This window comes from Geitlerinema sp. PCC 9228 (assembly GCF_001870905.1).
Taxonomy (GTDB): domain Bacteria; phylum Cyanobacteriota; class Cyanobacteriia; order Cyanobacteriales; family PCC-9228; genus PCC-9228.
Genome location: NZ_LNDC01000080.1, coordinates 1 through 56,147, shown reverse-complemented (window position 1 = coordinate 56,147; position 56,147 = coordinate 1). Strand labels below are relative to the sequence as shown.

The 56,147-nt window shown below is 48.4% G+C and carries 45 protein-coding genes, 2 tRNA genes and 3 pseudogenes; 31 read left to right on the top strand and 19 right to left on the bottom strand.

Annotated features, from left to right (window positions below; translation table 11 throughout):
• The coding region (locus AS151_RS06915; protein ID WP_139240547.1) for an RNA-guided endonuclease TnpB family protein at positions 1-405 on the top strand (405 nt) is incomplete at its 5' end.
• Between the two features lie 42 nt (positions 406-447).
• Here the strand turns inward: AS151_RS06915 and AS151_RS06910 are convergent.
• Complete coding sequence (locus AS151_RS06910) at positions 448-1,305, bottom strand: prephenate/arogenate dehydrogenase (protein ID WP_071516310.1); 858 nt, start codon at positions 1,303-1,305, stop codon at positions 448-450.
• A 167-nt stretch (positions 1,306-1,472) separates the two neighbouring features.
• Here AS151_RS06910 and AS151_RS06905 point away from each other — a divergent pair, with 167 nt between their 5' ends.
• Positions 1,473-2,279 carry a 4'-phosphopantetheinyl transferase superfamily protein gene (locus tag AS151_RS06905; RefSeq protein ID WP_071516309.1) on the top strand — a complete coding sequence of 269 codons (807 nt, stop codon included), beginning with the start codon at positions 1,473-1,475 and terminating at the stop codon, positions 2,277-2,279.
• Here AS151_RS06905 and AS151_RS06900 read toward each other — a convergent pair.
• Positions 2,203-3,249 (bottom strand): PfkB family carbohydrate kinase, encoded by a 1,047-nt coding sequence (locus AS151_RS06900; protein WP_071516308.1) that lies wholly within the window; start codon positions 3,247-3,249, stop codon positions 2,203-2,205. The two genes, AS151_RS06905 and AS151_RS06900, sit on opposite strands and share 77 nt — an antisense overlap.
• 46 nt (positions 3,250-3,295) lie before the next feature.
• Positions 3,296-3,865, bottom strand: a complete 570-nt coding sequence (locus AS151_RS06895) for a response regulator (RefSeq protein ID WP_071516307.1) — start codon at positions 3,863-3,865, stop codon at positions 3,296-3,298.
• 553 nt (positions 3,866-4,418) lie between these two features.
• Between AS151_RS06895 and lipA the strand changes: the two genes are divergently transcribed.
• The gene (gene lipA, locus AS151_RS06890; protein ID WP_071516306.1) at positions 4,419-5,348 is read left to right on the top strand and encodes a lipoyl synthase; all 930 of its coding nucleotides are present in this window, start codon (positions 4,419-4,421) and stop codon (positions 5,346-5,348) included.
• 132 nt (positions 5,349-5,480) lie between these two features.
• The gene (locus AS151_RS06885; protein ID WP_071516305.1) at positions 5,481-6,797 is read left to right on the top strand and encodes an ABC transporter substrate-binding protein; all 1,317 of its coding nucleotides are present in this window, start codon (positions 5,481-5,483) and stop codon (positions 6,795-6,797) included.
• 10 nt (positions 6,798-6,807) lie between these two features.
• Here the strand turns inward: AS151_RS06885 and AS151_RS06880 are convergent, their stop codons facing one another.
• Entirely contained in the window at positions 6,808-7,539 is a 732-nt protein-coding gene (locus AS151_RS06880; protein ID WP_071516316.1) for an ABC transporter ATP-binding protein, read from the bottom strand.
• 154 nt (positions 7,540-7,693) lie between these two features.
• On the opposite strand from AS151_RS06880, the gene AS151_RS06875 reads away from it, so the two are divergent.
• The 5 genes from AS151_RS06875 to AS151_RS06855 all read left to right on the top strand — a co-directional run bounded on the left by AS151_RS06875 (position 7,694) and on the right by AS151_RS06855 (position 13,327).
• Positions 7,694-8,563: a branched-chain amino acid ABC transporter permease gene (locus tag AS151_RS06875; protein ID WP_071516304.1), complete on the top strand. Its 870-nt coding sequence runs from the start codon at positions 7,694-7,696 to the stop codon at positions 8,561-8,563.
• 36 nt (positions 8,564-8,599) lie between these two features.
• On the top strand, positions 8,600-9,904 hold the full coding sequence (locus AS151_RS06870; RefSeq protein WP_071516303.1) for a branched-chain amino acid ABC transporter permease: 1,305 nt from the start codon (positions 8,600-8,602) through the stop codon (positions 9,902-9,904).
• A gap of 31 nt (positions 9,905-9,935) precedes the next feature.
• The gene (locus AS151_RS06865) at positions 9,936-10,736 is read left to right on the top strand and encodes an ABC transporter ATP-binding protein (protein WP_071516315.1); all 801 of its coding nucleotides are present in this window, start codon (positions 9,936-9,938) and stop codon (positions 10,734-10,736) included.
• Positions 10,737-10,763: 27 nt separating this feature from the next.
• Complete coding sequence (pip, locus tag AS151_RS06860) at positions 10,764-11,717, top strand: prolyl aminopeptidase (RefSeq protein WP_071516302.1); 954 nt, start codon at positions 10,764-10,766, stop codon at positions 11,715-11,717.
• 431 nt (positions 11,718-12,148) lie between these two features.
• A complete protein-coding gene (locus tag AS151_RS06855) occupies positions 12,149-13,327 on the top strand; it encodes an alpha/beta hydrolase (RefSeq protein ID WP_071516301.1) in 1,179 nt (392 codons plus the stop codon).
• Here the strand turns inward: AS151_RS06855 and AS151_RS23050 are convergent.
• Positions 13,324-13,446, bottom strand: a complete 123-nt coding sequence (locus AS151_RS23050; RefSeq protein ID WP_275527977.1) for a hypothetical protein — start codon at positions 13,444-13,446, stop codon at positions 13,324-13,326. The two genes, AS151_RS06855 and AS151_RS23050, sit on opposite strands and share 4 nt — an antisense overlap.
• Positions 13,447-13,489: 43 nt before the next feature.
• Here AS151_RS23050 and AS151_RS06850 point away from each other — a divergent pair, with 43 nt between their 5' ends.
• The 4 genes and pseudogenes from AS151_RS06850 (at position 13,490) to AS151_RS06835 (ending at position 20,932) form a co-directional block, all read left to right on the top strand.
• Positions 13,490-14,335 (top strand): aldo/keto reductase, encoded by an 846-nt coding sequence (locus AS151_RS06850; RefSeq protein WP_139240546.1) that lies wholly within the window; start codon positions 13,490-13,492, stop codon positions 14,333-14,335.
• A 1,255-nt stretch (positions 14,336-15,590) separates the two neighbouring features.
• Positions 15,591-15,737: pseudogene (locus tag AS151_RS22760) on the top strand (zinc ribbon domain-containing protein); the annotation flags it as partial.
• Positions 15,738-15,914: 177 nt separating this feature from the next.
• Positions 15,915-20,291: a phytase gene (locus AS151_RS06840; protein ID WP_071516299.1), complete on the top strand. Its 4,377-nt coding sequence runs from the start codon at positions 15,915-15,917 to the stop codon at positions 20,289-20,291.
• A 101-nt stretch (positions 20,292-20,392) separates the two neighbouring features.
• Positions 20,393-20,932 (top strand): hypothetical protein, encoded by a 540-nt coding sequence (locus AS151_RS06835; RefSeq protein WP_139240545.1) that lies wholly within the window; start codon positions 20,393-20,395, stop codon positions 20,930-20,932.
• A 393-nt stretch (positions 20,933-21,325) separates the two neighbouring features.
• On the opposite strand, the gene AS151_RS06830 is transcribed toward AS151_RS06835, so the two are convergent.
• On the bottom strand, positions 21,326-23,581 hold the full coding sequence (locus AS151_RS06830) for a caspase family protein (RefSeq protein WP_071516297.1): 2,256 nt from the start codon (positions 23,579-23,581) through the stop codon (positions 21,326-21,328).
• A gap of 445 nt (positions 23,582-24,026) precedes the next feature.
• On the opposite strand from AS151_RS06830, the gene AS151_RS06820 reads away from it, so the two are divergent.
• The 4 genes from AS151_RS06820 (at position 24,027) to AS151_RS06805 (ending at position 30,203) form a co-directional block, all read left to right on the top strand.
• On the top strand, positions 24,027-26,186 hold the full coding sequence (locus AS151_RS06820; protein WP_071516295.1) for a S8 family serine peptidase: 2,160 nt from the start codon (positions 24,027-24,029) through the stop codon (positions 26,184-26,186).
• A gap of 114 nt (positions 26,187-26,300) precedes the next feature.
• On the top strand, positions 26,301-26,645 hold the full coding sequence (locus tag AS151_RS06815; RefSeq protein ID WP_071516294.1) for a tetratricopeptide repeat protein: 345 nt from the start codon (positions 26,301-26,303) through the stop codon (positions 26,643-26,645).
• Positions 26,646-26,696: 51 nt separating this feature from the next.
• Positions 26,697-28,964, top strand: coding sequence for a tetratricopeptide repeat protein (locus AS151_RS06810; RefSeq protein WP_071516293.1), 2,268 nt, complete (start codon positions 26,697-26,699; stop codon positions 28,962-28,964).
• 87 nt (positions 28,965-29,051) lie between these two features.
• Positions 29,052-30,203: a pentapeptide repeat-containing protein gene (locus tag AS151_RS06805; protein ID WP_071516292.1), complete on the top strand. Its 1,152-nt coding sequence runs from the start codon at positions 29,052-29,054 to the stop codon at positions 30,201-30,203.
• A 194-nt stretch (positions 30,204-30,397) separates the two neighbouring features.
• On the opposite strand, the gene AS151_RS06800 is transcribed toward AS151_RS06805, so the two are convergent.
• Both AS151_RS06800 and AS151_RS06795 read right to left on the bottom strand, forming a co-directional pair.
• Positions 30,398-30,479, bottom strand: a tRNA-Leu gene (locus AS151_RS06800).
• A 73-nt stretch (positions 30,480-30,552) separates the two neighbouring features.
• Positions 30,553-31,605, bottom strand: a complete 1,053-nt coding sequence (locus tag AS151_RS06795; RefSeq protein ID WP_071516291.1) for a hypothetical protein — start codon at positions 31,603-31,605, stop codon at positions 30,553-30,555.
• Between the two features lie 92 nt (positions 31,606-31,697).
• Here AS151_RS06795 and AS151_RS06790 point away from each other — a divergent pair, with 92 nt between their 5' ends.
• A complete protein-coding gene (locus tag AS151_RS06790) occupies positions 31,698-31,910 on the top strand; it encodes a nucleoside triphosphate pyrophosphohydrolase (RefSeq protein WP_071516290.1) in 213 nt (70 codons plus the stop codon).
• A gap of 178 nt (positions 31,911-32,088) precedes the next feature.
• On the opposite strand, the gene AS151_RS06785 is transcribed toward AS151_RS06790, so the two are convergent.
• A complete protein-coding gene (locus AS151_RS06785; protein WP_071516289.1) occupies positions 32,089-34,251 on the bottom strand; it encodes a Tex family protein in 2,163 nt (720 codons plus the stop codon).
• 136 nt (positions 34,252-34,387) lie between these two features.
• On the opposite strand from AS151_RS06785, the gene AS151_RS06780 reads away from it, so the two are divergent.
• Positions 34,388-34,924: a heme-binding protein gene (locus AS151_RS06780; protein WP_071516288.1), complete on the top strand. Its 537-nt coding sequence runs from the start codon at positions 34,388-34,390 to the stop codon at positions 34,922-34,924.
• Between the two features lie 29 nt (positions 34,925-34,953).
• Here AS151_RS06780 and AS151_RS06775 read toward each other — a convergent pair whose 3' ends face one another.
• Entirely contained in the window at positions 34,954-35,895 is a 942-nt protein-coding gene (locus AS151_RS06775; RefSeq protein WP_071516287.1) for a ParA family protein, read from the bottom strand.
• 167 nt (positions 35,896-36,062) lie between these two features.
• Here AS151_RS06775 and era point away from each other — a divergent pair, with 167 nt between their 5' ends.
• Together era and AS151_RS06765 are read left to right on the top strand one after the other, a co-directional pair.
• Positions 36,063-37,040 (top strand): GTPase Era, encoded by a 978-nt coding sequence (gene era / locus AS151_RS06770; RefSeq protein WP_071516286.1) that lies wholly within the window; start codon positions 36,063-36,065, stop codon positions 37,038-37,040.
• A 201-nt stretch (positions 37,041-37,241) separates the two neighbouring features.
• Positions 37,242-38,735 (top strand): GAF domain-containing sensor histidine kinase, encoded by a 1,494-nt coding sequence (locus AS151_RS06765; RefSeq protein ID WP_139240544.1) that lies wholly within the window; start codon positions 37,242-37,244, stop codon positions 38,733-38,735.
• A gap of 205 nt (positions 38,736-38,940) precedes the next feature.
• On the opposite strand, the gene AS151_RS06760 is transcribed toward AS151_RS06765, so the two are convergent.
• From AS151_RS06760 to AS151_RS06740, 4 genes are all read right to left on the bottom strand, one after another.
• A complete protein-coding gene (locus AS151_RS06760; RefSeq protein WP_071516284.1) occupies positions 38,941-39,624 on the bottom strand; it encodes a DUF2834 domain-containing protein in 684 nt (227 codons plus the stop codon).
• A gap of 40 nt (positions 39,625-39,664) precedes the next feature.
• Positions 39,665-40,564 carry an LD-carboxypeptidase gene (locus AS151_RS06755; protein ID WP_084639442.1) on the bottom strand — a complete coding sequence of 300 codons (900 nt, stop codon included), beginning with the start codon at positions 40,562-40,564 and terminating at the stop codon, positions 39,665-39,667.
• A 15-nt stretch (positions 40,565-40,579) separates the two neighbouring features.
• Positions 40,580-41,659: a glycosyltransferase family 4 protein gene (locus AS151_RS06750; protein ID WP_071516282.1), complete on the bottom strand. Its 1,080-nt coding sequence runs from the start codon at positions 41,657-41,659 to the stop codon at positions 40,580-40,582.
• 378 nt (positions 41,660-42,037) lie between these two features.
• Positions 42,038-42,484, bottom strand: a complete 447-nt coding sequence (locus AS151_RS06740; RefSeq protein WP_071516313.1) for an Hsp20/alpha crystallin family protein — start codon at positions 42,482-42,484, stop codon at positions 42,038-42,040.
• A gap of 217 nt (positions 42,485-42,701) precedes the next feature.
• On the opposite strand from AS151_RS06740, the gene AS151_RS06735 reads away from it, so the two are divergent.
• Entirely contained in the window at positions 42,702-43,079 is a 378-nt protein-coding gene (locus tag AS151_RS06735) for a hypothetical protein (protein WP_139240543.1), read from the top strand.
• 52 nt (positions 43,080-43,131) lie between these two features.
• Here AS151_RS06735 and AS151_RS06730 read toward each other — a convergent pair whose 3' ends face one another.
• Complete coding sequence (locus AS151_RS06730; protein WP_244532927.1) at positions 43,132-44,154, bottom strand: transposase; 1,023 nt, start codon at positions 44,152-44,154, stop codon at positions 43,132-43,134.
• Positions 44,039-44,737: an IS607 family transposase gene (locus AS151_RS20680; RefSeq protein ID WP_139240541.1), complete on the bottom strand. Its 699-nt coding sequence runs from the start codon at positions 44,735-44,737 to the stop codon at positions 44,039-44,041. The genes AS151_RS06730 and AS151_RS20680 overlap by 116 nt, the downstream gene beginning before the upstream one ends.
• Before the next feature lie 57 nt (positions 44,738-44,794).
• On the opposite strand from AS151_RS20680, the pseudogene AS151_RS06725 reads away from it, so the two are divergent.
• From AS151_RS06725 to AS151_RS06710, 4 genes and pseudogenes are all read left to right on the top strand, one after another.
• Positions 44,795-45,346: pseudogene (locus AS151_RS06725) on the top strand (sorbosone dehydrogenase family protein); the annotation flags it as partial.
• Entirely contained in the window at positions 45,343-45,867 is a 525-nt protein-coding gene (locus AS151_RS06720) for a GNAT family N-acetyltransferase (protein WP_071516279.1), read from the top strand. The pseudogene AS151_RS06725 and the gene AS151_RS06720, both read left to right, overlap by 4 nt.
• Positions 45,868-45,956: 89 nt before the next feature.
• The gene (gene radC / locus AS151_RS06715; RefSeq protein ID WP_071516278.1) at positions 45,957-46,688 is read left to right on the top strand and encodes a DNA repair protein RadC; all 732 of its coding nucleotides are present in this window, start codon (positions 45,957-45,959) and stop codon (positions 46,686-46,688) included.
• 69 nt (positions 46,689-46,757) lie between these two features.
• Positions 46,758-46,829 (top strand) — tRNA-Val (locus AS151_RS06710).
• On the opposite strand, the gene AS151_RS06705 is transcribed toward AS151_RS06710, so the two are convergent.
• A complete protein-coding gene (locus AS151_RS06705) occupies positions 46,830-47,804 on the bottom strand; it encodes a glycosyltransferase (RefSeq protein ID WP_071516277.1) in 975 nt (324 codons plus the stop codon). It lies immediately after the preceding tRNA gene.
• Positions 47,805-47,881: 77 nt separating this feature from the next.
• Here AS151_RS06705 and AS151_RS06700 point away from each other — a divergent pair, with 77 nt between their 5' ends.
• From AS151_RS06700 to AS151_RS06680, 5 genes are all read left to right on the top strand, one after another.
• On the top strand, positions 47,882-48,784 hold the full coding sequence (locus AS151_RS06700; protein WP_275527976.1) for a sulfotransferase family 2 domain-containing protein: 903 nt from the start codon (positions 47,882-47,884) through the stop codon (positions 48,782-48,784).
• Between the two features lie 103 nt (positions 48,785-48,887).
• Positions 48,888-50,528, top strand: coding sequence for a hormogonium polysaccharide biosynthesis protein HpsL (hpsL, locus tag AS151_RS06695; RefSeq protein WP_244532925.1), 1,641 nt, complete (start codon positions 48,888-48,890; stop codon positions 50,526-50,528).
• A gap of 70 nt (positions 50,529-50,598) precedes the next feature.
• Positions 50,599-51,603: a hormogonium polysaccharide biosynthesis glycosyltransferase HpsN gene (hpsN, locus tag AS151_RS06690; protein WP_071516311.1), complete on the top strand. Its 1,005-nt coding sequence runs from the start codon at positions 50,599-50,601 to the stop codon at positions 51,601-51,603.
• Positions 51,604-51,626: 23 nt separating this feature from the next.
• The gene (locus tag AS151_RS06685; RefSeq protein WP_071516275.1) at positions 51,627-52,964 is read left to right on the top strand and encodes an MBOAT family O-acyltransferase; all 1,338 of its coding nucleotides are present in this window, start codon (positions 51,627-51,629) and stop codon (positions 52,962-52,964) included.
• A 137-nt stretch (positions 52,965-53,101) separates the two neighbouring features.
• The gene (locus AS151_RS06680; RefSeq protein WP_071516274.1) at positions 53,102-54,271 is read left to right on the top strand and encodes a hypothetical protein; all 1,170 of its coding nucleotides are present in this window, start codon (positions 53,102-53,104) and stop codon (positions 54,269-54,271) included.
• Between the two features lie 77 nt (positions 54,272-54,348).
• On the opposite strand, the gene crtR is transcribed toward AS151_RS06680, so the two are convergent.
• Both crtR and AS151_RS22755 read right to left on the bottom strand, forming a co-directional pair.
• The gene (gene crtR / locus AS151_RS06675) at positions 54,349-55,239 is read right to left on the bottom strand and encodes a beta-carotene hydroxylase (protein WP_071516273.1); all 891 of its coding nucleotides are present in this window, start codon (positions 55,237-55,239) and stop codon (positions 54,349-54,351) included.
• 8 nt (positions 55,240-55,247) lie between these two features.
• Positions 55,248-55,735, bottom strand: a pseudogene (locus AS151_RS22755) (transposase); the annotation flags it as partial.
• Positions 55,736-56,147: the final 412 nt, after the last annotated feature.

Genomic DNA, 56,147 nt, shown 5'->3' with positions numbered 1-56,147 from the left:
GTTCATCGGCGAGAAGACTGGTTTTGGAAACTGGCTCACTGGCTGACCGATCGGTTTGACGTTCTCTATTTCGAGACGTTGAACCTAAAAGCCATGCAGCGACTCTGGGGACGCAAAGCCTCTGACTTAGGATTTCGGTCGTTCCTGCAAATCTTGGAATGGGTCGCTCAAAAGAAAGGAAAAGTCGTTGCCTACATCGACCGTTGGTTTCCATCCAGTAAGACCTGCTCGGGCTGTGGGTATGTTTTGGACGAGTTGGATTTGAGCGTGAGACGGTGGCGCTGCCCGTCTTGTGGGTCGGAAAACGACCGTGACGAAAACGCCGCCATCAATATCAAACAGGTTGGGGCATCAACCTGTGGGCGAGGTAAAGTCAGTCAGGCTCAGCCTGCATTTACTGTTTGACCCCAGAATCCCCGTCGCTTTAGCGCGGGGAATTTGTCAAGCTCAATATCGATTCTCTGGGGGAAAAAAGCGATCGCGAATTTGTCGAGTTTCTTCAAAAGTAGCTTCCAATCCCGACCAGTTGGCTTGTTCGATGCTTTCAATACAATTGTTGAGGCGATCGCGATAGGCGTAGAGGGCTTGCAAGACCTGGTGCTGGTTGTATTTCGCCATCATGACCCCCAGTTCTGGATAGCCACCGCCGACGCGGGAAGTATCGTAAAAACCGCTGCTAGCGAGTTTGTAGGCCAAATCCAAAACTTGACTGTCGGATTCGCTGCTGCAAGCCGCTAGCAAACTGGCACTGACCATAACCGGCAAATGGGAAATCCAAGCAACGGCGCGGTCGTGGTTGGCTGGGGAACATTGGTAAACCCACGAGCGAAGCGATCGCGCAATTGCCTCGACTTTGGCTATACTGGCTGCGGGGGTACTGGCAACTGGGGTAATAACGTAGGGACGATCCACAAACAAATCTTTTTGCGACGCTTGCAGGCCATTTTCTGCTTTGCCTGCCATGGGATGCGCCGGTACAAAATTCGACCACAACGGCACCACTGCATCCACCACGGCCTGTTTTACCGACCCCACGTCTGTCAAAATGGTTTTTGGGTCTAAAAACGGCAGCAACTGTTTCACCGCTGGTGCGATCGCTTCAATGGGGGTACACAAGAAAATCATTTCCGCTGGTGCCAATAGCGATGGATCGACACTGGCACGATCGACAGCACCCAAAGATACGGCGCGATCGCAGGTATCCTGACGTCGGCTGACCCCTAACACTTGATAGCCACGGCTGCGCAAATCCAATCCCAAACAGCCGCCAATTAATCCCAAACCAAAAATGCCAATGGTACTCATCTATGATTTTGTAATGAAGCGATCGATTTGCTTTACCGGTAGCAGTGTGCGGTGTAGGAACTTAGGAAATTAGAAGATTAGGGAAATACAATTGACTTTGGTCTCCCACGCTGGGTACGCTCCCAAATCCAGCCTTTCAAAGTATCACAATACACAGCAATTTAGCCATGTCTTCTCAGGGTTTTGGCAACAATTTTCCCAAGGGAACCGTTTGTATTTGGCAAATCCCACTGAGCGAATCGGTTGATGTGACGCCCTATTTATCGGTGCTATCGGTTGCAGAGCGTCAAAAAGCCAATCGGTTTCGCTTCCAGCGCGATCGCTGTTTTTACGTACTTGCCCATGCTGGATTGCGGTATATTCTAGCAGATTATTTGCAGCTGCCGGCAGCGGAAATTCCTTTTGAAGAGGGAGAAAGGGGCAAACCCAAACTCGCCGGTGGGTGGGAAGCAACGGGCATCCAGTTTAATTTATCCCATACCCAAAACTTGGCGCTGGTTGCTGTCGCCTACGATACGCCCGTGGGCGTTGATGTGGAAAAAGTGCGCCCGGTGAAGAACCTGCAACGTCTCAGCGAACGGTTTTTTTGCCCTGGGGAGGCAGAAGCGATCGCTCAGTTCCCCTTCCCACAGCAGCAGCAAGCTTTTTTTGAAATTTGGACGTGCAAAGAAGCCTATCTCAAAGGGATCGGTTGCGGCTTGGCGGGGGCTTGGCATCGCGTGGAAGTATCGGTTGCTCCCCACCAACCCCCTCAAATCCATCGTCTGGATGGGGTTTCTCCTGCCGCGTCTCCCTGGCAAGTGCAAGCTGTTTCCCTGCCAGCGGGATATGTGGGTGCTCTGGCAATCTGCGATCGCTGCTGCTCAGATGCAACCTATTGCGCCCTCGACGTCCAACTCAACCCACTTCCGGCAACATCCCCGGTTCCAAAAGTGTCGCCAGCATCCGACGCATATCCGCCGCATTGGTCGTAGAGGTACCAAACTGACGCACCACCAAACTAGCTGCCAAATTGCCCAATACAGCCGCTTCCCAGGCAGAACCTTGCAACGCCAACCCTACACTCAAAGCCGCCACCACCGTATCGCCCGCGCCGGTAACGTCAAACACATCCGTACGGTTGAACGCTGGAATGTCTTCGTGGTTGCCCCACGCATCAAACAGGCTCATGCCGGCATCCCCGCGGGTGAGGAGCATATATTTTGCCTGGGTCAGTTCGATTAAATCCTTGCCCGCCTGCTGCAAGCTTTCCAGAGAATCGATGGCATATCCCACCGCCAGTTCGGCTTCTGGGAGGTTGGGGGTAAACAAAGTAGCGCCGCGATAGCGTTCCAGGTGTTTCTGGGTATCGACCACAGTCAGCGGATGGGATAAAGCCGCAGCAATGGTGGCTGGTGAAAGCACCCCTTCTCCATAGTCAGAACAAACCACCGCATCCACTGTATCGATTTGGTCGCGAATGTAGTTTGCCACCGCTTGCAGGCATTCTCCTGCAGGGGGGGCATCGGATTTGCGGTCGATGCGGACCACCTGTTGGGTCACCGATTGTCGGGCGTGGGCGGAAACGCGGGTTTTGGTGACCGTGGGGCGATCGCGATCGGGAAACATGCCGCTTACATCCACCCCGGCTTCGGTAAAAATCCGTTTTAGGGCTTCCCCCTGTTGGTCTTGCCCCACCAAGCCCGCCACTTTCACCTGGGCGCCCAGTTGGGCTAGATTGTACACCGCATTGGCACCGCCGCCGGGCACTTGCTGGGTAGTTTCGTGGCGTACGATCAATACCGGGGCTTCCCGGGAGAGACGTTCCACCTGACCGGTGAGAAACTCATCCAGCGTTAAATCACCCACCACCAAAATGCGGGGTTGGTGAAAGTTTGCCAGCAAATCGAACAGGCGATCGCTTCTACCACGCAAGCGATCGACAAAAGTAGAATCTATCTCCATATTGTCAATTTCTCAGCGTCTTAGAAAACCAGCGTTTAACCGGTTTCTATTTTAGTTTTTGTTTGATAAACGTCATCATTTGGGACAATTGTTTTTTCAAAGTAGCCACTTCTTTTTCCAATTTGGCGACTTTTTGTTGCAGTTCTTGTACTTGCTGGTCGCTGCCTTGAGCGCTGGCTGCCGGGGCGGGGGCAGGGGCTTCTGCTTGTTTCTGGGCTGGTTGTTTGGCTGCCGGGCGTTTTTTCGCCTTTGCCATCGCCGATTTGATGGCGTTAATCAGGGCTTTTTTCTCGAAGGGTTTTTCAATAAATTCAAAATACTCAAAAGGTTCGGGAATTTTTTCCACCACCTCTTCCTTACGCCCCGACATCAACACTAAAGGAATGCTGCGCAAATGAGGATCGGCTTGAATTTGCTGGTACACTTCCCAACCATTGACCTTGGGGAGCAAGAAATCCAGCATAATTAAATTGGGGTGGCCTTCGCGAATCAATCGCAATCCTTCTTCGCCATCTTTAGCTTGTAGCACCTCAAAGTTCCCCGGTGGGAGCATCTCTTTGACCATTTTTTGGATGACGCGGCTGTCATCGATAACAAGAATTTTGTGCGCTGCCACGGCTGACTCCTCTGCTGGTTTTTAAATAGCGAACGTGAAATCATTTGAGCTGGCAAAGCAGTTCCCTATGTATGTTGGCAACAGACAGGGAAAACGACCCCCAATGGCACTAACTGCTTTGGTTGGCTAGCGGCAATGGGCTGCTAGCTAAGGGTGCTTGCGAATATTCTCTCCCTAGTGTATCAGGGGCGTGGGAGCATTGGGGTGTACCGAGGATGGGTGCCTGGGAGTATTGGGGAGAGAAGCATCTAATAGCGTTGGAAAATTCAAAATGAAAAATGGACAAATGTACGAGGGGTGAGGAAATAGAAAGAACCAGAGTTTCTGGATCGTACGTTCGATAGGGGATTAACGTATTCTTAACCACAATCGCAAGGGCATGGCGATCGCGCCGCCCCTGGTTTGGTCGGTGACAAGCGAACGGTAGCACCCACGCACCCATACTCCCCATCAGCCCACCAACTGTCAATGCTATCTTAGAAAAGCTTGGGATGGTTGCGGCGATCGCCACAGCCAATCCATCGTGTAGATAGTGAAAGTTTGTTGCTATTTTATGTCTCCTAGTACCAATTCTGCTTCTCGACGAGAACAGTTACGTCAAGAAATCGCGGCCATGCCTGACTGGTTGCGCCGACCCGTGGGCAATGCCAGCGACATTTCCACCGTACAGCAAGTTATCAAACGAAAAGGCATTCATACCATTTGCGAGGAAGGTCGTTGTCCCAATCGCGGCGAATGCTACGCTCGCAAGACCGCTACCTTTTTGCTAATGGGTGCCACCTGTACCAGATCTTGTGCATTTTGTCAAGTAGACAAAGGACATGCCCCCATGCCCCTCGATCCCGAGGAACCGCGCAAAGTGGCAGAAGCGGTGGAAAGCTTGGGCTTGAAATACGTTGTGCTCACCTCCGTAGCCCGGGACGACCTAGCAGACGGGGGTGCCAGCGTTTTCGTCAACACCATGGCAGCCATTCGCCAGCGCCACCCACAAACCGGCATTGAAGTTCTCACCCCCGACTTTTGGGGTGGCAAAACCGCTACCCACACTCCCGCCCAACTGCAACGGCAGCGGGTAGAAACCGTTACCAAAGCCCAGCCAGCATGCTTCAACCACAACATTGAAACCGTTTCTCGCCTGCAAGGTCCGGTACGGCGGGGGGCGAGGTACGACCGTTCCTTAGAAGTATTGCGATTGGTCAAAGAATTCGACCCCTCCATTCCCACCAAATCTGGGTTGATGCTGGGTCATGGGGAAACCGAAGACGAAGTCATTGAAGCGATGCGCGACTTAAGGGCAGTCGATTGCGATCGCATTACCATCGGTCAATACATGCGTCCCTCCCTCGAGCACCTTCCCGTCAAAGAATACTGGACGCCAGAAGCGTTCGAGCGTTTGGGTGCAATTGCCCGAGAAATGGGCTTTTCCCACGTTCGTTCCGGTCCTTTGGTACGCAGTTCCTACCATGCCGGCGACGAATCGTAAATCAAAATTTCCTCGATATGTAATATAGACAACAGAATCTCCTAGACTAAGAAGTCAAAGCTTCTAAGTTGAAATGGGGCGAGGTCACCTCGTCCCTGCAGCCAACCAGATTGACTTCAGGAGATCAAAACCATGGGAACTTCCCAAAAACCTACCCGCAAATTCATAGCCGTCACCACTGCCGTCTTAGCTGGGGGATTGCTGGCAGCCTGTGGTAACACAGCCCAAAACGGCGGCGAAGGCCAACCAGGCACCGAAACCACCGCCCAAAACGGCAGCGAAGGGCTCAAAATTGGGGCTTTGCTGCCCGCCACCGGCGACCTATCCTCCATCGGACAATACATGATCGACGCCCTCCCGGTACTCGTAGATACCGTCAACCAATGCGGCGGCGTCAACGGGGCCCCTGTCACCCTGGTTCAGGAAGACTCACAAACCGAACCAGCAGCAGCGGCAGAAGCCATGACCAAGCTCACAGAAGTTGATAACGTTGCCGGTGTGGTAGGTGCCTTTGGCAGCAGCATTTCCAACGCAGCGGTGGATATTGCGGCGCGCAACCAGGTCATGATGATTTCCCCGGGCAGTACCAGCACCATTTTCACCGAACGGGCACAAAACGGCGACTTCAACGGCTATTGGGCCCGTACTGCGCCCCCGGACAGCTACCAAGCCGAAGCACTGGCCAGTCTCGCTATGGAACGAGGGTTTGACAGCGTAGCCACCGCTGTCATCAACAACGATTACGGCGTCGGCTTTGAAGAAGAATTTGTGCCTGCCTTCCAGGATATGGGAGGCAGCGTGGTCAACGAGGGCAGTCCGGTACGTTACGACCCCAAAGCCACCACCTTTGAATCGGAAGCCACCGCTGCTTTTTCCGATAACCCCGATGCCGTCATGGGCGTTTTGTACGTAGAAACCGGTGCTTTGTTCTTAAAAGCCGCTTACCAGCAAGGTTTGATGCAAGATGCCACAGTGCTGCTCACCGATGGCGTGTACTCCGGTGAATTTCCCGAAAAAGTGGGCAAAAACGAACAAGGTGAATACATTCTAGAAGGCGCTTTGGGGACCACCGTCGGTGCTGGCGGACCGGGATTGGAACAACTACAGGCCGCTTTGGGAACCGAACCGGAAGCCTTTGTTCCCCACACTTGGGATGCTGGGGCTTTGTTGATGCTGGCGGCGGAAGCTGGCGATACCAATACCGGCGAAGCCATTAAAGAGAACCTCCGTGCGGTTGCCAATCCGGAAGGTCAGGAAGTCAGCGATGTGTGCCAAGCCCTAGAACTGCTGCGCAACGGCGAAGAAATTAACTATCAAGGGGCCAGTTCCCGGGTTGATATTGACGAATTGGGCAATGTCCGCGGTGTTTACGACGTGTGGACGGTCAACGCCGATGGCAGCCTGGAAACCGTGGAAAAAATCGACGTACAAGAACAGCAAGGAAGCTAACAACCGCTCTCTATCCTCCTAGGTAGAGTTCGCCGACTTTCGGATTGTCGAGCAATTCGCGACCCGGACCGGAAAAGCGATCGCTACCCGATTCCAACACGTAACCGCGATGGGACATTTCTAGGGCTTTGCGGGCATTTTGTTCCACCAACATAATGCCAATCCCTTCCCGGTTGATGGCCAAAATCTGCTCGAAAACATTGTTCACCAAAATTGGTGCGAGGGCAGCGGACGGTTCGTCCAAAATCATCATATCGGGCTCCAACATCAAAGCCCGTCCCATCGCCAACATTTGTCGTTCGCCACCAGAGAGGGTACCCGCCAGTTGGTGGCGACGTTTTTTTAAGGAATCGAACATGGTGTAAACCCGGTCTTTGAGGGGGGTGAGGGTATCCTGGCGGATAAAGGCCCCCATTTCTAAATTTTCTTCTACGGTCAGAGAAGGAAATACGTTGGAAATTTGGGGAACGTAACACATGCCCTGGCGAACGATTTGATTGGGTCGCCAGCCGGCAATGTTTTCTCCTTTGAACGTAATGCTGCCCTGTTGGGGGATTAAAAGACCAAAAATGGCTTTGGCGAGGGTGGATTTTCCTGCCCCGTTGGGACCAATAACGGCTACCAGTTCTCCCGGATACAGGGAAAAATTGACCCCTTGGAGAATGTTGAGGTCTTTGAAGTAGCCGGCATAGACATTTTCAACGTTTAGTAATGGGTTGTTTGTGGGTTGGGAGTCATGCATAGATAACAAAAAAACAGCGGATTGAGTGGGATTTTCCAATAGCATCAAGCATACTATTATTAATTAAACCGAATTTTTGTTTTCTGGGACCGGGGGCTGCTGCTTCTGGTACAGAAACGAAAACAGATGATTGGTTGGTATATAAAAACAATCTATGGATCTGCAATTATTCTCGCAACTGGTGGTTAACGGCGTAGCGGTAGGTTGTATTATTGCCCTATCGGCGGTGGGGCTAACAATTACCTACGGCGTGCTGCGTTTGGTGAATTTTTCCCACGGGGATTTTTTGACGGTGGGTGCCTACATGACCCTCATTGCCAATGGTTTGGGGTTGAATATTTGGTTTTCCATTGTGGTTGGGGCGGTTTTGGCGATCGCGATCGCATTAATTTGCGAAAAGCTCATTTGGTCCCCCTTGCGCGATGCCAGGGCTTCCATGACTACTTTGATTATTGTAGCCATTGGCTTGGCTTTATTTTTACGCAATGGGGTGATTTTAATTTGGGGAGGCGGCAACCAATCTTATGATGTTCCTGTTGCCCAAGCGGTGGAAATTTTAGGGGTCCGCCTGGCGTATTACCAGTTGTTGGTAATTGCTTTAACAACAATCGCGATCGTGGTGCTGCATTATATGCTACAGCGCACCAAAATTGGCAAAGCCATGCGGGCTGTCTCCGACAATATCGACTTGGCTAGGGTTAGCGGTATCAATGTGGAACGGGTTGCCGTGTGGACCTGGGTTATTGCTATTGGCATGACCGCTTTGGGAGGCAGCATGTATGGGTTAATGACCGCCGTACGTCCCAATATGGGTTGGTTTTTAATCCTGCCCATGTTTGCGGCGATTATTTTGGGCGGCATTGGCAATCCCTACGGCGCTATTGCTGGGGCGTTGGTGACGGGGATTGCCCAAGAAGCCGGTACCTACTGGCTACCAACTGCATACAAACCAGCGATCGCCCTCGTTATAATGATTGTTGTGCTTCTGTTTCGTCCTCAAGGCATTTTCCGAGGCACCATTTGACGAGAAAATCCACAGACAACCCAGACAAAGGCAAGCATGATTGGCTATATTGTTTCTCTCGTAATTTTTACAGCCACCTACGCCCTATTTAGTTTGGGATTAAACTTACAGTGGGGCTTTACTGGACTGATTAATTTTGGTCATATTGCTTTTATGACCCTAGGGGCGTATACCACGGTCTTGCTGAGCTTGCAGGATGTTCCCTTATTTATATCTGTCATTGCCGGCGGGGCGATGGCAGCGTTGTTGGGCTTGCTGATTGGCTTTTCTACTTTGCGTTTGCGGGAAGATTATTTGGCGATTGTGACCGTCGGGGTAGCAGAAGTGGTGCGTTTGATTGCTGTCAACGAAGCGTGGCTGACGCGCGGTCCCATGGGATTGTATGGCTTTCCTTTGCCCTTGGAAGACTATCAGCCCAATCTTGTAGGCAAATTAGCCGCGATCGCTATTTTAACTGCTATTGTTGCCGTGGCCCTGTGGCGGTTGTGGCGGTGGATGGGCGCGCAAATCCAGGGAAGTTCCCGTTCCCAGTGGCAGCGCAACTTACCCCTGGTCGCCACTTACCTGATTTCTCTGATGGCCATCTTATTCGCCATTGGCGCGATCGCCAAACAATTAAAAGCCAACCAAATTTTACCTCCTTGGGGATTGGGCATCTTCTTGATTGCTACCCTTGCAGCTACCGTTTGGTTGTACGTTTGGTGGGCGCGGCGTATGTTCCCCAAACTACCAGAATGGCACGTCAGTTCGGCTTTGATTGGTTCTGTGGGGGTAACGGCATTTGGTTTGTGGGTATACGGCTGCGGTGCGGTAGCCCTGTATAATTATTCCTACAAAGCTGGCTTGATGCTGTTGCTGCTGGTGGTTTTGACCCTTACCTTCTGGTTTTTGGAGAGGATGCTGGCTTCGCCCTGGGGAAGGATTCTCAAAGCCATCCGCGAAGACGAAGAAGTGGCTAGGGCCTTGGGCAAAAATGTCTTTTGGTACAAGCTACAATCTTTTATGTTGGGTGGTGCCATTGCTGGCATTGCCGGTGCTTTCTACGCCTGGCAGCTTACCTTCATCAACCCTGACGGATTTACCACGTTAATTACCTTTCAAGCCTGGACCATCGTTATTTTAGGCGGCGCTGGCAACAATGTGGGAACCCTCCTGGGGGCGACTATCTTTTGGGCGTACAACACGGCCACCCGCTTTATTCTCAAAGATATCATTCCCCTAGACGATGCCCGTTTGGGGGCATTTCGCCTCATGGTCATCGGTTTGCTGTTAATTATTTTAATTATTTGGCGTCCGCAAGGTATTTTAGGCAAAAAGGAGGAACTCACCCTTGGAGGATAAGCAAAATTTCGCTGCTTCTACAACCGGGGAAATGCCAGTTTCGGAAAACCCGCAACTCCCCATTTCCATATCCGAAGATGCCCTTTTGTATGCCCGCAATTTGTATAAAAGTTTTGGCGGGGTGAAAGCGGTGAATAATGCCTGTTTGGAAGTACCGGCAGGCAGCATTACGGGGTTGATTGGTCCCAACGGGGCTGGCAAAACGACATTATTTAATTTACTATCGAATTTTATTCGGGCCGATCGCGGTGAAATTTGTTTTGATGGGGAATCCCTGCTAGGATTGTCTCCCCATTTGGTGGCGCAGCGGGGATTGATTCGTACGTTCCAAGTGGCGAAGGTTTTATCCAAACTATCGGTGTTGGAAAATATGCTGCTGGCTGCGCCCAATCAAACTGGGGAAGTGTTCTGGAAAGCCTGGTTTCAAGGGCGTCGGGTGGCACGCGAGGAGAAAAAATTGCAGCAGAAGGCTGGGCAAATTTTGGCGTCGGTGGGATTGGCGGAAAAAGCCCACGATTATGCAGGTTCCCTATCGGGCGGTCAGCGCAAGCTTTTGGAGTTGGCGAGGGCGTTGATGGCCGATCCGAAGTTGATTTTGCTGGACGAACCTGCCGCTGGTGTGAATCCCACGTTGGTCAATCAAATTTGCCAGCACATTCACCGTTGGAATCGAGAAGGGATGACTTTTTTGATTATAGAACACAATATGGATGTGGTAATGTCTTTGTGCGATCGCGTTTGGGTACTGGCAGAAGGTAGCAATTTGGCTGTGGGAACCCCAGAGGAAATTCAGAAGAATCCGGAAGTTTTGCAGGCTTATCTGGGACAATAGAAGGTATAGAGAAGCAATTTAGCGATTATGCGCGATTTTTATCCCCCCATCGAACCCTACAATACCGGCTGGCTGCAAGTTTCGGATTTGCACGAGATTTACTATGAAGAGTCAGGCAATCCTGATGGCAAACCGGTGGTTTTCTTGCATGGCGGTCCCGGCGGCGGCAGTATTCCTCTGTACCGACAGTTTTTTGACCCGCAGCGCTGGCGCATTGTGATTTTCGACCAGCGGGGTTGTGGCAAAAGTACGCCCCATGCTGAGTTGCGCGAGAATACCACTTGGGATTTGGTGGGGGATATTGAGGTATTGCGCAAGCATTTGGCAATCGAACAGTGGGTGGTGTTTGGCGGTAGTTGGGGGAGTACTCTGGCTCTGGCTTACAGTCAAAGCTATCGCGATCGCTGTTTGGGTCTGATTTTACGCGGGATTTTCATGCTCCGGCATAAGGAAATTCAGTGGTTTTACCAGCAAGGGGCCAGTTATATTTTTCCCGATGCTTGGGAAGCTTTTTTAGAACCGATTCCCGCCAGCGAACAAGATGACTTGATGGCGGCGTACTACCGGCGTTTGACCAGCAACGATGCTGAGGTTCGCCGGGAAGCTGCCAGTGCGTGGTCGGTGTGGGAGGCAAGTACGAGTAAGTTATACCCGGATGTGGAATTAAAAGAAAAGTTTAGCAACCCCGATTTTGCTGAGGCGTTTGCGCGGCTGGAGTGCCACTATTTTGTCCATCATGGCTTTTTTGACCCGGAAGACCAATTGTTGCAGAATATCGACAAAATTCGCACGATTCCGGCGGCGATTGTCCAGGGTCGCTATGATTTGGTGACGCCTATGATGACGGCTTGGGAACTCCATTGCGCCTGGCCGGAGGCTGAGTTTGTGGTGATTCCCGATGCGGGTCATTCAGCGATGGAACCGGGGATTCGTGAAGCTTTGTTGAATGCAACGGATCGGTTTGCTCGAATGGAAGCATAGGGATGGTGTTGATGGGCGTGGGTAGGGGGAATTGGCTGGAATTTTTTCTGAGTGTTCATACTTTACCGCATGAATCGAGATCCTGAAAGCCCTGACTTGTCACGCGCAGGGATAAAAAGCGACCCGTGCGGCGGTTGCTGCCGTCAAAATCAAGTTGAGGTGCTATACTTTCAGAAAGCAGGTGCAATTTTTTAAATCTATTATCTTATCGAAGGGAATCACATCGACCTTTCCAAAATTGGGGAAACTTGTGCTGAGCTACGCCCAAGCATACAGTTTTTCAAGTCTCGTTCCCTTCGGTGAGGGCTCTCCAGGTTCAGCAGGTAGGAGTTCTCACTTTCCGTATTTTCAACGATTTATGGCAGCGTTCTTTTCAGATGGGTAGGCGGCAGCTAAACTGGGTGTAGCTTATTTTAAATGAGGTTCGTTTCGTGACTGCAACCATCAAGCCAACTGCCGAACAAATTTCCCAAACGCGTCAAGCCATCGATAGCTACATTCAGAGCATCGATACGCATCCCCATCGCCGAGTTGGCGCTTATCCCTACTATCGCTTCCACGAGGCAGATACACCCATTCGCGGTACGGTTTTAATTTTCCATGGATTTAGTGCCAAACCCGACCAAATGTGGCGATTGGCGGACTATCTTTTTCAGAATGGCTATAATTTCTACCAATGTTCCCTCGCCGGCCATCCGTGGGTTCCTCCCAGCCAGTACTGGCCGCAGGTGGACCTAAAACCAGAAATTTACAATCCCTTGCGGGAAAAGGTGGCGCAAGACCCGGTTCTGAGTACTTACTTTGCGAATTTAGCGGCAAGCAACGGTAAGTTTCAGCGTCCTAGTTTCCAGGAACGTCAAGCTTTGGTTGCGCGATTGATGGAGTTGGACCCGCGTTTGCTGGATATTGCTAAAGCCATTCGCAAATCTAACGATCCGGACTTCGATCGCTGTTTTACTTCCTCACATATGAACTATTTAGAAAACGCACGCGATCGCTTGCGGGAGCTTGACGCTATGCCCGGTCCGATTTATACTGTGGGATTGTCGGTAGGTGGTGCGGTGGCACTGGCGTTGGCTGCCGATCGAAGCGATCGCATTCAACGGGTTGTGGCTTATGCACCCCTTTTGCGAATCTATGGAAAAGAGCGTCGCGAGTACGTGATGCTTTCCGGTCCGTTGGATATTTCTGAGTTGGGATGGGACCCGAATTTGCGTTTTCCCGTGGGTTGCCTGACCGCTGCCGATCGTTTTGGCAGCAGTGCGATCCTTACGTCGCCAGCCATTCGCGCTCTAAAACGAATTCCTACTTTTCTCGTTCTCACTGAAAACGAAGATGCAGCGGATATCGAAACCAGTCAGACCTTTTTCAAAAAAATTGGTGGTAGGGGACAAGGGCATTGTTCTTATTTATACCCAGCCAAAGATTTGGTTCCCCATCCTATGGTCGATCCGACCGAAGTCAGCCAGGGGATGAGCAACCGTTTTTGGCGCAGTCTCTACCAAGAAACCTTTCGCTTTTTGGATACAGCTAAGGTAGACACCAGCAATATGAGCAATTTAGAACTAGACCCCAATTTGCCAGCCGTACCGCCAGTGGAAAAATCTTAATATTCTTGCCTAGAAATGGTTTTTAAACGTTGGGTTGGGGAACTGGCGTGACATCGAGGGATTGATGGTGGTTGGGAGTTGCTGGCAAAGCGATCGCTGTTGTTGGTAAGTTGGAACATTAGTGTCAGATGTTCTATAAATACAGCAATTTAGGGGTTTTTTATGAATACCACAGCCACATTGAATCTAGTTCCCTACTTTCTTTACGGTACGGCATGGAAAGAAGATAAAACCCAGCGTTGTGTCGAAAATGCTTTAAAAGCAGGATTTCGCGGTATCGATACCGCCAACCAGCGGAAACATTATTACGAAGCTGGTGTGGGGAAAGCCTTACAGAGTACTTACGAAAGCGGTTTGCTGCAGCGGGAAGATGTTTTTCTACAAACCAAATTTACACCACGCGGTGGACAAGACAATCGTCTGCCTTACGATCCACAAGCTTCCCTAGGGGAACAGGTACAGCAATCTTGCGAGAGTTCTTTGGAACATTTGGGAACTGATTGGCTGGATTCTTTCATTTTACACGGTCCCATGACTTTAAAAGGTCTTAGCAGTAGCGACTGGGAAATTTGGCAAGCAATGGAATCGCTGTACGACCGGGGCAAGGTGCGTTATTTAGGTGTTAGTAATGTTAGCCTGGGGCAGTTGCAAGCGTTTTTTGAGGGAGCACGTGTCAAGCCAAGTTTCGTACAAAGTCGCTGTTTTGCTATCAAGCTTTGGGATCGGGAACTTCGCGAGTATTGCCAGCAGCAGGGGATTCTTTATCAGGGATTTTCGCTGTTGACGGCAAATGCGGAAATTTTACAGAAATCTAGCAATTTTAAAGCGATCGCGCAACGCAAAGATAAAACCCCAGCGCAAATTGTGTTCCGATTTGCCTGGCAAGCCGGGATGTTACCGCTGACGGGAACCACCGATTTTCAACACATGCAGCAGGATTTGCAAATTAACGAGTTTGAGTTAACGGAAGCGGAAGTTGCTCAAATTGAGAATGTGGCTGCAAAATAGAGAATTAAGGTATAATTCCGAATATACAATAGGCAACAAGTCACTACACCATCTTTATAAAGCTGGCTATGGATGTGGGTGGCTTGTCCTTTTGTTGATACTCTCACGAATTCTGGATGTTTACTGCTGCCATGGGTGGTTGGCTAGCGATCGCACAAAATCTTACTAGATTCCTGGTTTTACTTGCTTAACTAGGAAAAAGAAAAGAGAAATTTGCATATAAAAAATGCGATCGCTCAAAAAACCACTTCTATCATTTCCTTATACCATTTCTGAAAAACAACGATTGTCTGGAATTTCTCAATTGCCCTGGTAGGGGTGCTCACGCGTTGCGCCCCTACTCACGCGTTGCGCCCCTACTCACGCGTTGCGCCCCTACAAAAATGCCTCTATCATCTATTGCATATTATTAAGGAAATGGTATGAAAAGTTTGCCAGCAATAATCGAGAAATTGTTTAGGGGGCCTTCCCAAAATACTCCTACCAGAAAAATCAGAAAATTCTATAGAATCATTGTTTTTCAGAAATAGAATTCATCCTTCCTATTCCCAAATTTAGGGATGATAGAAACAGATAATAGAATTCGTAACTTTTCTTTATCTATTTTTTTAACTAGATTTAACTTTCACTCATTTTTCCAAATTTATTATTAGTTTCGTTTATAGTAAGACGGTTCCTGCTTCTATCGTCTAAATTAAAGAAAATCGCGCTAGCAAAACGGAGTTTTTATTCGCCATGAATCTACCAAACTGGCTACGTCTGTTGGAAGTAGATACAAACAGATATCTCGCAACCATGAAACATCATACCAAACACGCTTCCATCCTAACGATATTATCTCAGAGAATATCAGCCAAGATAAACCCCTCCCGTGGACCCGAAATCCTACATCTGACTTTGTCGGTTTGGCAGTGGAAACGAGCTGATTGGCGACGCAACACCCTACAAACATGGCTTGCAAAGGTTTCAATAATGGCAATCCCCTTCGCGATGAATTCCATGGCGATACCGGATTCCCAGAGAACCAACAAACGCCAAGTTTACGAAAAAAGACAGGAGCTTGAAAGCCTTGCCTCTTTCCCAGCCGGGAGGAAAAGCGACCCGTGCGATCGCCGCCGTCAAAATCAAGTTGAGGTGCTATACTTTCAGAAAGCAGGTGCAATTTTTTAAACCTATTATCGAAGGGAATCACATCGACCTTTCCAAAATTGGGAGTAGAGGTCAAACAGAGCAGTCAAATTGGTGGTGTCCATACGGGAAAAAGCCGCTTTCTCAAAGAACTCATTCCTGCTCCCACTGCGGCTATCAAACCCATCGAGACGTAGCAGCAGCACAAGTGGTCTGGAATCGAGATGTCGAAAGTACGTCCACCACAGAGCGGAAAAACACTCGTCGAGGGTAATGTTGCCGGGGATGGACTAGCTCATAGCGAATTCATCTAGGCACACCCAATGAAGCGAGCATCTCACGAATTCTATTCATGAGAATGTCAAAGTAGCCAAATATAAAAAACTCAATACCAGATTTCCAAACAATAATTATCAAACACAAACCAACACTTCTTCCCTAATCTACTGTTATGAATAAATTCAATACCCGACGCCTTGCCAGTTTTAACGCTTCCCTCAACCGTGATACCCAAGGAGAGCTAATTGCCAACCTCTCCACCCCCAACGACGAACAAGCCCAAGCGGTTGCAGAAATTATTCAACGCACTCATCCCGACATCCTGCTGCTCAACGAATTTGACTTCGACCCTAACGGTGAAGCCGCCCAACTTTTTCAAGAAAACTATCTCTCCGTAAGCCAAAATGGGGCTGCCCCCATCAACTATCCCTATCGCTACGTTGCTCCTTCCAACACCGGCATTCCTTCTGGATTCGACCTGGATAACAACGGCGAAACTGTCACCACAGTTGGCGAAGACGGCTACGGCAACGATGCTTTTGGCTTTGGCAACTTTCCCGGTCAGTTTGGCATGGTCTTGTACGCCAAGTATCCCATTGTAACCGAGGAAATTCGCACCTTCCAAAACTTTCTGTGGAAAGACATGCCTGGGGCGTTGCTTCCCGACGACCCGGAAACCCCCGAACCCAACGATTGGTATTCCCCAGCCGAATTGGAGGCTTTGCGGCTATCTTCCAAAAGCCACTGGGATATTCCCATTCATATGAACGGGCAAACCACACATATTCTTGCCAGTCATCCTACACCTCCAGTATTTGATGGCGAAGAAGACCGCAACGGTCGCCGCAATCATGATGAAATCAGGTTTTGGCGCGATTACGTTAGTCCTGGTCAAGGCAATTATATTTACGACGACAGTGGCAACTTTGGTGGATTAGAACCGGGGGCATCTTTTGTTATTATGGGCGACCAAAATGCCGATCCCTTTGACGGCGATAGTACCGACAACGCCATTCGGCAGTTACTCAACAATCCCTATATCAACACCAGCGTCACACCAGCCAGTTTGGGAGCTATCGATGCTACCAACCGCCAAGGTAGCAATAATTTAACGCAAATTGGCAATCCTGCCTACGATACGGCTGATTTTGGAGAAGCGGAATTCGACGGTCCGGGCAATGTACGGGTGGATTACGTTTTGCCGTCGCAAAATCTGGAAATGACCAATGCCGGGGTCTTTTGGCCGCCAGCTGACGACCCGAAGTTTGACTTGGTTGGCGATTTTCCTTTCCCCAGTTCCGACCACCGCTTGGTTTATGCCGATGTGGCTGTTGCCCCATCTGACGTAGCCGCTGATACCATTTCTAGTTCCAACCGCGTTTCGGTTGGCGATGTGGAACTTCTCGGTGAAGTGAGTTTTCCCACTGGTTTTCAGTTTCAAGAAACGGAAGTGGGTGGTTTGTCGGGGATTGTTTACGATGCAGAACGGGGGTTGTATTACAGTTTATCCGACGATCGCTCCCAAACCAATCCCGCCCGCTACTACAGCCTCGATATCGACCTCAGCGATGGCCGTCTCGATGACGGCGATGTCAGCTTTACGAAGGTCACCACGCTTTTGCAAGGCAATGGCAAACCTTTCCCAGAAAACAGCCTCGACCCGGAAGGCATTGCCTTAACCCCGCAAAATACGCTTCTGATTGCTTCCGAGGGAGATGCCAACAATTTGATAAATCCTTTTATTCGGGAGTATCGCCTCGACGGCAGGCAGCTGAGCGAGTTTCCGGTGCCGCAGAAATTTCTCCCTACCGCAGATAGCAGCCGTGGAATTCGCAACAATTTGGCTTTTGAAAGTTTGACGCTGACCCCTGATGGCAGTTACTTGTATACGGCTACAGAAAATGCTTTGCATCAGGATGGACCGGCAGCGAGTTTGGAGGATGGCAGCCTATCGCGGATGGTGGCGTACGATGTGGCGACGCGACAACCCAGCCGCGAGTTGGTTTACGAGGTGGATGCGGTACCGGAAGAACCGATTCCTGCTGATGGTTTTCGTACCAACGGTTTGGTGGAATTGCTGGCTCTCGATAATAACGGTACGTTTTTGGCGTTGGAACGGGCATTTTCGGCGGGGGTTGGCAATACGGTGAAGCTTTACGAAGTCAACAGCCAAGGAGCTCTCGATGTCAGTGGTGAGCAGGATTTATTCTGGGAAGAAGAAGGGATTCCCTTTGAAATTGACCCGCCGCTTCGGAAGCAGCTGTTGCTGGATTTTGCCGAAATTGGCGTGACGCCGGATAATTTGGAAGGATTGGCGTTGGGTCCGAAGTTACCAGACGGTCGTCAGTCGCTGATTGTGGTTAGTGATAATAATTTTAACGATACTCAGTCCACTCAGTTGGTGGCGTTGGCGTTGGATTTGGAAACAATACCGGCGGTGTTGCCTGTGGTGGAGACACAGATGTTTGTCGATCGTGAAAATGCCTTGTTTGCAGGAGATTCCGACGATCCGGGTATTTGGGTGAATCCCAACAATCCGGCAAATAGCTTGGTGGTGGCGACGGCGAAAGATGGGGGGTTGGTGACGTTTGATTTGAATGGGAAAATTTTGCAAGCAATTCAGCCGGCTCCTTTTGGTGAGATTCGCTATAATAATGTGGATATTTTGGGAAATTTCGCGATCGCGTCCGACCGGGAAAACGACACCCTGGCCATTTGGCGAATCGACCCCAACAGTCGCCAACTCATTGATGTGACTTCACCAGATATTCCAGAAACCATTTTTGGTGTAGATGATGGGGAACAAACGGCTTATGGTTTGACGGCGTACACCGACCCCACCTCCGGAACCCCTTATGTGTTTGTTACCCAAGCAGATGGGAATTTCGTTGCTCAATTGGAGTTGATTTTCCAAGAAAATGGTTTGGTGAATGCCAATGTGGTACGAACTTTGGAACTGCCGGTTCCCACGGGAGACCCAGCTGATTCTCAAGCAGAAGGTATGGTGGTAGATCGCGATCGCAATATTTTATACGTTGCCATGGAAAAAGAAGTAGGATTGCTCAAAACCAATGCTTCTCCCAACGACGACAGCGAATCCTCCGATGAAACTGGCGTCACCGAAGGCGAATTTGAACTGGTACAAGCCAACGATACCGGTGAAGAAGCCATAACTAGCTTCGACCAAGTAGTTGTATTCGGCGACAGCCTTTCCGATGTAGGCAACGCTTTCATTGCCAGCAACGGAACCAGACCGCCTTCTCCTCCCTACTTTCAAGGTCGTTTCAGCAACGGCGAACTGGGGGTGGAACGCATTGCCGAGATGCTAGGTCTCAATGCCTCTGTTCCTGCCTTGGCTGGCGGCAGCAATTTTGCCATTGGTGGGGCAACTACCGGTTTTGGTACCTCCGCAGAAGGAACACCCAACATTGGCGAACAGATTAACGCCTACCTCAGCCAAAACACCCCCGATGCTAGTGATTTAATTTATCTTCATGCTGGTTCTAACAATTTTGTACAAAGTCCTATGCCCGTCGATCCAGCTACTGTCGTCAGCGATATTGTTGGTCACATTACTACCCTCGCCGAAGCTGGGGCGGAAACTTTCCTCGTTCCCAATTTGGGAGATTTCAGCGTTGCCCCCTTTGTACGTTTCATCGGACGCAGCGAGGAAATAGCTGCTTCCCTTGACCGTTTCAACGCTCTTTTGGATACCAGCTTGGATGCGTTGGAATTTAGCTTGGATGTCGATATTGTGGAGTTAGATTTTGCCAGTATTTTTGATGATATTTTGGAAAGTCCGGTAGAATACGGTTTTACCAATACCAGCGGTCAGGCTTTGAATACGACCACTGGGGAAGTGGTTCCCAATCCCGATGAATATGTTTTTTGGGATGATTTTCACCCGTCAGCGGCTGTTAATGCGATTGTGGCTGAGTCAGTACGGGAAGAGATTGCAGAATTGCGATCGCAAGATGAATCTCCCCTCAAACCAGATATAGAAGGATTGTCTATTTACGATACCGGCAATGGCAGCGGATATATTTTAGCTTCCAGTCAGGGAGACAGCAGCTATGCCGTATTCGACCGCGAAGGCGACAATCCATATTTGGGAAGTTTCGTTATCGGCGATAACGGACCCATCGACCAAGCCAACGAAAGCGATGGCTTGGATGTGGTGAATGCCAATTTGGGAACAAAATATCCGTCTGGTTTATTGGTTGTGCAAGATGGTGCCAACGAACCACAGGCTGTTTTTCAAGATGAAGAAGAGCTGGAAAATAAAAGTACCAACTTTAAGTTTGTCTCGTGGGAAAGCGTAGAGCAAGCGTTGGGATTGGATGGTATCACGGGTGAGTTTCCCGAAGGAGAAGGAGAAGGAGAAGGAGAAGGGTTTTCCCTTGAGGAATCTGACGATTTATCAAAATTTGTGGAAATCTTTGAACCAATATCGGTATCCAATTTGGGATTGCCAAACCCATTGAAAACAGAATCTGCCGATGCTGCAGAGATTTCCGATTTGGTTGCAGGAGAATTTTTGGGAGTGTAATGTTTGTCAAACTTTTGTTGTAATTTGCTAAAAATTTGAAGGTGAGAAATCCGAATTAGGGGAGGTTCGGACATAATAAAATTGAAATCTTAATGGAATGGGTGTTTGCTGGTCAGGCGGCGACACCCATTGTTACTGGGGATTTTCTGGATGAGAGGGAAGGGGTGGCGATTGGGTCAGTTTCCGATAAAGGAAAGATTCGGTTAAGGGAAGCGTTATTTATCAAAAAGGGGGAAGCCATGACTGGAAGAAAACAATCTCAATCTTGGCAGGTGGCAACCGTTTCGGTGGGAATTGCGGGATGGCTGGCAGTGGGGAACATTTCTATCCCCGTTGTTAGGAGTCAAACGGAAAGGGAAGTTTCGCCACCAGCAGAAACAGTTTCGCCAACGCAAACCAACACCATTCGCGGTCAACTCGATAGCAACAGCGATATCCTCGAAGATGGCAGCTACTATCAAACCCATACCTTTACAGGAGAAGCTGGCGAAGAAATTGCAATTGAAGTTGTCAGTGCGGATTTTGATGCTTATTTGATTTTGCTAGATGCGGAAGGAAGGCAAATGGCAGAGAATGATGATGGGGGAGGAGGGGGAGGAGTGGGAGGAGGGGGAGAAAGCGGATTTGGTATCATATTTTAGATAGAGACTGAAGAGCGGGTCTTTGCAGTGCGGATGACCGATGAAAAAGCGCCATACGTTCCTAGACAAAATTGGATTTTGGTGTTAGGATGGAGGGGACATAGGGTGAGGGAGCTTGCTGTAAAAAAAGGGGGAGTTTAATGGGACACTCCAACCCAAACATTTAGGCTGGGTAAAAATATTTAAATTATTTCCGGGCAGGTTGGATGTTTGAGCGAAACGTCTGCAACCAAGCTGTTTCCCCGACCGGGCAGGGAGGAAAAATTTTTCCTTTGCACCAACTGTTTATAAAATTGTCTATCTATAATTCTTAAGATACCACTACTTAGGGAGTTTTGTCAAGAGATGGTGGGGGAATAGCCGGCACCCTGGAAGGCATCCCACTGGGTCTTGCTATGGTGCCTCGATGGCACGGAAGGTAATAGACATGGCGGCTAACCGCGATGTATCGACGGTGCGAGTTGTTGGCGTTGCATATAGACTGCGGGTTCCCCGATTTAAGTCTTCCAACAGTTCTTCAATAGCGCCAGGAGCGTCTTCCTGCAAGGCCATTGGTCCTTTTCGCATCCCGCGACTGCGAGCAATCTTCTGCAACCGTTTGAGAGCCTTGCTTAAAGGAGCTGCACTAGCGAGAACCAATACTTCTGCGGTTCCCAAAGGCTTGTCTACGGTAAGTTGAAACTGGTCTCCCTGAGCCTGGTTGGGAATTGTCCGGGTTTCTCCAGCTTCTACAATAGCAGCAGCTTCGCTGGCTGTCCAGCTATTGGGAAAAATTACAGACATATCTCCTTCTGGTGTAATTACAATAACTGTGATATAGAGATCGCCTTGTTCTTGATTTTGAATGTCCAAATTCACGCGTGTTCCTATTGGCAACAAGGGAATGCCATTTTTAAAATCGATTTGGTCTAGGGAAAGATGGGCTGTAGACTCATTTATATCTTCTTTTCGTACCGTTCCCCGGGGGGTAAATTCTTGAGCTGCGATCGCTTCCTTGCCTTGGGAACCAACAACGCGCATGGTTGCCGATACCTTGGTGCGGGAGGAACTGGCGTTGAGGGTCAGTTTCACCAATCTTGCGGCTAGTAAGGATTTAAATTTGGCTTGCAAGCGTTCCATCGCATGGGGAACATCTTCGTTGGCAGGACCAAAGGAACCGGGAATGAAGTCCAATCCCTGACCGTACAATCCAATACTACCAATTTCTGGCGTTTCTTGGATATCCCGATTGCGAGCTTCCCCAGCCTTTTCTTCATCCATGCGTCCCAAAATATAATGAATTTCTGTTTCTCCCAACTCAAAAAATTTCACGCGGGCTATTTGGGATAGTTTTTGTATGGTATGAGTACGGATATTTTCGCCTAAAGAAGGGTCAAGTGCGATATGTAAAGCAAAATCCTTGGGGATAGCGCGGACTTTTTCTTGCAAAAACAATCCCGATTGCGGTGAACCTTGGGTGCGGGAATTTTCTATTAAAGTACCAGACCCCACCAAACCATCCCGGGATGCCATTTTTAGGGTGCCGACTTCTTTTCCTTGTCGGTCGAGCAGGGAAAACATAGCATCCTGGTTAAAGGCGGCAAAAGAACGCGCGCCAATACCTCCCATCCAAAATTGTACGCGATCGCTTTCCATTTGCGTGACCACCGCTTCTGCTGGCGGCGTGTCTGGGGTGATAAAGTAAGTAGGCTTGTTTTCGTGATTGGTATGGGGTTGAACGCCGTATTCCGGAATTTGGCGGGTTGTGGAAATTTTGGTGGTACTGCGGGAGATATTCGCGATCGCATTGCTAACTGATTCGCTCCCAGTCATCTGCCACAAATATTGGGTGAGCGCATAGGTGAACGCTCCCGCATGAAAGCCATCGAACGGCGTATCGGCAGCGAGCTGGTCTGGTGCGGCGGAAGCAATAACGATACCTTTGGCGACACCTTGCTGGCGTTGGCGATGGAGTTCTTCATCGCTCATTTTTAATTGTTCTTGCCATTTTTCCTGGTATTCCCGTTCGCTTTCGCTGCGATAGGTATCGTTGCCACCAACAATCGACCGTATGGTGAGATTTCCCCGCTTGCCGCCGCCGGAGTAACAGCTGTCTAAAATCACCGTCACATTTTCCGTTGGCAGTGCCGACATTAACAAAAACAAGCTTTTCCCCATGATATCGGAAACCACAAAGCGATCGCTACTTTGGGAAACTTGCCGATTGAGGGGTACAAAAGTACTGTTAAGTTGGTTTCTAAAAGGAGAATTGGGGTCAACCACTTGGGAACCGTGACCGGAAAAATGGAAAACCACCACATCGGATGGGTTTGCTTGTTGGATTAAATGTTGTTCAAAAGCTTGTAAAATCCCTTCCCGGGTAGGTTTTATCTCCGTCTCGTCAGTCACGGTCAAAATATCTTCCGGTTGAAAGCCAAAACGATGGATTAACAGTTCCCGCTGCAACAACACATCGTTGATACATCCATACAAAGGATTTTCCGGATATCCGTTGGCACCTACCAGCAACGCCAATTTCCGGGAAGTGGGAGCTGCTAGCATTTTAGCGTAGCGCCACCCTTGCTTGCGCACCTCAAGTTGGCTCATACCTAAGGTCGCCAAGGCGGATGCGGCAAATTGGAGAAAATGACGGCGTCCGATCGGTCTCATAATTTTTGCTCCATAATAGAAACATGCGATTGCATCATTCTTCTGACCAGGAATAATTTTTCCGAAATATTATCCCTAGCAAGGTCACGGAAAACATGCCATCATGGCAATTCCCACCCAGAATGGTTCGTCTGGTTGCATCCTCATACCAAATCCGCACTGCAAAGACCCGATAAATCCCCCAGGCTAGAACTTCTTTGTCGTCTTCCTCCCACTTCGGTACTCCTGGGTACTGTGCACATCGGATTTCATACCAACTCCCCCATGGCAAGGATAGCATTCATCCCCATTCTAGTTTCTTTGTTTTCCAGGATTGCCCTCCTGTTACTATGTTCTACTTCTTATCAAACAGTAACCTATGCAAAATTTTCCCAGCCTACCAACCTGCATATCCTCTTATCGCCAGGAAATATACAATCGCGGATAAAATTTTGAGAGAGTTTCTATGGTTATTCCCCTAGGTTGCCGCTTGTTTGCCACCACTTGCATTTTAGGAATTATAGGGATTCCCCCCATGGTTTCCCTGGCGCAGCCAATCTCCCATCCCACGCAAACATCGGAAGAACTCTTTTACACCTACTACGGTCAAAAAATTCCCCTCAACCAACGTTCCGACATTATCGGCGTTTCCTTTACCCCAGAAAGCGGCAGTAGAACCCGTGGAACTACGCAGCCGCTATACATGCAACTCCAAGAAGCCTTGCAGCAGCAAGGGAGTGGAACCCGTGGAAGCGGTCGGGGAGCGCCTTTGAACGCGCAAGTGCAGCCAATCGGCAACCGCTATGCCTTGGTGAAATTACCGAGGAACACCCGTTCTGCTGGTGTATCCATGGCACGCCAGCGCATCCAGCAGCAATCTTACGTTAGCCAAACCCTTCCCGTGTTGCGTCGCCGTGCCGCTGGTGAAGACGCGCAAGCCAACCAAGAAAATATTCTCCTCCCCAACGAAATCGTTCTCAGTCTGGAACCTAACATTTCCGACAGCCGCCGGCGTCAGTTACTCGCGCAAAATCAGCTAGAGGTGGTGCGACCTTTGCGCTTTGCTGAAGACCGATACTTGGTGCGATCGCAAACCGCCACCGGTACCCACATTTTACAGGTATCCAACCGTTTAAATACCGCCATTGGGGTCCAATCGGCAACCCCCAATTTTATCCAAACCCCCAGCTACCAACCCCAACAAACCCAAATTGACTCACCTAAATTGGTCCAGAAAAAGGCTACGCGATCGCTACCAGAAACCGTTGCCGCCTTTCCCATGCCTGAAAAAACGCCATTTGCCCAAAGTTTGTTGCCCTTACAGTGGCATCTAGACAGCACCCCCCGGCGGGGAAACTTTTTACCAAGAACTGATTTACAAATAACGGAAGCCTGGGAAAAAAGCAATGGTGGTCGCAATGTTACCGTTGCGGTTATCGATAGTCTCATTCAGTGGGACCATCCCGATTTAAAAAACAATATTGCCAACACCGCCAACTACGAAAATGCCTTACCAGGAGAAGAACATGGTTGGGATTTTTCCAGCGAAAATGGCGGCGACCCAAATACACGCCTGAGTTCTCAAGAAATGCAAGTTTTGCGCCCTCACTTCCAACGTAGCTTCGCTGCTTCCGACCAAAAAATCCTAGAGACATACCCAGACCTGGCAGAATACTTGCAGCAAAACAATCCCCAAGCTTCCTCAGCCGAAATTGCCCTGCGCATTCGCAATTACGTTCGCAACCAGATAGCTTCTGAGTTCCACGGCACTTGGTCGGCGGGGGTTATCGCTGCCAATCCCAGCAAGAAAATGGGAGCTGTCGGCGTGGCACCAAACGCCAAAATCCTGCCAGTGCGCGTGTTTGGTTTGGGTGGCGAGATCGATGCTGCTTCCTTGGTCGAGGCAGTTGGCTATGCCGCCGCGCGGGATGCGGATATAATTAATATGAGTTTGGGAGGATTGCTTCCCGATAGTGCGCTGACTGGACAAATTTTTGATATTTTGGATGCCCATCCGGATATTGCCATTGTGGCATCGGCGGGAAACAGCGATTTAGACGGCGTTGGGTTTCCCGCTGCTATTCCCGGAACCATCGCGGTGGGTGCTACCAACATGCAAGGAAACCGTACTTTTTACAGCAATTATGGCGGTGGTTTGGATGTGGTGGCACCTGGTGGGGATACTTCCAGGAGTTTGAGCGGTGGCATTCTCACCACGGGAGGCACTGGGATGGAAAGTTGGTGGCGGCAAATCTCCGTTCCCGATTATAGCTGGGGTCTTGCCTTAGATGCGCGCGGCAAATACGTACAAGTGCAGGGAACGTCTTTTTCGGCACCCAATGTTTCTGGGGTGGTGGCTTTAATGAAAGGAGTCAATCCTGATTTGCGATGGGAGGAAATTGCCACCATTCTTAAGGAAACCGCTAGCTACGATAGTTTGAGTTTGTTGAAAGCAGAGAAGCATCACTATCGCTTGCAGGCGGCTGTGGGGTTTGGCACGGCAATGGGATATCCCATTATTCGCCCATCGGGAATTTTTCCCAAGGCTTCTCCCATTTCGCGGGAACAATATTTCTTTGGCGCTGGTTTGGTAAATGCTCTCCAAGCGGTAGAAGCGGCACGTTAGGGCATTGCATTTTGCTAGAAATTCTGCATAAGCACGCCCTCCTTGGAAGTAAAAATAATTAGAACTCAGGGAAGGCTTCCCAAACATTCAGTATTACTACGGAGAATTCGGATCGTGTTTTCTATTGTTCAGTTTTTCAGGAATCTCAAACTCCGTGCATCTACGACCGGCGATCGCAGTAGCCAGGCGGTAGATAGCTGTTGCCAAGCCGATGCGGACCGTTTGTTTCTCTCCGGCGTCCGCCAATTACAAAGCTACCAAATACACCAAGCCATACAATCTTGGCAAATGGCTTTGCAAGCTTACCAAATTATCGGCGATCGCGTGGGAATTGTCAACTCCCTTGAAGGATTGCGCATTGCCTGCACAGACGATGGCGAAATTTCCCAAGCCATGGAATTTCACCAACAGGCTTTAGCAATTTACCAAGACCTAGCAGCAAGCACAAAATTTGACTAACGAACCATGTATACCTCGCATATATGAGATATTTTTCGGGAGATTTTGACGATGCGATACGTTCCCAAATCTTTTCAAATGGCAACTGCCAACGTGCATCTTTTTCCTCTGTCTACCTCACAAAATACCATGGCAGACAACAATTCATCCACGCGCAAAACCAAAAGCGATATTTTGTTTTTGCAAGGATATCAAAAGTTAGAAAACGGCGAGTTGGTGGAAAGCATCCAATGCTGGGAACTCGCTTTAATCAACTATCGCGCCTTGAAAGATACCACTGGCGAAATTAACTCCCTTGTGGGTTTGGGAATTGCTTGCGCGGATAGCGGCGATTCTCCCCGCGCCATTCAATATCACCGACAGGCTTTGACTCTCTACCGCCACATCAACGACCGCCATGGAGAAGCTGCTTCTTTAGGGAATTTGGGATTGGCTTATGCTGCGATGGGTCAGTATACCAGAGCTGCAGACGTTTACCAACAGTCTCTAGAAATTTTCCGGGATTTGGGCGATCGCAGCGCCATTGCTATTTCCCTCAACAATCTGGGAATTGCTTGTTCCCATTTGCAAAAACACCAAACTGCTTTGGAATGCCACCAACTGGCTTGGGATATTGACCGGAGTTTGGAAGATTTAAATGGAATGGCTACTTCTCTGGATAATTTAGGCATGACTTATGCCCAATTGGGAAACAATCGCCATGCCATTCAATACATGCAGCAATCTTTAGAGATTTGGCGGCAAGTAGGGGATGCCACGGCTGAAGCAATTTGCGTTAGCCATCTAGGAAATATCTATTTTTCGATGGAAAGATATCAAAGTGCCAAAGAGTGCTACCAACAATCTCTGGCATGTTTCCAAACCGTTGACGATGGTAATGGCATGTCTGTCGCTTGGGGAAATTTGGGTATGACGGCTTGCTGCTTGCACGAATACGACAATGCGATTTTATACTACCAAAATTCTTTAGAGAAATTCCGAAAAATTGGTTCCCGTTCCGGGGAGGCTGCCGCTCTGGGGAATTTGGGCAATGTTTACGCTGATTTAGGCGAATATTTACGTGCAATTGCCTTTTTTGAAACCTCCTTGGAAATTTCCCGGAAACTCAGCGATCGCTTCCACATAGCCAAATCTTGGGGAAATATTGGCGATGCCTGTCTGGGATTGCAAGAAGCTCGAAAAGCCGTTCAATCCTACCAGGAAGCTTTGCGCATCTACCGCCAGTTAGGCGATCGCCTGGCGCAGGCTTACTTTCTCGACCGCATGGGGGTCGCCTATCGCTTTCAAAGACAATACGAGAAAGCAATGGAACTTCACAAGCGATCGCACCACATTTGCCAACAAATCGACTATAAAATTGGCATTTCTCGCTCTTTAGGCAACTTAGGCATCGTCTTGTTCAAAGCCGGCGAACTGCAAGCCGCAGAAAGCGTTCTTTGGCAAGCCATTACCCTCGCCGAAGCCAGCGAAAGCAATTGCATGCCTCCCACCTGCCATCTTGCCAGTTTGAGAACCGAACAAACCAAAAATTATTCCCGATTGCAACAAGTTTTGGTCGCCTTAGGAAAAACCGAACTTGCCTTAGAAGTCGCCGAAAGCGATCGCGTGAAAACCTTTAAAAAATTATTAAATTCCCGGCTAGCAGGAACCGATGGCGCTATCCTGGATATTAGCGCATCCACCGTCGAAGAAATTCGCCAAACGGCCAGCCAGCGCAACGCTACCTTGGTGCAATATTCGGTGGTCAGCGACCCCGATTGGCTGTATATTTGGGTCATTTCTCCCGATAAAAATATTGCCTTTCGTGCCGTCGATCTCAGCTTTCTAGAAACCCCTATCACCGATTTAGCCTGGCGTTTGGGAACTGGGGAAGACAACCTAGAAATCCAAACAGATAGCCAGGAAAATAGCCAGCGGCAAAAACACTTGCAACAACTCTACCAACTATTAATTACCCCCATTGAATCTTTGCTTCCTAGCAATCCCCAGCAACTGGTTGGCTTGATTCCTCAAGCAGAATTGGTTTCCATTCCTTTTGCCGCCTTGCAAGACGAACGAGGAAACTATCTCATCGAAAAACATACTTTACTGGCTGCTTCTGCCATTCAAGTTTTGCGATTTACCCACCACCATCCCCAAGGTTGGCAAAGTGGCAAAAATACTTTTACCACCTTTTATCCCAGCCACCTATTGGAACATTGTTATCGCTATCGGTGGCATTCCACCGAGGATATTTTTCAAATTTCCCTCCTCAAAAGTGCAATAGCCGGTATTCCGAGAAGCTATTCCTACTACCAACCAAGCGATCGCACCATGTAACCTTTTCCCACCATTTTCACTTCTATGAAATTGGCACAATTGCAACAACAATACCGCGACGGCAAGCGAGATTTTTCCTGAGTCAAAATGCCGAGAACTTCCCTAGCTAGCAGCCAACTCCCCCACATTCTCATGCCGAGAACTTCCCTAGAAGGCAGCAATTTCGATCGCGGAAACTTCAACCATAGTAGCTTTCGTAAAGCCAATCTTTGTCAAACTTCTTGGCAACAAACCCAAGCCGAAGCCGCTATTTTTATCAAAGCCAATCTCCCAGAAAGCAACTTCACCCAAGCCAACCTCACCAACGCCGATTTTACCCAAGCCAACCTCACCAACGCCAATTTTACCAACGCTAATTTAGCCGGTGCCAATTTCAGCCAAACTTGCCTGCAAGGTGCTATTTTTCGCAATGCTAATTTAAAACAAGCCAAACTCTACGATGCCGATATAGCCGAAACCTCATTTGATGGCACTGATTGTAGCGACACCTATTTTACTAGCGAACAAACAACTGCTGGCACCACCGAAAACTTTATACCTGATAGCAACGATTCTAGAGAAAAAACAGCAACATTTCCAGCCAACCATCAATATCGTAAAACCCAAGCACAATCTCCCTTTGTTCTCTCTTTACCCCAAGTTAAAAACCAACAGTATTCTTTTTTCCTTTCCCATAGAGGATTGCAGGGAAAACGTTTTTGGCGCAATCTGCCGAGAAAATTTTTGTTGGCTTGGGGATTGGGCTATTTTTTATTAGCGCAAGGAATGGTTTATTATCAAGTTGGTTGGGAATTTTGGTTGTTGGCAATTTTTAGTTCTTTCATGTGGTGGCTAGACGAACAGTTGCTTTGGTTCCTACCTATGGCGGTTTTCTTTGCAATTTTCTCCAACGATCCAATTGTTATTCGAACCTTGCTCGGTTTTGTGCCTTTGACGATTTTAGTAACCGTTTTTTATTGGTTTCAGTGGGGATGGCATCTCTATCGTTCTTTAAAACTCTCTCTGTTTATTGCTGGTGCTTTTGTGGTATCTTGGATTTTTCTCCGGGAACTGTTACTTGTGGCAAGTTGGCTGGATTTCTTTTTATTCCTACAATTTATTTTGAGCGTTGTTGGTATTACTGCCGGTTCTTTTAGTATTGTAGAGATGGGAAATCGTGGTTACAGTAAAAAACAAACGTTACCTCTTATCGTTGCGATCGCTGTTTTGGGATTAGCTTTGGGTAGAATTGTTTCCTGAATATGGTAATTGAAATTGTATGTATTTTGTAATAACAATTTTTTATTTTGGCGCAGCTTAGATGTTTGGGTAAAGGCGCCTCAAAAACCTCCCCTTTTTTATGACGACTCGAACAAAAATCGTCCTATATTAATCTTAAACTACCACCAATAGGGAATTTTGTCAATATTCCCACTCTATGGTGGGGACTGTCATGCGGACGGAGAGATTCGAACTCTCACACCTTGCGGTACTAGAACCTAAATCTAGCGCGTCTACCAATTCCGCCACGTCCGCGGGCATATACTAATATAGCAGAGAAAACCCCAAATTTGTAAAGGAAAACAGCCAAAATTTTTCCAAACGGGTACTAGCGGGAAAATTGGGGAATATCCACCGCTTGCATGGAGGTAGCAGGATTTGGGAGAAAGGAACCTGCCAAATGGGTGGATTTGCAACTAGCAGAAAAATCTAAGGGGAGTTGCTGGCAATATTCGCTAGCGTGTTGTTCGGCAAGACGATAGGCTGAAGTGGAAGGGGGAATTTGCTGCAAATAGTATAGAGCAGCAATAAAATCCTGGCGGCGAGCGCGTTTTTCTGCCTGAGTTAGATACCATTGAGAACGAACTTGCTGTTTTTGTCGGTATTCTTGCAATTTCGCCGATACTCGTTGGTAGGTTTGGGTGTTTTTGGGAATTTTTTGTAGCTGCGCGATCGCACCGGTAAAATCTTTACCAACAGCTAAATTGTAAGCCGATTGTAGCAGCTGGTGGGCTTGGGTTTCTTTTTTAATTTTCTGTTTGTGGCGATATTCTTTTAATTTAGCAGCCACTTTCGCATCAAACTTGGTTTGGGAGGGAACTTGCTGCAAGTGTCGAATCGCGCCAGCAAAATTTTTCTTCATCGCTAGGTTATAAGCCGATTGTAGCCGCTGGTAGGCTTGGGATTCTAGATGTAATTGCGCTTGCTGTCGAAAAGGTTCGGCTTTTTCTCGCCAAAATTCAATCTGGGGAAGCTGGTGGCTGACCTCTCGCACTTGTTGCCATTTACCGGTGGCAAAAGCTTTTTTTAGTTTCTGAAATTGAGTTTTTGCCAATTGCCACTCTTTTTGCCATTGACTGGCTGCTTCGGTGGCTTGCCGGTAGTGTTCGCTGCTAGGGGGGATGGCAGATACCAGGGAAATTGCTTTTTCCAATTCCCCTTGTTGGTAGGCGATGCTGGCTTGCTGGTATTTCTCGCTGCTTGCTAAGGGAGAATACACCAGCAATTCTTGAACGCCATAAGCAATGGCAGCGGTATTGAGGATCGTTCCCACTCCTGCCGTTGCTGCAAACCACCGGAAAGCCGTTGCCGACGAACTGGGCGATTGGTTCGATGGAACTTGGGTATACGTGGTACAATCTGAAACGTTAGAACCAGACATAGTTTGCTTTTATACTCCCCAGCAAAGGACTGGCTATCGTTTATTCGGAACCCCAACAAACAATTCCGGAAATTAGCTCATCCCAAGATACTATGACTTCCAAACCAGCTAAACTGGTACGCGATCGCATTCCCGAAATCGTTCGCGCCAACGGCAAATCTTGTACAATAACACAACTATCGGCCGCAGAATACCGGCAAGCTTTGCGCGAGAAGCTGGTGGAGGAGTGGGAGGAGTGGGAGGAGTGGGAGGAGGGGGAGGAAGGGGAAAACTACAAAGAAGTTGTAGCCTTAGCCTGGGGATGATGCTGGTCTTTGCCGTACGGATTTGGTATTCGTATTTTGTACCAACAAATTACTATTTTTTTTCAGCTTAGATGTTTGGGTAAAGACGTCCGCAGCCTCCCCTTTTTTACAGCGATCGCTCAAAAATCGCCCTATGTATCTTTACCATACCACCAAATCAAAAATATGTCAATCCAAATCAAGGGCTCTTCATGGATAACCCAATGCGCCGTAGTTTCTCGTTCACTTCCAAAACCCGTACCTGCACCACCTGACCCACGCGCACAATTTCATTGGGGTCGCGAACAAAACGGTCAGCCAGTTGGGAAATATGAACCAACCCATCTTGATGCACGCCAATGTCAACAAAAGCCCCAAAATTAGCCACATTAGTGACAACGCCTTCCAATTGCATTCCCACGCGCAAATCCTCTAGGGTATGCACATCTTCGGCAAAATTGGCATAGGTGAACGACTGGCGCGGGTCGCGTCCCGGTTTTTCCAACTCCTGTATAATATCCCGTAAGGTTGGTTCCCCTACCGTATCGCTGGTATAGCGCCGCAGGTCGATTTGGTGGAGTTTGTCGGTAACTTGGGAAATTTGACTGAGGGAAAGATTGATATCGGCCGCGATCGCTTTTACCACAGCATAACTTTCCGGATGCACCCCTGTGTTATCCAACGGATTGTTTCCCTGGCGAATCCGCAAAAATCCTGCTGCCTGTTCGAAGGATTTGACACCTAATTTTTTCACCTGCAACAACTCCTGGCGATCGCGAAAAGCCCCATTTTGATTGCGATAGGCGATAATATTATTAGCAATGGTGGGGGTAATGCCGGATACGTAGGTCAGCAACTGTTTGGAAGCCGTATTCACATCCACACCAACGTAATTCACGCAACTTTCCACCGTTTCGTGCAACTTTTTGTGCAGCAATTTTTGGTCTACATCGTGTTGATATTGACCCACACCAATGGATTTGGGGTCGATTTTCACCAACTCCGCCAGCGGGTCTTGCAGGCGGCGGGCTATGCTAATGGCACCGCGTACGGTAGCATCTAAATGGGGAAATTCTTCCCTGGCTACTTCGCTGGCAGAATAAACGGAAGCACCAGATTCGTTGACGGTAACGGCAATGGGTTTTTTCTCCTGGTAGGGAAGATTTGCCAATACTTCTTCCACAAACCGACTGGTTTCCCGACTGGCAGTACCGTTGCCAATGGCAAGAAAAGCGATAGGATATTTTTGCAGCAATTTTTGCAAGGTTTGGCTGGCTTGCTGGCGTTGGGAGTGGCTTTGATGGGGAAAAATAGTTTGATATTCCAAAAATTTGCCGGTTTCGTCAACGACGGCTACTTTACAGCCAGTGCGAAATCCGGGGTCAATGCCTAGGGTTGCCTGCATTCCTGCCGGCGGGGATAGCAACAGCGAACAGAGATTGTTGGCGAAGGTTTCTACAGAGGCTTGTTCGGCTTCCGCTTTTTTATCGGCTAAAACAGCGTTGATGGTGGCGGGTTTCAGCAGTCGCGTGTAGGCATCGCGGATGGTGGCGGTATAAAAATCTTTCAGGGAGGGGGCAGGGGAAATCAGAATTTGCGATGCTAGATGGGATAAGATGCGATCGCTATCCACGCTCAGATCGAATTTTACAATACCTGCCTCTTGGCCGCGAAACAAGGCAAGTAAATTGTGGGGGGCAATTTTGGTGATGGGGATTTGGTAATCCCGATACATTTCAAATTTGGTGGTACCTTCGGGATAGTCTTCCTTAATTGTAGAAACGACAACGGCGGATTTGGCGAAAATATCCCGCAGCTGCGATCGCACATCGGCACGTTCGGCGATCGCTTCGGCTATAATATCGCTAGCCCCCTGCAATGCTGCTTCTGTTGTATCTACGCCAACTTCGGTATTGATATAGTTGGCAGCGGCATCTTCTAAAGATACGGATTTGCTAGCTTTCTGATTTTCTGCTTCAATCCATTCCGCCAGGGGTTGCAACCCTTTTTCCCTTGCTTTGGTGGCGCGGGTGCGACGTTTGCGGCGGTAGGGTAAGTATAAATCTTCCAGTTCGTTTTTTTGGGTACAAGCGGTAATTTTGGCTTTCAGGTCGTCGGTGAGTTTGCCTTGTTCCGCGATCGCTTGTAGAATACTTTCTTTACGAGCTGCCAGTTGTTGAATATAAGTATAGCGGTCTTGTAGTTGGCGCAACTGCACCTCATCCATTTCCCCAGTACGTTCTTTCCGGTAGCGTGCAATAAAAGGAATCGTAGCGCCCTCTTGCAATAATGCTAGCGCGTTTTCCACCTGTTGGGGTCGTAGGGAAAGTTCTTGTGCCAGTTGTTGCACGACAGCAGACATAACGCCAGACACGATAGATGCCAATCTATCTTAGAGTGTAGCGAACTTCCCGTCAATTGGGTACACGATCGCGATCGCTTCGGGAAATGTTATTCTAAAATCTAGCAAAGTGTAGCGAACCAGCAAACCTTCACCTATGGCAGACCTTCCCTTAGGATTCCCCCCAGCCACTCCCGAAGGAAAAATCGAAATCAAAACCTATCCTGCCTATCGCAGCATCACCTACGAACATCACGGCAACTTATCCCGTGCCAGCCAAGCTGCTTTTAACTCCCTCTACCGCCACATTAGCAGCAATCAAATTGCCATGACCACTCCCGTAGAAGTGCGATACCCCGACCACGCCGCCGCTAGCGTTGCCGAAAACCTAACCGACACCGGCACCGCCAAAGTTTCCTTTATTTATCCCCAACCAGACATTACTCCCCAGCAAGTAGGCAACGACGTTGGCGTCACCGACCATCCTGCCATAACCGTAGCCAGCATCGGCATTCGCGGCGGCTACACTTGGGAAAGCTACCAACAACACTGGCAGCAGCTACAATCCTGGTTGCAACAACATCCCGAATACGAAATTGTCGGGTCTCCCCGTCGGTTTCTGTATAACGCTCCCTACACGCCGGTGGAGAAAAAAATGAGCGAGGTACAAATTCCCATTCAGAAAAAAGAATAGGAAAATCGCACCATCCAAACAAACAAAAATCACTCCATCTCCACCAAATCCACCTTACTCTTTTGCGCCTTGCTGCCTAAAATTTCTGTTAGTTTCTCCATAAATTCTTTAGCCACTTTTCGGAAGGCTTTAGACCCCGAACAAGTGGGGTCGCTGATAACAACTGGCAAATAGCTATCTACAGCTTTGGAGACATTCACATCCAGGGGAATTTGGGTTTGGAAAATTTTCTTTTCACCAAAGTCGCTATGCACACGCTGCATAACTTTCTTGGAATAGCGACCGCTGAGCAGACCTCCCGACATAGTAAAGGCAATACCTACCAATTCCATAACGTACTCGTGGTCGAACTGATGCACTTCTTTGAGTTGTTTCAAACGTCTTTGCAACAGTTGGATGCCAATCAAAGAAAGGGGTTCCGGTCTGGCAGGGAGTAAATAGAAATTGCTGCAAGCTAAGGCACTGCGGGTGAGCAAAGTATAGCCAGGGGCGCAATCTAAAATGATAAAATCAAAGTCGTCAATGACCGGTTCTAGGATACTCCAAACCAAAACCCGTTCTAGTTCCGTCCATACCCCTTCAAAGTTAGTATTTGCCTGTTGCTGTACGGCTTTCTCGTGCAGCTTTTGGGATACCAAAAACTCATCGTATAAATCCAAATCCCCAGGTAAGAGATTTAAATCTTTGGTATTGCCGACGTAGGGTCTGATAAAATCTTGAATGCGGGCATCTGGTTGGTCGGCGTTTTGGATGGCTTGGTTGATGAGATACCGTAAGGTTCGCTTTTCGCGGCGAATTTTGGCAAAATCGGAAGGAGGCACTAGGCTTAAGGTGGCGCTAATTTGATTGTCTAAATCGACAACGAGAACGCGCTTGCCGAAGTCTTTGGCTAAAGCCGCAGCTAGGTTAACGGTTAGCGTGGTTTTTCCCACACCACCTTTCATGTTTGCCGTTGCTATAACGTATCCCATCAGTTTAATCCTCTACCAATACAGAGAATCCCATGTCAGTATAGCTTGTTCGTGAATATCGACAATGTTATTTTGCCATCCTACCGGAGGTTGTTCTGTGGAACAAGGGGCGTTTTCAAGATGGGGGAAGAAGGAAAATCAAATTTTAGTAGACATTTGGTAGGAATATGGTTGAATCTACGGTAACAAGTATAATTCCGCCAGCACCAGCTGGGTTTAAGTCAGGATTTATTGGGATTGTGGGTCGTCCCAATGTGGGGAAGTCTACCTTAATGAACCAGTTGGTGGGAGAAAAAATTGCAATTACTTCGCCGGTGGCACAAACGACGCGCCATCGGTTGCAGGGAATTTTAACCACTGATAGTGCGCAAATGGTGTTTGTAGATACGCCGGGAATTCACAAACCCCACCATCAATTGGGCAGAATTTTGGTGCAAAATGCGAAAATGGCGATTCAGGCGGTGGATGTGGTTTTGTTTTTGGTGGATGGGTCTTGTGCAGCTGGAGGAGGCGATCGCTTTATTGCCGATTGGCTCCAAAATCCCCAAGTACCTGTTATTCTAGGTGCCAACAAGCTCGACCAACGCCACCAATCCCAACAAATTCCGGAAATTCTGCCACCGGGAAGTTCCCCCAGCCATCCCATCGACGCTAGCTACACCAGCTTACCCAACGCCGACAATTGGACTTTAGTGAAATTTTCTGCCCTAACCGGATTGGGAATGGATGCGCTACAATCGCTACTACGCGATCGCTTGCGCGAGGGACCTTACTACTATCCCCCAGATTTGGTCACCGACCGACCGGAACGGTTTATTATGGGAGAGCTAATTCGCGAGCAAATTCTGTTGGTAACCCGCGAAGAAGTTCCCCATTCCGTAGCAGTGGCGGTGCAGCATGTGGAAGCAACGCCAGAGATTACCCACGTTTATGCCGATATTATCGTAGAACGACGTTCCCAAAAGGGAATTTTAATTGGCAAAGGCGGACAAATGCTCAAAAAAATTGGTTCTGCAGCCAGAGAAGCCATGCAAAAGCTCATCGCCGGTCAGATCTATCTAGAATTATTTGTGAAAGTGCGTCCAAAATGGCGGCAGTCATCCCATCGACTATCGGAGTTGGGATATACCGTGGAAGAAACCTAGACGCTTTGGTTCCCCCGGGGAAAAATGCGATACAATAGAAAGTTTATCCTGCCAACCAAAACGCGATCGCATCTGTGGCAGTAACTCAAAAACCGGCTTGTAGAGCTGTATCCGGATACATTCTCCCAAAAATCCTGTTATCGTCTTCCCCATGTGGGTACTTTACCTATAGGCAGGATATTGTTTCCAGAACAACTTTCCGTGCCTGCAAGGAGTGCAGAAGCCTCCCATTTCATTCCCCAATCGCTACTTAGTTCGCATCAGGAAAAGCAAGTGTTAATGGCAGTTCCCCAGATTCAGAACCCAAACGAAAACGAAACCAAGCGCCTCTCCCTGCTAGCGGCGTCTGGTTTGCTTCAATACCAACACCTCCCCGAATTTGACGAAGCCGTCAAAACCGCAGCCAAATTTCTGGAAGTACCGATTTGCATTATCAGTATCCCCGACCGTCACTACCAATGGGTCAAAGCCAGTTTGGGGTGGTCGCAGCTAGCCATTTTTGACGATACGCCGCAGCCGAAAAAGATCCCCCATAAAGATGCCTTTTGCAGCCGGGTAGTGGCATCCGAGCAGGTGCTGGCACTGCGGGATACCGCTGCCGACTCTACTTTTACCAATAGCAAATTTTTGCAGAAATGGGGCATTCGTGCCTACCTTGGCGTTCCTTTGTTTACCCATTACGGTGTGGAAGGGAACCAGGTGAAAAGCGAACGTATTTGTATTGGCACCCTGGCGGTTATGGATTTGGCACCTCGCAGTTTTAGCGAGAAAGATATCCAATTTTTGGAATTGGTCGCCAGCAATGCCATGAAAGACCTGGAAACCCAACGCCTGCACAGCATCCAACCCACCACCGACCGATTTCTCCATCAAGAACTCATTACCGATTTGCTCAACGAACTGCGCAATCCCCTCAGTTCCATTATGGGGATGACCAGCGTTCTCAACAGCGAAATTTACGGCGCTTTGAAAACCAAACAAAAAGAATATCTCGATACCATCTACAGCAGCGGTCAGTATTTGCTTGCCTTGGTCGAAGAAGTCTTGGAACTGCGGCAGCTAGATAGCGGTTTCTCCCAGATTCAAACCACCCCAGTAGATATAGAAATGCTCTGCCAGCAGGTGGTTAAAAATTTAGAACCCCTCGCGGCTCGCAACCGCCAGCAACTACAATTAACCGTAGAACCCGGCGATCGCATTTGGTTCCTCGATCGCACCAAAGTTCGCCAAATCCTCTACCATCTAACCCTCAGTGTCATCAAAGCCGCGGAAGCCGCTTGCACAGTTCGCCTGCATGTTTCCCGCAAAGACGAACATCTCAACATTGCCGTTTGGTTTTCCCACCTGTGGCTGGGAGATGGCATCCCCGCGCCAGAAAACTATCCCTGCCACCTGCCAGTTCCCAAAACCCAGCCTGCTACCGAACCCCCCAAATCCAGAAAAAGACAACGTCATGCCGCCGACGATGGCGTTGCCAATTTGGTTGCACCGCAAGTGGTGGCAATGGAACAGCTGCTAGAGCAAATGCAACTAGAAGCCAACCAAGAAAACAACCGAGATTTGCTGGAACTGTGGTTGAGCTGCCAGCTAACTTCCATGCATGGCGGTCAAATTTGGGTGAAAGGCAATCCCGAACTCGGCTATCGTTATATTGTCAGTTTTTCCAACGTTCAACCTCAAAAAGAAGATAGTTAGATGGGTATGCAATGTGTCTGGTGTAGCAACAGTCACTTCTCCTTGCTCAACCCACTCTCCCCACCACTTGGCCAGGCATAGCGGGGTGGCTGATTATGCTTGGAACTGGGGACTGTCTTGAACTAGATTCATCCTTGATGGCAACCAAGTCGATCCAAATGAAAAGCTCAAGTTCCCTACGGCTATCGGCCAAACGTTTCTCCAGCTAGGTTGGGGAACTGCCGGTGGCTACCTGTTCGGAGCTGGTATTGTCGCTTTCTGCCAGTGGCGGTCGAATGCAAAAATAAATCAAAGGTCCGACCATAGGCACCCACAACAATGCTTGCAGAAATTTTACCCTGTCCAGTCCCCGCCTGACCAAATCATCTTGCAGCAGGGCCGGAAAAAGCAAAACCAGCAAACAAAAATCCAAACTCATCACGTTAACAAACCGACTGGTTTGCCACTGCCGCAGAAAATCTCCCCAATCCCCAGCCAGCAAACCGCCAACCAAGACCCCAATAAAAGCGGCACTGAGAAAAATTCCCAACAAGCGGGAGTCGAGAATTTTCAGCCACCAATTTTTGGTTCCCGGAAACCGCACTGGCGGTTCGCGCAACGCCAAATACGGCAAAATGGCAAAGGCACCCACCCCAAAGGAAATTAAGGCAAACAGCCACGCTGGCAGTTTTTGACCTTTTCCATCCACCAGCAAAAACGGTAAATACATCAATGGCAAAATTCCCATTAAATTGAATAGCGAAACCAGAAGGGGATTGATATCTTCGGTTTCAAAAAACGATAAATCGCGAATTAAGTTGACGGTGTTGGGGTCGCTGGGAGGTGCTAGGAAAAAGGCGTACAGAACCAAGGCCAGCCACAGCAGGGCAAATCCAATTTTTACAGCCATACCACAAATTCTTTGAAAAACACTCTAATTGTATCAAATCTTAATAGCTATGGGGCGTGAAACTTAATTGGGACAAACAACCGCGATCGCCATCCAAACGTACCCAACTTCCCACCGGCAACGCCGCATTCACCCCATCGTGACCGAAAGGCAAATTGGCCACCATGGGACCATCGAGATAACCAAGCAAGCGATCGCGCAATACCTCCTCCACCGTCAAACTGGGATACTTGCCACTGGCATGGCAGCGACTAAAACGACCCAAAGCAATGCCGCGCACTTGCGGCAACACGTCTAACATGCGCCACTGGGTGAGCATGCGATCGATGCGATAGGGAGCTTCCGCCGTATCTTCCAACGCCAAAATCACCCCATCCAGTGGCGGTTGGATCGGTGTTCCCAACAAATGGGTAGCCACCGTTAAATTCGCCGGCAGCAACCTTCCCGTTGCCAACCCCCCCTGCCAGGGATCTCCCCACAAAGGGTCTAGCAATTTTCCCCGCAATCCGTCGAACAACCGCTGCTGCGACCAAGCCGGTTCCGACGCCAAAGTAGCTAGCAACGGACCGTGAACGCTGGCAATTCCCTGGGAATACAAACGCCACAGCAAACCGGTCACATCGGAAAATCCCACCAACCATTTGGGAACATGGGGAGACCAAGACCAACGTTCCAGCAAACGCGCGCTGCCGTATCCCCCCCTGGCACAGAGAATGCCTTTGCAGTGGGGGTCTTGCCAAGCTGCCACCAATTGTGCTCTGCGGTTATCGTCGCTGCCAGCTAAGTATCCCCAGCGATCGCCACAGCCGGGGGTGGGTTCCACGCGGTACCCTTGCTGTCGCCAAATCTCCATCCCAGCTTCAATGGCTTCCCAGTCTTGCAAGCAACCGCTGGGTGCAATAACTTTGAGCAAATCTCCCGATTGTAGGGGAGGTGGCATTTGCAGCATCGTCTCCTATAGGAATTTCTGGTTGCCAAAGGTCTCCAGGAGGTGGAAAAACCAATCTTCAAAGCGATCGCCTAATGCCGTTAGAGAATATTGTTCTTCCGCAACTTGCCGGCAAGTGCGACGGTCGAGACGGTCTAACTTCGCGATCGCAGCGATCAACCCATCAATATTATCCGGTTCCACCAACCACCCAGTTTTGCCATTTTCAATAATTTCCGCAGGACCCCCGCGACTGTAAGCAATCACCGGTACGCCACAGGCTAGCGCCTCAATCGCCACATTGCCAAACGCCTCCACCCACCGGGGGGTCATCAACAAAGCCTGACACTGGCGCAAATGTTGCTGTAACTGGTCGGTGGGAAAAAATCCTGCATAGTCTACCGGCGCGTTGGGATATTGCTGGCAAACCCGCTGCCAGTAGCTTTCATCCTGCATTTTTCCCAATACTTTTAAGGGAATCCCCGTCGTTTGCGCCGCCGCCATCGCATCTTCCAATCCTTTCTCCGGGGAAATACGGGCCACCCATGCCAGTTGGGCCTGTGGCTGTTCGCAAAACTCGTACAAACGCAAGTCAATGCCGCTTCCCAAACACCAAAAGCGATCGCCGTTGGGAAAGGTATCCGCTTGCGATCGCGTGTAAACCCCAACAGTTCCGGGAAACTGTTCGGCTACCTTCACCATCTCCCGATCCATCGCCTCCGAAAGCGACCCCATACTCACAAAATGCGCAATTGGTGTAGCAAAAAACGGCGTCAGATAGAAAGGCAACCAATCGAAGGCAAAATTCACCAGCAAATCATACTTATGCTGTACCTCGCGCGCGTAGGCCCACATATTCCCCAAAACCGCATCAGGAGGAATGGAAATGGAACTGTTGTACAATTGACTTTGGGCTGTTACCTGCAGGTTGCCAGCAATTGGTGCGATGGGAATCTCCCCCAATTGCGACCCTTCCGGTGCTACCACCGTCACGCTATGTCCCCGCTGGCGCATTTCCACGGCAATATTGTACAGGGTAAGTTCCACCCCACCCCCCAAACCAGACCCCAAAGTACCTACTGGCGTTGAAAGAAACAGAAGTTTCAAGAATTTTTCCTTCCACTGCGACTTGGCTTCAAATTCTCTAGGATACTATATTTTGGTAGCGCGATCGCGATTCATCCCCAACCAGAGCAGATTTCTCGATCCCAAGATGGCCGGAGATAGCAGCTTGTCTTAGTTGCCTTTTCCAAATTTCGTGGCTTAATTCTCCCATCGTAGAGCAAGTTGGCAATAGCGAATAGCAAATTTTGGCTCGATTTTGACAAAAAGCCAAAAATATCCCAACCCAAAAAAAAGGGTGTAGGAGCAGTTCCCACACCCTAAAAAACCGTTGTCTAATTATCCAAACTTCCCAACCGGAGAATTCCTTCAGTCCGTTCTATTCTTACTGTGCCCAACTTCTACAATGTCGTAACGCTGCGACTACGATTTGATGTCTACTTTGACGACTTTATTTTTCTCTTCTTCCGCTTTGGGTAAGTTCAGATGCAAGACGCCATCTTTGTAATTGGCTTCAATGTTGTTGTTTTGGATGCGGCAAGGTAAGGGAATCACCCGCTGAAACTTACCGTAGTAGAATTCGCTACGATGGATACCGCCATCCTCGCTTGTTTCTTCCGACTTCCGTTCGCCACTGATAGAAACCGATTCTGCAGTGGCTTGAATATCCAAGTCTTTGGGGTCAATGCCGGGAACTTCTAGTTTCAGCTGAACCGCATCGGATGTTTCGTGGAGTTCTGCTGCCGGCGCGAAGGTATAGTTGTTACGAGAACGCCGTTCTAAAGTTGGGAAAGTTTCAAATAATTGATTGACTTCCCGTTGCAGGTTATCAATTTCGCGGAACGGATCCCAACGTGTTAGTTGTACCATATCCATCACCCTCCTTTTTCTTGAGAATTTCGACCGCAACATCTAACCTTTGCTTTACTTTTACTATAAAAAATTCCCACAAAAAGTGGGGTTCGGTTCTTTTCCAAGTAGGCATCGCAATTCCCACACCTGCAATGGCGGGTGCCAGCAACGCCACATTTTTCATGTTATCCTGCGATCGCTTGCCACCCGGTATATTTCCTGCCTATCCGCCAACATGAATATTCTCCCAAACCTTTCCCCTTGGAAGCGATTTGCCTTCGCCATAGGCGTGAGTGCCACCGTAGCTGCCTGCCAGCCAACCTCCCAAGAAACCAGCATCGAACCCGTCACACCCACAACCACCGATACTACCCCAGACAATTCTACGCCAACACCCACCGTTCCACCAGAAAAAGCGATCGCCACCCAACCCATTTCCCCAGACCCCATTCGCATCCGCATCGGCGACCTCCCAAAACCCTTCCACAGCCAAAGCGCCTCCAAACCGCCGCAAATTGCCAATATTCCCAACCATCCCACCCTCAACCTTCCCCCAGGCTTTCAAGTAAACGTCTTTGCCGACAACCTCAACCGACCGATAGTTTTTCGTTAACAAATACAATTACATGTTAACAAATGCACTCTTGACGAATTCAAGAGAGGGACTATCTACCAAAGCTTTGAGAAAAATTCCCACCATTAAGGTCACGATCCATCCATTCTTGCGTGGAAGGTGACTTAATCTTTTTACGACCACCTAAGTTCTTGACGATTTCTCCCGTCCAAGAAACCGTTTTGCTAGTGTAGGCTTCATTCACCAATAAGACAGTCTTGTTACGCTCTTTTGCTTTGTGCAACAAAAACTGTTGAAATCGGTAATGATTCCATGTAAGCATGGCTCTAACCGTCTTAGACCTGAATTTACGACCAGCTCTAGAAGACATTTGGCTGGTTTCAAAAGTTGGCAGAAGGATGACATCAAACTCTTGAGTTAACCAGTTGGCGACCTGATGGTGAACTTCTTTGACTAAATTGTTAATCTTCGTTCTCATCCGGTCACAGGCTTTTTTAAGCCTGCGTTTTCTGGGACTAGTCGCTTTTGACGCCTTAGAAACTAATTGGTCTAAATGATGGCAAAGACGTTGAATGCGGGAGAAGTCTCCATCGGCTAACTTTCCAAAGCAAGTCGGAGAATAAAAGGTCAAAAAAGTACGCACACCTGGGTCTAGGGCTACAATCCCACCTTGGCTCTCAGCGGGAGTTACTTGTGTTTCCGTTGAAACACATAAGAAGTATTGGCCTCGGTGTCGAATTAATCTTGAATCTTTAATGACTTCTGGTAGGCTTTCTCTATAATTTAGAACACCTAATTTGGTGTGGTAAACGCCTTTTTCTTTTATTGCGCTAGAAGGAACATAGAAAGACTGAACTCGATCTTTCCTCGACCTGAACTTCACGAAGGACGGTTGACCATTTGCGGTCTTTTTCTTTGCTTCCCTTACCGCTGTACAAGCATCTTTGACTGCGATACTTTTGATTTGGTACGGCACTGTTTTTGCCCATTCTGGAAGGCTAGACAGAATACCGCCCTTGATTTCTTTCCAGTTTGCTTTCGTCTCTGGTTGTTTGAGATACTCCACTGTCTTGTTGAAGACGTATCTGGAGACTCCGAACCAGTGCTTTAATATAGCCTTCTGGGCTGTCGTCGGGGTAATACGAATCTTCTTTGACTTTTGAATAACTTCGCCTTCCGTGCATCCTACAGCTAAAGACGTGCAGGACTGATAGTAGGTCTTGGGTAAGTTCAGTTTCGGAGGACTTGTCTTTACTGTTGAGAACCACGATTTCTCCACCACTGGATTCGATGATAAACTCGATAAGCTCGAAGCCGAAGCGGACAAGTCGATCCCGATGGGACAGTACAAGTTTGATACTATCTCCTTGCAAACATCGCTGTAGTATGGTTTTAAGTCCTTTTCGTTTGTAGTTGAGTCCTGAGCCGATGTCTTTGATGATTTCCGCTTGCGGGAATTTTTCTTGGAGGTATTGCTCTTGTCTGAGCAGGTCGTCTTGTTGCTTTGAACTTGAGACTCGACAGTAGCAAATAACTCTAGCTGTCGTTGGCTGTTTGGCGTAGGACTCGACATCGTATAGTCGTTGTCCAGCCTCGTTTTTGATGAAGTTGATTTTCCCTGTTTTTGCATATTTTCGTAAGGTATTTGGATGAAGCCCCAGTATTTCTGAAGCTTTTCTACTCGGTACGTATTTCATTTGAACGTTTGTTGATCATTGTGAATATATATTAGCAAATTAATCACTGTTTGACAACCCCAAACCCAGCAACTGTACGTTACCGTCAACGAACGGGATGGTCTGGGAGATGACTTGGTTCCCGATTATTTAACCAGAATTCGCCAGGGAGAATTTTACGGCTGGCCCTACGCTTATTTTCAACCAGAATTGTTGGACCCCCGCCGGACCAACAACGGTACCAGCGAACGTCCGGATTTGGTAAAACAGACAAAAATGCCGGATGTATTGTTTGCTTCTCACTCGGCAGCTTTGGGATTGACGTTTTATCGGGGAGAGCAATTTCCCGAAAAATACCATGAAGGCGCGTTTGTGGCTTTTCGTGGTTCTTGGAATCGCGATCGCGCGACTGGCTACAAACTTGTATTTGTTCCTTTTAACGAAAATGGTCGTCCTCAAGGTTACTACGAAAACTTCCTCACGGGATTTGTGTTAGACCCCACGGTTCCCAAAACTTGGGGAAGACCGGTAGGATTGCTGGAACTTCCCGATGGCAGTTTGCTATTTACTGAAGAAGCCAACAATCGCATTTATCGTATTTCCTACGATGCCAGCGCAACCCAGCCATGATTGTCTTAGAAACGCCTCGTTTGTACCTGCGGAAACTACGGTGGGATGATTTGGATGATTTGGTGGCTCGGTATAGCGACCCCGAGGTGATGATTTACATTAGCGGTAAACCATACCAGCGTCAGGAAACGCAAGCTCATTTGCAACGCTATCTAGAGATGGAACCAAAGTACGGTTTTAGTTTGTGGGCCGCAATTTATCGGGAAAACGGTCGGTTTATCGGTCGCTGCGGTTTGATTCCCCAAGAAATTGAGGGAGTAGCGGAGGTGGAAATTGGCTACATGCTGGCAAAAGCTTATTGGGGAAAGGGATTGGCCACGGAGGCGGCGCTGGCAATTCGTAACTACGGTTTTCACAAATTGGGATGCAGTCGCTTGATTTCGCTGATAGACCCGCAAAACCAAGCATCCATGCGTGTGGCTGCCAAAATTGGTTTACGCTACGAAAAAGAAATCTATAAATGGCAGCGGCGAATTTTCTTGTTTGCTGTCCAAGTTACCAATCGAAAAGAAAATCCATAAAAAAATTCCATCTGGGAGAGCATTTTGTGTCATGATTGTAGAAATTTCTCTTTGGCCAAACAGATTCTTTGTTTTGTAGCGTACAAGCCATGACATACAAGCTGAGAATTGCCGATTTGCCAAGCAGCGAAAGACCGCGAGAACGCTTGATGGCTGGCGGTCCGAAAACGCTCTCCACGGCAGAACTGTTGGCGATTTTGTTGGGAACGGGTCAGGGTCCGGGAAAACTCTCGGCGGTGGGATTGGGTCATTACATCCTGCAGCAACTCGGGGAAAACCAGCGGGAACCGTTGGAAATGTTGCGGGATGTGACTATTGGCGAGTTGAGGCAAATTCCGGGAGTAGGTCCGGCAAAAGCGACAACCATTATTGCGGCTATTGAGTTAGGCAAGCGCGTTTTTCAACTCAAACCACCGGAAGGGAGAATTATTGATAGTCCCCAAGCAGCGGCGGCAGTTCTCAGCCACGATTTGATGTGGCAATCACAAGAGCATTTTGCGGTGTTGTTTTTGGATGTCAAAAATCGTTTGATGGGGTCGCGGATTGTGACTATTGGTACAGCGACGGAGACTTTGGCTTCTCCCCGGGAGATTTTTCGGGAGGTGATTCGTCAGGGGTCTACCCGCGCCATTGTTGCTCACAACCATCCTTCGGGAAGTGTGGAACCCAGTGAAGAGGATATTGAATTGACCCGACAAATGTTACAAGGGGGACAGATTTTGGGGATTCCTTTATTGGACCATTTGATTTTGGGACATGGCAACCACTGCAGTTTGCGCGAAAACACCAATTTGTGGGAGGAGTACCCGCAGCAGGAATAGGAAAAAAAGAAAAGGTTGGGGGATTGCGCGATCGCTTTTTTTCTGGTATCCTAGGAAAATTGTAAGCATGGGCGATTAGCGCAGCGGTAGCGCACTTCCTTCACACGGAAGGGGTCACTGGTTCGAATCCAGTATCGCCCATTATTCTAGATATTCAATTTCTTTGGCTTTTTCCGGGAGTTTGGCTTCTTTCTGTCCGGCGATGCGCGCTCTCGATTGCAGCAAGCTAATGGGGGTTTGGAGTAAATCGAACCAACGGGTTTGACTGTTGGGCGCGATCGCTTTTGGGGTTTTGGTAGGAATTTCTTTCAACAACCACCGCGCTAGGCGATAGAGATATTGCTGTCGGGAAAGTTCTGGTAGTAAGGCAATTCCATATAAGTCGTGGAGGTAGCGACTGGATTTGCCGTAGCGGCGCATTTGAGCCATGAAATCTGCAAATGTGTTGCGGTGGCGGTGTTTGACCACTGCTGCAGGTTGGAAATGTAGCTGCCAAGCAGTTTGCTGTTGGATGCGCCAGCATAAATCGGCATCGCCACCAGTGGTGAGGTGGCTGCGAAACAATCCCACTGCCTGTAACGTTTCCCGTCGCAGTGCCAAATTGGCCGTTTGACCGTAGGGATAAAAAAAATGCTGCAGGGTATATTGTTGGGAGAGCACTTGCCGGTATTCGGCATATTTTTCCCAAAATGTCCGACTGGGGAGTGCTTCAATTTCTCCAACGACAATCCCAATTTCCCCTTTGGCAAACGGTTGTACCAGATTTTCCAACCAATCCGGCTGGGGACGACAGTCTGCGTCGGTAAAAGCTAGAATATCGCTGGTGGCAGCACGAATTCCAGTATTGCGTGCGGCATAGGAACTCTGAATTTGTTTTTCCTGCAGCAGATAGGTTTTGACTGGAAATTCGGCAATGGCTTGCTCGATGGTAGCCGCCGTGCGATCGCTGCTGTTGTTGTCTACCAACAGATATTCTACCCGGTCGCAGGGATAGGTTTGCGATCGCAGACAAGCTAGCAAATCCGGCAAATCGGCTTCACCATTGTAAACAGGTACAATAACAGAAACCTGGGGATAAATGGCCTGCTGGCTGGTAGAGTCCATATTGGCACTCATAACAAAAAGTTCCCGTGATGAAACGGCGGTCTTACTTCCCTAGAGTTTTCCCGGAAATAAGCTAGAATTGCAGCAGATTGACTCCAGTTGAATATTGGCGCACGAAGCAAGCAAAGCACGAATCAAAGATGGCGAAGAACACGCAACCAACCCGGGAAGGACTGATTTTCCTACATATTTGGAAAGCTGGCGGTAGCACCCTGAACGACATTATCGAACGACAATACGCCGGGGAGGGGATTTTTACCACCAATGGCGCTCGCTACGAGGAATCGATGGCAGAATTTCAAAATCTTCCCCCCACAGAACGCGCTGCTTTCCGGGTTTTGAAAGGACATATGTATTTTGGTATGCACAAGTATTTTCCCCGTCCTTGTCGCTATATTACCATGTTGCGCGACCCCATAAGCCGCGTTATTTCTGATTATTATTACATTTGGGAAACGCCCCATCATAATTTTTACGATTTTGTGGTCAATCAAGAAAAAATGAGCTTGCAGGCCTTTGTTTCCCGGGAAGATTCGCCTCTTTACGATAACATTCAAACGCGGCTTTTGTCGGGGGTGGCTTGGCAAGTCAAGTTCGGGGAAGCGAAACCAGATATGTTGGCGTTGGCTAAGGAAAATATCGACAAACACTTTGCCGTGGTGGGATTCACAGAAAGATTTGACGAAACCTTAATTCTTTGCCAGCTAGCTTTCGATTGGAAAATGCCTTTTTATACGAAAAGGAATGTGACCAAAAAAAAGACAGGTTCCTCCCATATTGATGCGGAAACTTTAGAAGTGATTCGCCAGTACAATGCTTTGGATATCGAACTTTATGAATACGCCCAAAAACGTTTTGAAAAGCAAATTCAAAGCTATGGCGATCGCTTTTGGCAGCAACTAAAAAGATTTCAGTTTTACAACCAAATATACAAACCATATTCTTTCTATCGCCGCGCCATCCGCAAACTCAATACCTTGGTACGCGGATAGCAACACCAACCATCCTTTCCAAACCAGCAAACCAATGCAAATCGGGGTCATCTACCAAACCTTACCGGTACCTTTGTCAAAGGAAAATCCACCTAGAAACATCATGGCTCCTACCAAATCCAAAGCAAAAAAGAAAAAAAAGAAAAACAAAAAACAGCAAAATGAAAAACCAAAACTCAGCAAGAAAGAAATACGCCAGCGGCAGAAACAGCGTCAGAAAGAAATCAAAGAATTCATCCAATTCCTACTGCCTTTTACAGCTTTAGGACTGCTTTTGGGGGGTGCCTTCTATGCCATAGACGAACCCAAATTAGCCCTAGCCGGGTGCGGTGGTACCATTGTCATGGCCCTATCTTATAAATACTGGCGGATGGGCATGTGGTTGTTTTTAATTTACATGCCATTTGCCGGTACGGTGACTTACTGGATAGCCGGTGGCAACGCCATTTTTCAGCTCGCCAAAGACGGCTTTTACATCCCTGCCTTAATGCGTTTGGTACAAAGATGCCTGCAAACCAACACCCCAATTTTAATCGTCAAACAGCTAAAAACACCCCTCACCCTCCTTCTAATTGTCTGTGCCTTGAGCATAATAATGGGAAACATTCCTGACCAATTCGACCCTTGTAGCTGGGAGAAAAACGGTCGCTGTGTACCCGAACAACCGATCTTATTAGGCATTTTGGGATTGAAGGTTTTTATTGGTTATATTCCCTTAATGCTGTGCGGCTATTATTTAATTCGCAACAAAAAAGAACTGCTGTTTCTCGGTCGCCTCCACGTAGTTTTAGCAATTATTTGCTGCTGTTTGGGGGCCATGCAATATTACATGCTGGACTCGGGAAGATGTGTAGGAACGCGAAATTTAAGCGGAGAAGATTTATTTAAAGCCACCTTAGAAGCCAAGTGCCTGGTAGGCGGTTCCTTACTTTTTAGTCCCCAAGTTAATATGATTCGACTTCCGGGAACGTTTGTTGCTCCTTGGCAATGGGCCTGGTTTTTGATTGCCAATGCCTTCTTGACTTTTGCCTCCGCCTTTAGCGATTCTTCACGATTGATTTGGCGTCCGATTAGCATGGTCGCCATGGGATTGGTCTTTTTAAATGCCGTAATTTCCGGACAGCGGATTGCCTTGGCTTTGGTGCCTACCGTGACCGTTATTTTGCTCGTTCTCACCGGACAAATTGCCAATTTAAAACGCTTTATTCCCATTGGTGTTGGCTTGGGTTTGCTACTTGTGGGAGCAGCTACTAGCAACCCAGAGGTGGTTCAACAACGCATCGACAGTTTTGTCGAACGCTGGCAAAAATCCCCTCCCCATCAGTTTATTGTCCACCAATTTGACTGGGCTACGAAGGACGATTTGCTCTTTGGAGAAGGGGTGGGACGCGCTACCAACGCAGCCAGAATATTTGGAGATACATCCCTGGTAGAAACCTACTACCCCAAAATTATCTACGAAATTGGACTTCCGGGAGCACTGGTGTTTTTAGCTTTGGTAACTACCTTGGTTGTGGTTGGTTGGAAAACCTATCGTTCCCTCAAAGACCCCAATATTAGTAGTTACGGTGCCAGTTTGTGGGTATTCTTGTTATGTATAAGCTATAACACGTATTACTATCCTTTGGATGTGGACCCAGTAGCCGTTTATTATTGGTTTTTTGCTGGGGTTTTGTTCAAACTACCGGTTATTGACCGACAGGAGATGGAACGGAAAAAACAAGAAGAGGAAGAGGAATCGTAGCTATCCGCGTTGGAGAATGGCGATTCCCATGAATTTTTACTTTTGATTGGTTAGATTTTGGTTTTTCCTTATGACTTTTCCTTTGGTTTCCGTTATCGTACCAACTTACGCTCGCGAGGAACCCTTGCGAGATACTTTAGAAGACTTGCTCGAACAGGACTATCCCCATTTTGAAGTGCTGGTGGTGGATCAAACCCAACAGCATCAGCCGCAAGTGCAAGCGTATTTGCAGCAAGTGAGCAACGAAGGTAAAATCCAGTGGTTTTGCGTCAATTGGTCCAGTTTGCCAGGCGCACGCAATTACGGGGTTCGTCGCGCGCGCGGAGAGATTATCCTATTTATTGATGATGACGTGCAATTGCCAAAAGGTTTCCTACACGCGCACGTGCGTAATTTCCAGTCGCGGCCAGAGGTGGGTGCGGTAGCCGGTCGGATTTTCGATCGCATGAAACTGGCGGAGTCTCAAGGGGCCAAGCAAATTGAAGAACTGCCTCCCCAAGCCATGGACCCAGCTGTGGCTTGGTATCAGTTGGATTTGGTCCATACGGTGAAGCCGCAGTGGGTGATTTCGGCGCGTGGGTGCAATATGTCGTTCCGGCGGGAACTTTTTGATCGATACGCTATGGCTTTTGACGAACGTTTCCAAGGAAGTGCAGTGCGTGAAGAATCAGATTTTTGTCTGGGTCTGCGCCGCACTGGATATAAGGTTTGGTACGATCCGGAAGCGCATTTGGTGCATTTGGGAGAACCCACTGGCGGCTGCCACGATATCAGTACCCGTTCGTTACAGTATCAAATTACTTTTTACCACAATCACTTTTTGATGGCGTGCAAACATCTTTCATTCGTACAATGGTGGCGCTTTGCTAAGTTGATTTTTGACTGCCAAGTTTTGGGCCAACCTCCCTGTCAAAAAAGTGGTTCTCTGGTGGCGACGACAGCGCGCGGGGGATTTTATTTGTTGGGGATGTTGCGCGCGATCGCGACGATGGGACAGTCGCTGTGGGATGATGGCCAGCGCTACAGCCGTCAAGATGACATGTACCTAAAAAACAGGCAAAAAAATAACTATTAGCTATTGATGGGGCAATTTCAAGGATGATCTTCGGGGAAATTTTTTATGCGCTGTTTCTCTTGGTGACAGCGATCGCTTATTGGTTGGCCAACCATAAATACAAACCAGCTATTTTGGCCACTTCTGGCATTGTTTGTTACGGCTACTACGCTTCCCACTGGTTGATTTTGCTTGCTAGCGTTACAGTTGGCTCTTGGATTGTCTTATTTGGTTGGGATGCCTGGCGGGAAACCCAAACCCAAAAAAAAGACAGTACGGCAGCTAGCTATCAAAATACCACGCAATCGACCAATTCCCTCAACTACCAATCCAACCAGCAACCGACAGCCGAATCAGTTGACAGCCAATCAATGCGGCTGTCTTCCCCAGGGGAAATGACGGCGGTTGCTCCTGCCAACTACAAAAAATATCTATGGCTGGCAACCATCCCTGTCTTTGTGTTTGTTCTGGGATATTTTAAATACAGCAGCTTTATCAAAAGCATGTTTGTGGCGACCGAAGTGGAACGCATTGTCGCGCCATTAGGGATTTCGTTTTTTACGTTTGAATTTATTCAAGTTGCTGCGGAGAAATTTAAGGGCAAAATCGGACATATTTCCTTCATTGACTATATATCTTTTATTTTCTTTTTCCCTACTCTAATTGCCGGTCCGATTAAAACCTACGATCAATTTCAAGAACAGCTGGGGTTGGCGCAGAAGTTCAAAATTCACCATATTCTGGAAGGAATTTGCCGAATTATTGTTGGCTTGGCCAAAAAAATCGTCATTGCTGACAATCTCAACACCTTAATCCAAGAAGTTGGGTCCCCCGACAAAACGCAAAATATTATTCTGTTGAGCGGTGCAATTTTTCTGTACGGATTTCGGATTTATTTGGACTTTTCCGGCTATAGCGACATTGCCATTGGCAGCGCTCGTTTGTTTGGCATTCATTTGCCAGAAAACTTTCATTTTCCCTATTTGAGAACCAATATTGCCGATTTTTGGCGACACTGGCATATTAGTTTGTACAGTTGGTTGCTGACCTACATTTATATTCCTTTAGGAGGCAGTCGCGTTGGATTTGTACGTAATTTGCTCAATATTATCACCACCATGTTTGTCTCTGGTGTATGGCACGGTGCGGATTGGAATTTTATTGTGTGGGGATTGTGGCATGGTTTCTTGCTGGCCATCCATCGGGTATACGCAAGCCAAATGAAACCCCACCTACCAACTCGCTGGGTTAGCGGTAAGATCTATACTGCATGTAGTTATGGGTTAACCATGGCCTGCGTTTGGTTTGGGTGGAGTCTGTTTATGTGGTCTTTAGAAGATGTGGGTCAGTATTTGCAGTTGGTTGTTCGGAGTGTTTTATGAAACAAATTCTATTGGAAATTAGCATTGCCTTGATTATGGTGGCGAATGTTTGGTTGGTGCTCAGCTTCGGAGCGCCTGTTAGTGAATTTATTTATATTGATTTTTAAGCAGTTTTTGACGTTGGAGGCTAGCCAATTATGTCATCGTCGCGGCGGGGAATTTATGTTAGCTATTTTCGATGGTTGCCGAGGGTTTCGGTGAAGCGAATTCTGCTATTTTTTTTCGTGGGGTTGGCGCTTTTAGAAGTGGGATTTCGCATAGCTGCGCCCCAATATTCCCGCATTGCTGTGAGTGCTTTGCATGGTTCGCGTGCCATTTTGCAACAAGCGATCGCTTCTGACGAGCGTAAAATCATTGGGGTGGGAGATTCGACCCTCCTAGGTGGCGGCGTCTACGACCATCAAGATATTGTAATGGGAAAACTATCCCAAGCTTTGGATGACCCCTGGCGTTCGTTTAATTTGGCTTTGCCGGGGGGAGATACGGTATCTTCCACGGTCATGCTGGATGCGATGGAAAAAGCCAATGTGGCAAAAATCGATCGCGTTATTATTGAAGTTTTGCCTAGCAAGTTTTTGGTGAGCGAAACCGGTCAAAAAACTTCTGCCTATGCTGCTTCGGGAACCATTTACGAACTGCAGCGATTCGTTCCTTTTATAGACCCACAAAAATTTGGTTTGGATATTGCGGCCTTACCTCGTACCGAAGCTGTAGAAGCCAAGGCACAATGGAGGCTAGGGAATCTCTCTATGATGTACCGCCATCGCGATTTTTTGCGCATCGAATACATTGGCAACTATCCAGCCTTTTGGACGGTTTCTGCTTTAATTCCCCGTTCTATTTTGATGCGGCTGTTTCCCGAACGCGGCAAGGGAACCAATCGCCTGGCTGCTAGAATGGATGATTTTCCCTACGAACGAGCCTATGCTGAAGATACCAATGGCAATCCTCCGGTGTTTACGCCTCACGTTCAGGGAGATTATTTGGAACAAGCGATCGCGATCGCCAAACGCATCAGCGCCAAACCACCGATTATTTTTTCCTTTCCCATTCACTACGAATACGACCGCATTACCCAACAAGAACGAGAGGGATATTTGCAAGCTTTGCAAGAGCTGAAAGCCTATCTAGAAACGGTCGCATTGCACACCGGCAGCGAACTAATGTTTGTTCCTTCCCGGGAATTTCAAAACCCCGATTTGTGGACCCGTACCCGCGCCCATTTTAACGCCAAAGGTCACCAAAAGATTTGGCAAATGTTCCAATCGGAATTTTGTCGTTTGTACCCCGTTACCTGTAGGGAATAACAGTCAAACAGCATGAAAAAAAAGGGAAGGACCTTTGTCCCTCCCATGGCACCTTGGTTTCTGGAAATGGAATCAAGTTAAGAGTGGGTTTTCCGCGAGTGAAAACGAATGCCTAAGAATATGTCGTAAAGGAAGCTCCAGAAACTTTTTCCTTCCAACAAACCCAACGACTGGGTACAACCTTTTCGATCCAGTAAAGGTTTGGTGGCGTAGTATGCCGGTTGGTATTGATACCAGGGAATGGAAGGCCAGAGGTGATGGATGAGGTGGTAATTTTGTCCCAAAATTAAGATATTGAGAATCCAACTGGGATAGACCCGTGCATTTTTCCAGCGATCGCGTTCTTGAAAAGGTCGGTGGGGCAAATAATCAAAAAACAACCCCAACGCCAATCCCACCACCAAAGCTGGCGTAAACCAATAATTCAAAATAAAACCCAAGAAACCAAAATGGATACTAGCGAGGACCACAGCCACCAAAAACAGGCGACTAAACAGCCATTCCCACAGCTCGTACTTGCGCCACAAACGGCGTTTAAAGAAAAACACCTCGTGGTAAAAAAAACGTGCGGCAATCATCCACAAAGGACCACCAGTAGACACAAAATGGTCGGGATCGTTTTCGGGATCGTTAACGTGAGCGTGATGCTGCAGGTGAACCCGGGTAAACACCGGGAAAGCAAACCCCAACATCAAAGCACTGCTATGTCCCAAAATGGCATTTAAAAATCGGCGTCGATGGGCCGAATTGTGGGAAGCGTCGTGAATTACCGTACCTGCCATGTGTAATGCCGACACGTTGAGACCAAAACAGAACCAACCGGGCCAATCTCCCCACCAATAGCCAATTGTAGAACTTGCCACCAAAACCACAGCAGTTAGAAATAAAAGTAGAGTGGGGTTCCAATCGCTTGCTGGTGGTCCGAAAAATTGTTTCGGTACGGTCAGTGGCTCCATCGCCTCCGACATGTTCTTCTTCACTCCTTGCATTTACATTTACGTTGACACTCCGCGCTCGTCGCAGACGCGGATTCTTCCTTCAACGATTCGTCTTGCGGCAACAGGCTTTCACCAGCTACCGTAGCGGACGAATCTCCGGAAGCGTTTCCTGCCTCACCGACAGAAGTTTCGGTGTGCCCCACCGTACTTAAAGCAAGTTCCCAAATGTTACGTGCCGCATTTTCATCTCTATCCAACCAACACCCACAAGGCGCAAATGTGGGTACGTGTGGAAGGGGCGGTTCGCGAACCGCCCCTACTTGCGAACCATGGCACTGCAGCCGGAACAGTTTTGGGTCGTACCAGCGGGATGAACAGCAACAGTTATCCCCCCTACTTTCTACCAAACTGTTCTAGCCAGATGCGGAACTTGTCCCAAGCAGCATTGTTTATCGATTTTGCGCCCGCAATGGTTTTTCACCATGTTGCGAATCCTCAAATTTTCGTAGGCGACCAAATCGTTATTTATCTTAATTGAATAGTTGCCCCATGGAAAAAATAGGGGCCAACCTTTTGGTACTATACGACACAAAAGTTACACGGTGAACTTTTATTAACAAAATGTTCCCCGCCGGCGTTGGCTATCTGGCGGTGGGGGAGCGAGCTTCCCCAAATCCATGGAACCTGGCCTTAACCCAAGTTTGGCCAACGCTACTTGTGCTGAGCTGGTCGAAACATAGGTGGTATCCAGTTATTTTAAGAAATTTTGCGGCCTTTTTCCAAGAAATCCCCAACCATCCTGGCGCGATCGCAGCGAGAAAATCATTCCCCACCATCCATTCCGGTTTGTCAAGCCTCTGCTACTTCCTAATAGGTTGTTTACTGGACAATAATTGACTTTTATTGACTTGATAGTCGTAGCCATCTTTCTTAAAGAT

Bases quoted from the DNA above. Each gene is read 5' to 3' on its own strand.
- AS151_RS06910 (WP_071516310.1), bottom strand. From the start codon at position 1,305: ATGAGTACCATTGGCATTTTTGGTTTGGGATTAATTGGCGGCTGTTTG.
- AS151_RS06905 (WP_071516309.1), top strand. From the start codon at position 1,473: ATGTCTTCTCAGGGTTTTGGCAACAATTTTCCCAAGGGAACCGTTTGT.
- AS151_RS06900 (WP_071516308.1), bottom strand. From the start codon at position 3,249: ATGGAGATAGATTCTACTTTTGTCGATCGCTTGCGTGGTAGAAGCGAT.
- lipA (WP_071516306.1), top strand. From the start codon at position 4,419: ATGTCTCCTAGTACCAATTCTGCTTCTCGACGAGAACAGTTACGTCAA.
- AS151_RS06885 (WP_071516305.1), top strand. From the start codon at position 5,481: ATGGGAACTTCCCAAAAACCTACCCGCAAATTCATAGCCGTCACCACT.
- AS151_RS06880 (WP_071516316.1), bottom strand. From the start codon at position 7,539: ATGCATGACTCCCAACCCACAAACAACCCATTACTAAACGTTGAAAAT.
- AS151_RS06875 (WP_071516304.1), top strand. From the start codon at position 7,694: ATGGATCTGCAATTATTCTCGCAACTGGTGGTTAACGGCGTAGCGGTA.
- AS151_RS06870 (WP_071516303.1), top strand. From the start codon at position 8,600: ATGATTGGCTATATTGTTTCTCTCGTAATTTTTACAGCCACCTACGCC.
- AS151_RS06865 (WP_071516315.1), top strand. From the start codon at position 9,936: ATGCCAGTTTCGGAAAACCCGCAACTCCCCATTTCCATATCCGAAGAT.
- pip (WP_071516302.1), top strand. From the start codon at position 10,764: ATGCGCGATTTTTATCCCCCCATCGAACCCTACAATACCGGCTGGCTG.
- AS151_RS23050 (WP_275527977.1), bottom strand. From the start codon at position 13,446: ATGTTCCAACTTACCAACAACAGCGATCGCTTTGCCAGCAACTCCCAA.
- AS151_RS06850 (WP_139240546.1), top strand. From the start codon at position 13,490: ATGAATACCACAGCCACATTGAATCTAGTTCCCTACTTTCTTTACGGT.
- AS151_RS06840 (WP_071516299.1), top strand. From the start codon at position 15,915: ATGAATAAATTCAATACCCGACGCCTTGCCAGTTTTAACGCTTCCCTC.
- AS151_RS06830 (WP_071516297.1), bottom strand. From the start codon at position 23,581: ATGAGACCGATCGGACGCCGTCATTTTCTCCAATTTGCCGCATCCGCC.
- AS151_RS06820 (WP_071516295.1), top strand. From the start codon at position 24,027: ATGGTTATTCCCCTAGGTTGCCGCTTGTTTGCCACCACTTGCATTTTA.
- AS151_RS06810 (WP_071516293.1), top strand. From the start codon at position 26,697: ATGCGATACGTTCCCAAATCTTTTCAAATGGCAACTGCCAACGTGCAT.
- AS151_RS06805 (WP_071516292.1), top strand. From the start codon at position 29,052: ATGCCGAGAACTTCCCTAGCTAGCAGCCAACTCCCCCACATTCTCATG.
- AS151_RS06795 (WP_071516291.1), bottom strand. From the start codon at position 31,605: ATGTCTGGTTCTAACGTTTCAGATTGTACCACGTATACCCAAGTTCCA.
- AS151_RS06790 (WP_071516290.1), top strand. From the start codon at position 31,698: ATGACTTCCAAACCAGCTAAACTGGTACGCGATCGCATTCCCGAAATC.
- AS151_RS06785 (WP_071516289.1), bottom strand. From the start codon at position 34,251: ATGTCTGCTGTCGTGCAACAACTGGCACAAGAACTTTCCCTACGACCC.
- AS151_RS06780 (WP_071516288.1), top strand. From the start codon at position 34,388: ATGGCAGACCTTCCCTTAGGATTCCCCCCAGCCACTCCCGAAGGAAAA.
- AS151_RS06775 (WP_071516287.1), bottom strand. From the start codon at position 35,895: ATGGGATACGTTATAGCAACGGCAAACATGAAAGGTGGTGTGGGAAAA.
- era (WP_071516286.1), top strand. From the start codon at position 36,063: ATGGTTGAATCTACGGTAACAAGTATAATTCCGCCAGCACCAGCTGGG.
- AS151_RS06760 (WP_071516284.1), bottom strand. From the start codon at position 39,624: ATGGCTGTAAAAATTGGATTTGCCCTGCTGTGGCTGGCCTTGGTTCTG.
- AS151_RS06755 (WP_084639442.1), bottom strand. From the start codon at position 40,564: ATGCCACCTCCCCTACAATCGGGAGATTTGCTCAAAGTTATTGCACCC.
- AS151_RS06740 (WP_071516313.1), bottom strand. From the start codon at position 42,484: ATGGTACAACTAACACGTTGGGATCCGTTCCGCGAAATTGATAACCTG.
- AS151_RS06735 (WP_139240543.1), top strand. From the start codon at position 42,702: ATGAATATTCTCCCAAACCTTTCCCCTTGGAAGCGATTTGCCTTCGCC.
- AS151_RS20680 (WP_139240541.1), bottom strand. From the start codon at position 44,737: ATGAAATACGTACCGAGTAGAAAAGCTTCAGAAATACTGGGGCTTCAT.
- AS151_RS06720 (WP_071516279.1), top strand. From the start codon at position 45,343: ATGATTGTCTTAGAAACGCCTCGTTTGTACCTGCGGAAACTACGGTGG.
- radC (WP_071516278.1), top strand. From the start codon at position 45,957: ATGACATACAAGCTGAGAATTGCCGATTTGCCAAGCAGCGAAAGACCG.
- AS151_RS06705 (WP_071516277.1), bottom strand. From the start codon at position 47,804: ATGAGTGCCAATATGGACTCTACCAGCCAGCAGGCCATTTATCCCCAG.
- hpsL (WP_244532925.1), top strand. From the start codon at position 48,888: ATGGCTCCTACCAAATCCAAAGCAAAAAAGAAAAAAAAGAAAAACAAA.
- hpsN (WP_071516311.1), top strand. From the start codon at position 50,599: ATGACTTTTCCTTTGGTTTCCGTTATCGTACCAACTTACGCTCGCGAG.
- AS151_RS06685 (WP_071516275.1), top strand. From the start codon at position 51,627: ATGATCTTCGGGGAAATTTTTTATGCGCTGTTTCTCTTGGTGACAGCG.
- AS151_RS06680 (WP_071516274.1), top strand. From the start codon at position 53,102: ATGTCATCGTCGCGGCGGGGAATTTATGTTAGCTATTTTCGATGGTTG.
- crtR (WP_071516273.1), bottom strand. From the start codon at position 55,239: ATGTCGGAGGCGATGGAGCCACTGACCGTACCGAAACAATTTTTCGGA.